We start from the raw sequence: 50447 nt of genomic DNA, 5'->3' as shown, positions 1-50447 counted from the left end.
GATATAGGCCTCGTAGGTCTGCGGCTCCACCAGCGACTGCCAGCGCACGTAGATCAGCCGGGGCACGTCCGCCCCACCCACCTGCTTGCCCGCCCCTGCCCCGGGTTGCTCCGGCCAGCCGCGCGGGTCCGTGCTGTCGATGTCCTTGGGGTGCTGGGTCGAACCGATCCCGCTCATGGCGCGGCGGAAGACGCGCTCCTGCACGTCCACCGCATCGGCAGTCTCGATCCACACGTCCATGTAGTTGGGAGTGCCCAGGCCCAGCCGCCAGGAGTCGTAGGGCAGGCGGTGGGCGCCATTGGCACAGCCGGCCAGCCAGGGCAGCAGCATCGCTGCCAGCAGCACCTTGAATTCACTCATTGGGGTGCTCCTTACGCTGCATGCCGTCGGCCGGGCGGTTGATGAACACGGGACCCAACGCGCTGTTGTTCCAGCCCTTGGCGGCATTCCAGTTCGCCGAGAGGTGGATGTAGCGGCGCCGCAACAAGGCGACTTCTTCGTCCGTAAGCGGGGTGAATGCTTCGCCCAGGGCGAAGGCCTGCAGCTTGGCGGCGATGGGTTGCAGTTCGCCGGGCAACGCAAAAGCCTGGGTGCCTGGTATCGCTCTGAAGCCCACACCGGCGCGCAACGCCCACTCATGCATGATGCGCAGGTACACCAGCGACAGCTCACCGCGCACCTCACGCTCACCGGAGATGGCGGCGTACACCCGTTTTTCCGCCTGGGTGTCCCGCGTGCGCTGCTGGGTCTGGACCGACCAGGTGACGATGTCGAGCCCCTCGGGGGCTACGTAGGCCAGCCAGCGACGCGCTTCCTGATCGAAGCGCCGTCGGGTGCGGACGAAGGCAGCACTGCGCTCGTTGGCGAGCTGAGCGATCTCGACGCCGCTGTCCGGCCTGCTCAGCAGCAGCTTTTCCCGGGCCAGGGGCAGGTAGCCACCGCCGATGTCCGAATGGGCGCCCGGCAGCACGATGTCCTGTTCGGCCTGGGTAAGGGAGAAGTTGTGGCGGTACTCATCGTCGGCGACCAGGTGAATCACCTTGCGTGCGCTGCCGGGGGCCAACCGCAGGTCCACTCCGGGGTTGCGGGCGTTGTGCGGGCTAAAATCCAAGCGCGCCGGGGAGACGATGCCGGCCACGGTATCGAACAAGCCGATGAAGTTGAGGGCGAAGTCGCGACGATGGCGCCAGGCGAACCCACCCGCCAGCAAGGGCGAGCCACTGGGTAGCGAACCAGCCAGCAGGCTGCTGGCACCCTTGAGCAGGTCATTCGCGCAGTGCCGCGCGGAGGCGGCGCCCCGGCTGAAGCCGAACAGGTCAATTTCGATACGACGAATCTTGGCGTGGGGATTCGTCCCCCTGAAGCGGTCCAACTGCATCGATGCCAGGGCAGGCATCTCCTTGACCCGCCCTACGACACCAGTCGCCCCCTCGCCGGTCCCCTGGCCATAGAGGGAATCGCTCTCGCCGCTGCGGGTACCAATGCCTTCGATGTAGACCTTGAGATAGGCCTCTTCGGCTCCAGGGGGCAAACGCTCGAGCGTGTCGTCCCGATACAGCTCATAGAGTCGCGCGACATTGCTGACATCGTTGCCGTAGCTGTTGTCCGGGGTGTTGCCTCGGCCGTCATACCCGTAGGCAGCGCAGTGCTGGCGGATGTCTTCGCCCATCTCCGTCGACATCTCGAAGTTGACCGCATAGCAGCCTGCCACCGTCTCGCTGTTGGCCAGGTTGTTTCCGGTGCCGTCGAAGAACAGGCCCAGGTGCAGCACGATGCCGTCCTCTTCCAGTTCCTCCTCTTCCTCCTCCTCTTCCAGCGGATCGCTGGTGACCGGCTTGGGAGCGGCCCGAGATGGCGCTGGGGCAGGCGGCACCGGGGCCACGGCAAGAGCCGGTGCAGGCCCAGCAGCGACCCGGGCTGCCCCGCTGCCCGCCTGATAGCTGGCATCGAACTGCACGGGCACCAGCTGCGACCTGCAGGGGCAGCCGCTCACGCTGTCGAGCGTGCCGGCTGCGTAGGTGCCGGACCTGAATCTCTGGATGCCTCCCAGAATGGGGTACATCTTGCCGTCCTTGCCGCACATCACCCGATCACCCTGGCGTGCCATGGGCAGCCCACCCAGGCGGAAGGTCGGATCGCCTTCCAGCACCACGCCACCACAAGTCGTTTTGTCGCCCTGGCGAATGAAGTAACCGATAGCCATTGAATGCCCTCTCAAGGGGCGCCTCCACGCGGGTTGCGTCCCTTATCCGTTGATGTTGGAAGCGCCCCCTTGCCAAAGAGCAAGGGGCTGGGTCACAGGCTCGGCGGCGGGATCACGACGGGTATATAGGAAAGGACCGAAAGCCTCGAAGGGCCGGTCGGAAGCGGTGGCTGGGGCGACAGGGTTGTCGTTGGCTTCCCGCCCACGGGGTCGCGGTGCGGAAACAGTGCCCGCCCGGAGGCAGCCGGGATCAGTAGCCCGACACTGGAAACGGGGCTGGCGGAGTGCGCCGTGCGAATGGAGGAGAAGGTGCTGGCTGACTGGGGCGATTGACATGGCGCTGTCTGCTTTAGCTGTTGTGGCTTTAAAGCAAGCGCTTAGGCACGGTGGTTTCCGGGCATTCATGAACTTCTGCCACCTTCACTGGCAGGGCCTGGCCCCTCTCGCAGGGAGGGGTCTTTGGGGCAACGGTATTGCCCCAAGGCGATTGAAATGGCTCTGCCTGCGTTAGCTGTTGTGGTTTTAATGCAAGCGCTCAAGCACGGTGCTTTCCGGGCATTCATGGATTTCTTCCACCTCCACCGCATGGGTTTCGCTTCGCTCTACACCATCCTACGAAAGCCTGTGCGCACCACGTGGCGATGCGTTAGACGAAGAAAGTTGGAGCAGCCGCCAACGCCCCTCCAGGAGGCCGAACGCAGTCGTTGCGCAGGGGGACGAGTGGCATGGATGCCACGAGAGGCGCGACTGGCCATGGATGGCCCTTCGCGCCGGCCCCCGGAGCGGCGATGAAGTGAGGGAACCCGACGCAGTCGGGCCGGATGATGGGGCAAGTTTTTTGGTTCCTTTTCAACGATTGGAAAAGGGACTCGCCCGGGAGGGCGAAACCAGAAGCACCAACAAAACTCGGCAATCAGCTGGGCTTAGTTCTTCTAGCAACACTTAACGCAGACAGAGCCATTGAAATCGCCCCTACGGGTGTACGCCGGGCGGGGGCTTTCGCGAATGAATTCGCACACGGGGTGCGTGCGGCTAGCTGCCGTACACCTTCTGCGGCGGGGTGGCGTCGGCCAGCAGGCGGTCGATGACGCCGCCCAGTTCTTCGGGATTGAAGCGCGCGCCCTTGTCGAACTCGGGGCCCTTGCGCCAGCCATCGGCGATGGAGAGCTTGCCGCCTTCCACTTCGAACATCCGCCCGGTGACGCCCTGGGAGGCTTCGGAGCCGAGCCACACCACCAGGGGCGCGACGTTCTCGGGGGCGAAGTGGTCGAAGCCGTCTTCGGGCTTTTTCATCACATCGGCGAACACGGTTTCGGTCATGCCGGTGCGTGCGGCCGGGGCCAGGGCGTTGGCGGTGATGCCGTAGCGCGCCAGTTCGGCGGCCTGGACCAGGGTGAGGGAGGCGATGCCGCCCTTGGCGGCTGAGTAGTTGGCTTGGCCGATGGAGCCCTGCAACCCGGCGCCGGAGCTGGTGTTGATGATGCGCGCCTGCAACCTTGCGCCGCCCTTGGCCTGTTCGCGCCAGTGCCTGACGGCGTGGCTGGCGAGGCAGAAGTGGCCCTTGAGGTGCACGGCCATCACCGCGTCCCAGTCGGCTTCGCTGAGGCTGGCGAACATGCGGTCGCGGCAGATGCCGGCGTTGTTCACCAACACGTGGAGGTCGCCGTAGGTGTCCAGCACCTGGCGGAGGATGGCCCCGGCGGCGGTGTAGTCGGTGATGTCGCCAGCGTTGGCGAAGGCCTCGCCACCCCCGGCGCGTATCTGCGCCACCACGGATTCGGCGGCGGGCAGGTTGATGTCGTTGACCACCACCTTGGCGCCCTCGGCGGCGAAGGCCAGGGCGTAGGCGCGGCCCAGCCCGCCGCCGGCGCCGGTGATGAGGACGATGCGGTCTTGGCAGATTGGCATTGGAGTTCTCCGTTTGGGTAGAGCAGGTTTTCCGGGGCGCGTTCAACAGCGTGAAGGGCCCCGTTAAAGCCGTTCGATGATGGTCACGTTGGCTTGCCCGCCGCCTTCGCACATGGTCTGCAGGCCGTAGCGCCCGCCGCTGCGTTCCAGCTCGTGCAGCAGGGTGCACATCAGCCGGGTGCCGGTGGCGCCCAGGGGGTGGCCGAGGGCGATGGCGCCGCCGTTGACGTTGGTGCGTTCGTGGGGGTAGCCGGTTTCCTGCAGCCAGGCCAGGGCGACGGAGGCGAAGGCTTCGTTGATCTCCACCCGGTCGATGTCCTCCAGCTGCATGCCGGCGCGCTTGAGCGCGTGGGCGGTGGCGGGGATGGGGGCGGTGAGCATCCAGATGGGGTCGTCGGCGCGCACGCTGATGTGGTGGATGCGCGCGCGGGGGGTGAGGCCGTAGCGTTTGAGCGCAGCCTCGGAGACCACCAGCAGCGCGCTGGCGCCGTCGCAGGTCTGGCTGGCGACGCCGGCGGTCACGCGGTCGCAGCCGAACAGCGGGTCCAGCGCGGCCATCTGGTCGAGGCTGGTGTGGCGCGGGGTTTCGTCGTGCTCGACGCCGGCCAGGGGGACGATCTCGCGGGCGAAGCGGCCCTGCTCGATGGCGCGCAGGGCGCGGCGGTGGGATTCCAGGGCGTAGGCTTCCAGGGCCTGGCGCGAGAGCTCCCACTTCTCGGCGATCATCTGCGCGGCGCGGAACTGGGTCGGCGGTTGCGCGCCGTAGCGCTTCACCCAGCCCTCGGAGCCGGAGAAGGGGTCGCTGAAGCCCAGGGGCTCGGCGGCGGTCATGGCCGAGGAGATGGGGATCTGCGTCATGGTCTGCACGCCACCGGCGATGACCACGTCCTGGGTGCCGCTCATCACCGCCTGGGCGGCGAAGTGCACGGCCTGCTGGGAGGAGCCGCACTGGCGGTCGATGGTGGTGCCGGGCACGGCCTGGTGGAGGCCGGCGGCCAGCCAGCAGGTGCGGGCGATGTCCCCGGCCAGGGGGCCGATGGTGTCGACGCAGCCGAAGATCACGTCGTCGTAGTCGGCGTCGGGAATGGGGTTGCGCGCCACCAGCTCGCGCAGCACGTGGGCGCCCAAATCGGCGGCGTGGATGTGGCTGAGGCCACCCTTGCGCCGCCCGGTGGGGGTGCGCAGGGCGTCGACTATGTAGGCGTCGGGCATGGCGGGTCTCGCTGCAATCTGTGGAGAAACGGCTGTTGTAGGGTCTTGAGTGGCTAGAACGTGTGGCCGGCGCCGGGGGTGATGGCGCCCGAGAACAGCGCCTCGCGCACCCGCGCCTTGTGCCAGCCACGGTCGCCCCAGACCTTGTCCAGGGCCCAGGCGCGCTTCATGAACAGCTGCAGGTCGACTTCCCAGGTGTAGCCCATGGCGCCGTGGGTCTGGATGGCGTTCCTGGCCGCCAGCAGCGCGGCCTCGGCGCAGGCCAGGCGGGCGTGGGAGACCTGCGCGCCCTGCCCCGGCAGGTGGTGGGCGACGGCGTAGGCGGCGCGGTAGAGCGGTGCCTTGGCGAACTCGATCTGCACTGCGGCGTTGGCCATCAGGTGCTTCACCGCCTGGAAGGCACCCACCGGCTTGCCGAACTGCTTGCGCTCGAAGCTGTAGTCCACGGCCAGGTCGACCATGCGCCGGGCCAGGCCCAGCAGCTGCGCGGCGGTGCCCAGGGCGCCCCGGTCGTGGGCGGCGGCCCAGAGCGCGCGGCCCAGCTCGCCCTCGGCCACGCAGGTGGCGGCGCCGGGCTGCCAGTGCACGCGGAACAGCTGGCGGCTGGGGTCGACGGACTCGTTACGGGTGAGGTCCACCTGCTCGCGGCGCACGGCGTGCACCTCGTCGCCGTGGGGCAGCAGCAGCAGGCCGGCGATGTGGGCGTCGGCCACCAGCGGGTTGCCCGGCTGGCCCACGGCGAGGCGCGCCCGGCCTTCGGCGATGCGGGTCAGCCATTCGCCCTGCAGGTCGCGCTGCTCGGCGCCCAGGCCGGCGAGCAGCGGCACGCCCACCAGCATGGTGTCCACCAGCGGTTCGGGCAGCGCCGCGTAGCCGCATTCCTGGGCCAGGAGGATGAAGTCCAGCTCGTTCATGCCCAGGCCGCCGAAGCCTTCCGGCACGGTGATGGCGGTAAGGCCCAGTTCGGTGAGCTGGGCCCAGAGTTCGTCGCTGCGGCCGCCCTCCACCTGCCAGAGTTCGCGGATGCGCTCCGGCGTCACTTCGTTGGTGAGGAACGCGCGGACGTTTTCCTCGAACAGCTGCTGGTCGTCGCTGAATGTGAAGTCCATGGCGCCCCCGTTATGCGCGCGGCATGCCGAGCATGCGCTCGGCGATGATGTTGCGTTGGATCTCGTTGGTGCCGGCGTAGATGGGCCCGGCCTGGGCGAAGAGGAAGCCGTCCAGCCAGTGGCCGACCTCCCCCGCGTCCGGTGCCTCGGGCAGCAGTTCGCCGCGCAGGCCGAGGATCGACAGCGCCGTCTCGTGCATGCGCTGGTCGAGCTCGGACCAGAAGATCTTGTTGGTTGAGGATTCCGGGCCGATCCTGCCGCCCTTCACCAGCCGCGAGGCGGTCATGTAGGTGTTGAGGGTGTAGGCCTCGGCGTCGAGCCAGGCGCGCATCACCGCCTCGCCTATGGCCGGGTCCTGGTCGGCGGCTTCCTGGTTGGCCAGGTACAGCTGCACCAGGCGCCGCGCGGTTTCCTGGAAGCGCGCCGGCGAGCGCAGCATCAGCCCGCGCTCGAACCCGGCGGTGGACATCGCCACGTGCCAGCCCATGCCCTCCCCGCCCAGGACGTTATCCACAGGCACCTTCACGTCGTCGAAGAAGATCTCGGCGAAGCCCGGCAGGCCGTTGAGCTGGGCGATGGGGCGGATGGTGATGCCCGGGCTGTCCAGCGGCAGGAGGATGAAGGTGAGGCCGTGGTGGCGGCTGGATTGCGGGTCACTGCGGAACAGCCCGAACAGCCAGTCGGCCCACACGGCGCGGGTCGACCAGGTCTTCTGGCCGTTGATCACGTAGTGCTCGCCCTGGCGCTCGGCGCGGCAGCGGATGGCGGCCATGTCGGAGCCGGCGTTGGGCTCGGACCAGCCCTGGGCCCAGACCTCCTCGCCGGTGGCCATCTTCGGCAGGAAGCGCGCCTGCTGGGCAGCGGTGCCGAACTCCATCAGGGTCGGGCCGAGCAGGAAGATGCCGTTCTGGTTGACCCGCGCCGGGGCGCCGGCGCGGTAGTACTCCTCCTCGAAGATCAGCCACTCGATCAGGTCGCAGCCGCGCCCGCCCAGGGCCTTGGGCCAGGTGACCATGCCCCAGCGGCCCTCGTTGAGCTTCGCCTCCCAGGCGCGGTGCTGGCGGAAGCCCTCTTCGCAATCGAAGGAGGGCAGCGGCTGGGCGGGCACGTTGGCCGCCAGCCAGGCGCGGGCTTCCTCGCGGAAGGCCTGTTGCGCCGGTGTGTAGGTCAGTTGCATAGGTGTCAGCCCTTGAAGTTGGCGGCGCGCTTGTCGACGAAGGCATCGCGGGATTCCTGGGAATCCAGCGAGCGGTAGGCCTGCAGGGTGAAGCCCTGCTCCCAGCGGTATTTGTCTTCGAGGTTGCCGTCCTCGATGCCGGTGAGGGCTTCCTTGGCCAGGGCGATCATGGCCGGGCTCTTGGCGGCGATCTTGGCGGCGATGGCCAGGGCCGCGTCGCGCAGCCGCTCGCGGGGCACCACGCGCTCCACGGCGCCCAAGCGGTGGGCCTCGGCGGCGTCGATCATCTCGCCGGTGAAGTACATGTGGCGCACCTTCTGCACCGGGAACAGGCGCTGCAGGTGGGCGCCGCCGCCCATGGCGCCACGGTCCACCTCGGGCACGCCGAAGCGCGCGCACTCGGAGGCGACGAGGATGTCCGCCGCGCCACAGAGGCCGATGCCGCCACCGAGCACGAAGCCGTGCACGGCGATGACCACCGGCTTGGGGTTGCGGTGCACGGCGCGGAAGCTGTCGTAGTTGCCCTTGTTCACCGCGACGATGCGGTCCGGGTCGGCGGCCAGCTCCTTGATGTCGACCCCGGCGCAGAAGCCCCGGCCCTCGGCGCGGATGACGATGACGCGCACCTCGGGCGCCGCGCCCAGGCGCTCCAGCTCGGCGGCGATGGCGGCCCAGCCGCGGCTGTCGAAGGCGTTCACCGGCGGGTGGTCGAAGACCAGCTCGGCGATGCCGTTGTCCTGCGTGACGTGAAACGGTGTGGTCATGGCCCTCTCCCCCTCAGGATGCGCGGCGGCACAGCTCGGCGAGCCGTTGCTCGGCCTGCTGCACGATGGATTCGATGAGTTCGGCGCAGCCCGGCAGGCCGTCGATGGCGGCGGCGACCTGGCCGGCGGGCAGCACGCCCTCGGCCGGGCGGCCCTCGACCATGGCCTTCTGGATCACCATCGGCGCGTTGGCGGCCATCAGCGTCTGCGCGGCGCTGAGGCCGTCGTTGCCCCGCAGCTTCAGGGCGCTGGCCAGCAGGGCGGCGAGGCTGGCGCCGCTGTGGCGGCGGTAGGCCAGGGCACTGCGCAGGGCCAGAAGCAGGCGGCCGAGCCGGCCGGAGCGCTCCAGGGCGTCGAGCAGTTCGTTGCGGATCATTCGTTGCGGCAGGCCGTCGATGGCGCGGCTGACGATGATCGCCGCCGGGTCGCGCACCTTCAGGTAGCGCTCCAGGGTGGCGGCCGGCACCGGTGTAGGGTTTCGAAATTAGCGCAAAAAAAATGAAATAGTTGCGACAAGAATATTTTTCGTAGGAAGGGGCACACCCTATTTTTAGCCGGCCACATCAGAAAGCTAATTACGGCTCGGGTGACCAGCCCTACCATGCAGGCTCTATGCACCTCCTGATGAAGAACAACACATCAGACTAGCAGACGGCGCGAAGGTCACTGGCTCAATGGGCATGGGGATATATAACACTGAGCCGCGAATAGCCTTTGGCTTTCTAGGCCTGACTGCAGAATGCTCTGCCTGTTATCTTGAGACAGCCCGTACCCCTGTCACAGACGGGCTGAGGTGCGCACCAGTACCGGAATTGGCACTGGAACCTGGGTCTGTAAGATAGAGGAACTCCTAGTGGGTAAGCCAAAAAACTGCATCATGTGTGCTGTTGAAGCGAAATCGGCGGAACACATTTTTCCAGCAGCGCTAGGGGGTCGTAGGACAAATCGCGGCATCTACTGCGTCCAGCATAACAATGGATTTGGCAGGCTGGTTGCCCGGCTGGAAGGCCAGCTTGCAATGATGAACGCCGCGCTAGAGATCAGGCCTGATCGCAAAGAGGCACCTAAGCCTTTCACATTCCATCACGAGAATACGAAGTATGTATTGCTAGGCTCTAGTATTGAGGTCGATCTGCCGGCGCCCTTTGACCCTTCTAAAGTCGATGTGAATGGCGAATTTGTACTGCAGGCCCCGAACTTGGAAGTCGCTAAACGTTGGATTGAGGAGAATTCTGGCGGGGAGTGGCGGTTTGAAATTAAGGGCTCAGCGGGAGTTCAGAGTCATTATCAGACGGAACGTAACCACATCCATTTAAGATTTGGAGGCGTGGACTTTCTGCAGGCAGTGGCTTATTTGGCACTTACCTTCTTTGCCCACAGTTTTCCAGTGGAAGCTCGGCAGCCAGGACTTGATCCTCTGAAGGCTCTACTGCTTGAAGACTTAAATGATAACAAAGCGAGCTTTCCGGAGAGTTTGGCTTGGTGGGATGGGCGGGATCCTAGGGACGTCGTGGGAGAAAACCCTTACGCGTTCGGACACGCTGTAATGGTAGGAGTATCGGAGAAAACATCCCATGCTTATGCATATATATCGTTCTTCTCATGCCTAAACTTGGGCATTGATCTCGGATATGTAGAGCCGCTGGGAGAGATCCGGAGCGTCAGGTCTTTTATTGACCCCACCTCGGACAACGCACGCGACTCGGTAACGGAGCTTAAGGATGAGCAGCACTCCCCTGTACTAGGGGATCGAACGCTGTCGCTTCACGATATGATGCACTCAGGATCAGCAACGGCGGCGCTCGGACAGTTCCTACGAAAACTATCTGACCTTCACTCCAATCGAACTGTAACGAAAATAATGGAAGAGTTTACAAAAATTGCTGACAGTAGAACAGCACGAAAAGAGCAAATATTTCTTGACATTATTCATATGCAACGCCAGCTAATATTCAACCTCCTCTCAAGAGCAGTTGAAGAAATGAGCCCACTGTTCTCCGACTTTCCGAACGTTCAGAATATGCTCCAGATGTTCATTCAGGGTGACCTTTCTACGCAAGACGGACTGACAAATCTAGCTTCGCATATCATGCACCTCACCTTGCAATTGTTTGCGTTTGAACTAGGTCGACTGCACAACGAAAATCAGTTTAACGCAGACAATCTGAAAAACTTACTTTATGGTGCAGCCGGAATGGAGCTTGTTGTTCGCCAGGTCATCCAGCCGCTCATATCTAAAAACCTTTAGAGATAATAGGCAACGGAAATACCTGCCGTGCAAATTTCATAATATTGTAGCTATCACGATATTCGGAGCGCTGCATGCACAACTAACACTCCGAGCACAAAAGCGCTTCCCATCGCTATTCTTTCAAGGCAAATACCAACGCCCTTCGGCAGTTTATGGACAAGAGCCTGTCCGAGCCTCTAGCTGTGACAGAAGGAGTTAGCGACACTTTACGTGCACGCCTAACTTGGCATGATTAGATCCCACATGTGCCAGATCCGGATGTCCCCAGGGTTACCACCGCCGACATAAGACCAAGCCCGCTGGTGAGCACTCACTGCAGAAACAGGAGCGTAAACTGGCTTCAGATCTAAATGCTTGCCAGAGACGGCAATGCTTAACAGGGCAGCCTCACTACTGAGTTGAACCTCTAGGTGATCAAGATCTCTATGTTTGGGCTTCCGGTACGCGAGCATCATGCCAGCTTGCATAGCCCATCCATAATCACCAACAACAAATCTTTGCAATCCTTGGGTGGTATACAAGCTCATGGGCTTAGCCATACACACCACCTTGCTTTCAATGAAGATTCCCACAAAGCGTCGACCATATGAAATCGGACTATTCGCAAGTCTGATGACGATATCTGGCTGTTTATTAATCGAGGATCCATTGTAGTTAGAGACATTCTCTCCACGGCCAACCTTATCGAACATTTCGCTGGTAAACCCTGGGACAACAGCGCTGCTAGAGTCCAGCATTTGCATCAATAACTCACAGATGGCGTCGGAATACACATCCTCTTCCGGAGCCCCGGAAGCGATCTCCATCAGATGATGAGATGGGTTGGCACAAATCAGCCCCCACGCATGGCTAATAGCTCGTGCAACAACCCGAATGACGTTCGGTGGCAATGCGGCTGGGAAGCCGGAGGCGTTTCCAATGTGCGGAAGGGGATTTCCGATGAGCGCAGTCATTGGAGCCCTCGACTAAGCACCGGGTGGCCCCGCTTAATCAGATCCAAAGCCAATGTTCTTGCGGAAGTTCGGGACCAATATCTGCGCTGATTCAAAATTCCCACATAAAGAGATTGCTCGTGAGCGACCTCGACCAAGGATGCATCCAATTCATTACCGAGACCAATAGCCGTCATAATAAACTCTGCATCCGGCCGTTTTTCCTCATTACTTGGCCCAAGGCGAATGAAATGCCAAGGGCAATCACTGTCTTGTAACGCGAACTCAACAGTCAGAGGGGTATCACTCATGTCAAATGGTTCGAGTGCAGACGACAAGGCAGATCTGAATGTTTCGGCAGTTATTCTATCAATCGATTTAATCGCGTTTGTGCGAACACTCTTGAAGGGTAGAGAAAACGCAAGACGATCCTGTATGAGATTTTGATCAGCAATGCGTAACCTGTAGAGCTTAGAAACGAAGTTTTCTATCTCTCTCTCTAACTCACACCCACCATATTCCAACAGAGACTTAATCCGAGATAGCTGCTCTATCTGCTCAGATTCTAGAATTTCCAAAGGCTTGACCGGAAAAAGCTCTGCTTCATATTTTTGGAGCGTGCTTCGTTCGCAACCAATTTTACTGCTAGTCATCAAAGTGAAGTACAGGAATAGCTTACTATTAAAAATAGTGCTTAGATAAACAGCAAGCAACTCGGGGCTTGGAGCACCAGCGCAACTATAGCCAATAAACGACCGACTATATGCAACTTCTTCATACGATATAAAGGAAAGAGGATGCCCCCTCTTCGAACTAGGCGACTCACGAAGAAATACCAATGGCGGAGCATAGTTCTTCTCCTCTCGCGTTCGGTGAACACGATCAAACGGAAACTGCTTAAGCTCCGAAACAGGCGCCACATACCAGTCAATATTGGGTGCAGTAGGTAAGTCCTTCATTCGCTGGAGAAAAGACGCATTCACGCCTTCAGTGCCATCTTGGCGTGTTTGATAACCATGCGTAGCCGGGACATCCAACATGTCCAGATAGTTTCTCAGACTTGGATAACAAAGTTCCTCAATACGATCCAGAAGCTCGACATCCAGCGCATTACCTTTTGCTAAGGTCTTAAAAAGATGGCTATTCTTTTCCACCTTGGCGACGTCTGATGTCCAAGCGTCTTTACTATCAATTCGTACCCTTCCCTCCCGATTAAGACTCTGGTCCTCTACAGGAGTTACCGCAAAAAATTCACTATGTTCCGTTGAGCGCCTATTATGCGCCAAAAGCAAGCAGAAGTGCGCCGTCATACTTGGCCACACCTCTGTATTCCTAAGCTCCATTCCATTCAATACATATTTAACATCCAATCCTTGGAAAATACGAATACGCGCGTCATGCCCCGGCTTTGTAATCTTGGTCAACAGTCGACCATGGAGGGCGAATGCCAAAACTCCATCTGGCTTGGCAAATCGAGTCGCTGCCCAAACAAATGGTAGGTCAGGAACCCCATCAGGATTAGAACATGGCTCTAGCCCTCGATGGACCATATGTTGGGCTGCAATCTGGCTAAGCTTTTCTCTCCGCTCAGGGTTTTTCGTGGAAGTCCAAGGTGGATTTCCAATAACCAAGTCAAACGCACCTTCAAACTTAGCGATTGCCCCAGGAGCAAGGCTGCCAAGTTTTATATCTTGCCCAACATCCCACTGCTCTGCTGGCATTAAAACAGTATCTTGCAATGGAGTAAAAACAAGATCCTTTAGGTCCGCCGCGTCCGAATCAAGCTCAAGCGCTGTTAAATATAGTGCGAGAGCTGTTAATTGCCTCGCAGCAGGGTTTATGTCGAACCCCACCAGTTGCTTATTGAGAATTTCACGGATGATTTTTGTATTTGGTTTTACCCCGGTCGCGTGCCATCGCCCCTTCACTAGCCGACGGAAAGCCGCAAGCAAGAACACTCCTCCGCCAGACGCAGGATCAAGAATTCGAGCTTTATGGGCTTCCGGCCCTAGCAAGCTAAACGAATGATCTAAAAGGTACTCGGCCAAGTGCCGAGGAGTGTAATAAACACTATTTCCCTTGGCCGAGGTTTTATCAAACCTGTGAGCAAAAACCTCGTAGACTTGACTGAGAAGTCCGACCGGCACATAGGAAAAGTGGAGGTCACCCCACGAAAACTGAGTTTGATAGACCCCCTCGCCCAAGGGCCGATCACCACACATAATGGCCGTTAGATCTTTGAGGGCTGACCCGCCCGAGGAACTATGCAGATTTTGGAAATAGCTTACGGAGCCTCTGTCCGGTAGTTCAAGGAGATCGCCATTGAAAGTGGTATCTAGCCAGTTGCATGTCGCTGCTGCGGCCTCAGGGGTTTCAAAGCAATTTCGGACATTAGAAACACCGCGTAGCGGCTGCTCCAATGGCACGATTTCTCGATCCCCGAGAAAGCGCATGAAAAGGGCTCGGCCCACTAAAGCCAATGCTTCAGAGGCATCGATTTGCCGGACGTTAACTAGGTGATCTGTAACGGAGTTCAGCAGCGCAAGCATGAGCTCATGCGCACCGCAAGTAGTCTCTTTGCTTGAGCGGATAGGTACTGCACCAACTATCAGGCGCGCGAAGAGGCCTGGCTCCAGTTTAGTTGACTGAGCAATCGGAGCCTGGTTCTCCCTGATATTCCCCAGGGTATAGACCTGTACAACTCCGGGTCTGACCACCGCAGCATAGGGTGCGTCCGCACGCAACCCCAATAGCCTCATGCTCCGCTGCAACTCCACCTCGGAAACAGCAGGACCTTGATGATAGTTGAGGATGTAAACAAACGGCTGGCCCTCATGCATGACCACCGCTTCGGGAACAAGATGTTCCTGCTCATTGGCACGTACAAGCCCAATAAAATCGAGGTGCTGCGGGGACAGGCTGGCCGGCCGGAGTTCCAGCACATTCTCTTCAGGCACGCGCAAGGCATCTGCGACGCCCTTGGCGGTGAGAGATGCATCCATGAATGCTCAGCTCCAGTTTTAATGTTAATCCTAACCTATTGAATCTAGGAGCGACAGGTTAATTTTTATGTATATTATCAATGTTTTTTGGATAATATACATAGCCAATGCACGCTATCAGGAGGGTGTATGAGTAGGGCACCACGGGACGGAACCTACAGAGCTGCTTTTGGCGCTCGCCTGCGACAACTCATCGATGCAGAGCTCAAAACCTCCCTGAACGACATTGCAGACGCTCTAGGCTATAGGGATGCTTCTACTTTGCGCTCAGCGATGGCCGGACGTTGCGGACTAGATCTAGACAAGCTTGCGACCCTTGCTGCCTGGTCGAGACACAGAGGGATGCCCGTAAACCTCCACTGGCTATTAGTGGGTGATGGTGAGCCCATCCTGAAAGAGAACCAGCACCCCTCCGCTACTGCAGAGTGGATGACTCCAGCGCTGCAGGAGGCACTATGCGTAATCGCAGATGCAGCCCAATCAATTCCTCGCACACCTCCTAGCACTTAACGCCCGTACTTAGGTTTAGCAATGACAATAATGCTGTATAAAAATACAGTAAAGATAAATGAATCAAGGCTCCTGGCAATCAAAGCGACAGGTGGCTAGCTACGACACCCGGCTGTAAGCGTCTGGCCAACACACCTCCCTGATCCCTCCAGCTAGCGGCATGGTGTCCACCTGTTTTTGGTGGACACCATTTCAAGCCCCTTGCAGAGGATCTCCCGTGCCAGGCCAACGCCGCTCCTATCCCAAATCCTTCAAGGCCCAGATCGTCGAGGAGTGTACCCAGCCCGGCGCCTCGGTTGCCGGCGTGGCCTTGAGCCACGGCCTTAACGCCAATCTCGTGCACAAGTGGATTCGCCGCCAGCAGGCACAGCTGCCCGCGGTACCCTCAGGTTTTATTCCAATTCCTCTCGTCCCGAGCGGGCCGGCTACCCCGAGTGCGGCCGACAGGGCCATCCAGATCGCAATTCCCCATCGGACCGGCAAACTGTCGGTGCAGTGGCCGGGCAACGACCCTGAAGGCTGCGCCCGCTTTCTGCGTGAGCTACTGAAGTGATCCGCATCGAGCGCATCTGGCTCGCCACCGAGCCGCTGGACATGCGCGCCGGCACCGAAACCGCGTTGGCCCGGGTGGTTCAAGTGTTCGGTGCGGCGCAGCCGCACTGTGCCTACCTGTTCACCAACAAGCGCGCCAATCGGATGAAGGTGCTGGTGCACGATGGCTTCGGCATCTGGCTGGCCGCTCGCAGGCTCAATCGAGGGCGCTTCGTCTGGTCGGGCAATTGGCAGGGACAGCAAGTGGAACTCAACCCCGAGCAGTTGCAGGCCCTGGTGATCGGCCTGCCCTGGCAGCGTCTTGGGCCCAATGCCGAGATCAGGCTCCTGTAGCCGACGTGCAATTAGGCCAATGGCCTATCGCCGAGGGCGCCGGGATTCCTCACACTCGACGCCATGAACCCTGCCGCTTTCGATCAGCTGACACCCGAGCAACTGCGCCAACTGGCCGCGCAGTTGAGTCGGCGCGTCGATCATCTGGAGACGCTCAACCAGCGCTTGAACCACGAACTCGCCGTGCTACGGCGCCACCGCTTCGCCCGCCGCAGCGAGCAGCTCAATGCCGACCAGCTCAACCTGCTGGACGAGATGATCGAGGCCGACATCGCCGCCATCGAGGCAGAGCTTGAGGCGGCCCGACCAGAGTCCGCCAAGCGCGAGCTACGGCAGCAGCCCAAGCGAGCGCCTCTGCCGGCCGAACTGCCGCGCACGCTGATACTTCACGAGCCGGACAGCACCCAGTGTGCCTGCGGCTGCCAGCTCAAGCGCATCGGCGAAGACGTCAGCGAGAAGCTCGACTACACCCCGGGCACCTTCACCGTCGAGCGGCATATCCGTGGCAAGTGGGTCTGCGCCGCGTGTGAAACGTTGATCCAGGCCCCAGTGCCTGCGCAGGTGATCGACAAGGGCATCCCGACTGCGGGGCTGCTGGCTCAGGTCATGGTGGCCAAGTTCGCCGATCACCTGCCGCTGTACCGCCAGGAAAAGATCTTCGCCCGCGCCGGGCTGGCCATCGCGCGTTCCACCCTAGCGCAATGGGTCGGCGCTTGCGGCGTCCAACTGCAACCTCTGGTCGATGCCCTGCGCGACTGCCTGCTCCAGCAGGACGTCATCCTCGCCGACGAAACCCCGGTGCAGATGCTCGCCCCGGGTACGAAGAAGACCCAGCGGGCTTACGTCTGGGCCTATGCTCCCAGCCCCTTCGCCGACCTCAAGGCCGTGGTCTACGACTTCAGGCCGAGCCGGGCCGGCGAGCACGCGCGCAGCTTCCTGGGCGACTGGCAGGGCAAACTGGTCTGCGACGACTTCGCCGGCTACAAGGCCAGCTTCGAGCAAGGCGTGACCGAGATCGGCTGCATGGCCCATGCACGGCGCAAGTTCTTCGACCTGCATGCTGCCAACCAGAGCCAGCTGGCCGAGCAGGCCCTCCAGTACATCGGTCAGCTCTACGATGTGGAACGCGAAGGGCGAGAGCTGCTCGCCGAACAGCGACGGCAACTGCGCCAGGATAAAGCCAAGTCGATCATCGATGGCCTGCATAGCTGGATGCTTGGGCAGCGGCAGAAGGTGCCGGAGGGCAGCGCGATCGCCAAAGCACTCGACTACAGCCTCAAGCGTTGGGCAGCGTTGGTGCGCTACCTGGATGACGGCAACCTACCCATCGACAACAACTGGATCGAGAACCAGATCCGCCCCTGGGCCCTGGGACGCGCCAACTGGCTGTTTGCCGGCTCGCTACGCAGTGGCCAGCGTGGCGCAGCCTTGATGACGCTGATCCAGTCAGCCCGCCTGAACGGACACGATCCGTACGCCTACCTGAAGGATGTGCTCATGCGCCTGCCGACGCAGAAGGCCAGCGCCCTGGCCGAGCTGCTGCCGCACAACTGGGTGCCCGCCGGCAAGGTGTGATGCCCGTTCGCTTACACCCGGCTGGGCATAAGGATTAGCAACGAGACAGCTGTGCGCTGGCAAAAAGACGATCATCTGCGGGTTGCATAAGGAAGTGGCGCAAATGATCTCTAGCCAAAACGCCGTCACGTGAAGGAGTAAGACCTGACCACCCCTGGAATATGTGGACAGGCCTGTTGTCCTTGGAGCTCGACGAGGTGCGGACAGCAAATCCGAAGCTACCAGGGAGCGACGCTCCTAGGAGTTAGACAGCCTGCATGTACTGCACGACCGGTTTGGCCATCACGCGCCTGCAAATTGAGGCAAAGTCCACACCTTGCTGCTTGAGCAGTTCAGCTGCCTCGGCTTGCCAGACTAGGTCACCCTGTTCGAAGAAGGTTGTCCGAAGCTGCCGTACGATCTGTAAAGAATGGGCGGCGAATGTACGGAAGTCGTCGAGCCCCCAGTAGAGCAGCCCTGTGGCATGAACAGTCGCAGCCGAGCTGATCTTGATTGCAGGTGTGACCAATACCGTTAGGAACTCGCACTCTGCTGACTCCGCCACATTTGCTCGCATCCAGTCTGGATGGGATGTAGCTTGCCGCGCCTTGGTAACACTCAGAGTACCATCAGTAGTATTCACATAGTCCTCGAACACAATGCATCGGGAGTCAGAGATCCACCAGGGATCTGGAGAGCCCTCGCTTTCGACTTTCCCGGCATTGAAGCCCAGCAGCGTCCCAAGATCTTTTTGTGCGCGCTCAAAGGTCTCATGCCGTTGAAGCCCGTCGAGAATCGACTGCTCCAGCTTTGCGAAATCACGGTCATGGGTAGCGCCTAGACGTGTCAGCTCAGCACCTATGCGCTCCACCTGGCGCTGCAACGCGATGTCGTCTGCTTGGGCCGTGACAGCATCTCCGACCTCCCTCCGGGCAAAGGCCGTTAGCCAGGGAATGTTGGGGGCACACTTGTGGGCGTCTCGATAGTACTGCCTTGACTTCGCAGCCATGGCTGCATTGCCGCTCTGTGCCGCGAGATGACATGCAGAACCGGCCAAGTAGTTCCAGAGCGCCCTGTAACCGCGCAGATCTGGTGATTCAAATATTCCCAAGACCCGATCAGCAGCAGCTATGGCACCATCATAGTCATGCCGCCAAAGCGCAGTCTGATAGTCGATCTCAGCCCCAACTGCTTTTTCAAGCTCGCGGATCGCAGGCAGAAATTGCTGCTGAGCACGATCACGCTCATCCAGAATCTGTCTATTGACGGATTCCCAATCGCGATCGTTCTCCAGAAAAATCTCGAAGTTCTCCACCAGATCGGTAAGCTCGGTATCTTTCGATTGGTGGGCACCAAAGGTGATCTCGGCCTGAAGCTCAGGATGAAAGAAAGGGCGACGACGAAGATCAGCCAAGTAATCGGGGAGTTCTTCTCCGGATACGACCACTGCTGAATAATCCTCCAGCGAGCGAGTGCATCGGCCTATGGCCTGTACTACACGAGTCTGAATCCGCTCATTGTAGAGAGCGTTCGCCGCCATCCGGGTCATGAGGAACCGCTCTTGGGCATTCATCGCCTTGGGCAGACCCTCAATGAAGAGCAATCGGCATTCATCACCCGCGAAGTCAATCCCGTCATAGCGGTTGGCCACAACGGCTACCGCTTGCCGTGAACCTACAAAGTCAGCTTTCGATTCTTCGATGTCGCTCGCGTGAAAAACAGGATATTTAAGATTCTGACCAATCTCTTCGGCGATCGCTGCGGCGGCCCTATCGCTGGGAACAAGAACGACGCTTCGACCTGCTCTCTGCATCAACTCCCTTCTTAGTTCTACGGTCTGATCGGGAGTGAGCGACATTTCCGGGAAGATGAAAAACCTCCGCCCGACACCTTGCGTGTCCCAACCATCCGGAGCTGGAAGACGTGTAATCGATTTTCTCCCCGTCAGCCGCTCCAAGTCGCCACCTGCGCCTAGTGTTGCGGACATGTAGATGCGTTGCTTGGCATTCTCAAACGCCGGATGAGAAAACGTTGGAGGTAAAAGTGGACGGATCAGGATCTCCTGAGAAGACAGATAGATATGGCACGCGTCCAAGTGCCCTCGGATCAGGGACCACGGGTAGGCGAGATCGGTATTCTCCGTATGAGCATCTAATATCTCGACGATTTGTGGAGTGAGCAGAGTCAGGGTAGGAGTGGCAAGTTTCTCTACCCATGTGCGATCCACCACGTCCTCCCATACGCCTCGCAGCCGTGACAAGTCAGTGGGTGTCAGGTAGGGAGTAAACGCATTGCATAAGGCTTGGTGAAGAGCGGTGTACCGTTCATCGAGTCGGCCAATGCGCAACGTCCAATGCGAAGCGATGTAGTTTTCGCTGGCATGGGCATCATCGACAAATATTACATCGGCCTGGTCGAAAAATGGGTTGGTGTTAAACAGGCTGGAATAGGTGGTTATCGCGATTTTTTCAGCCTGGAGGTAATCTGTTCTATCAGCAGGGAGGAAGTGCCGCTGCCCGCCCACAAAAGTTGCGACAGACAGTCCGTACTTTTCATTAGCCTGTTCAGCGACTTGGTAAACTAGTTGTTTAGTAGGGCAAAGATAGACAACCCGCTCTTTGAATTTTCTGCGACGCCATTCAGCGATCAGTAGTCCAACGAGAGTCTTACCGCTTCCGGTAGGCAGTTGTAGAGCCACATCAGGCACTCTAACTGCTTTTGCCGCGTACGCCTGCATCATGGCTGCTTGGTGCGGCAGAACATCGGGAAACTTTCTACGGGTCAGCTCTCGAAAAAGCTTGTCCGGCGTCTCTGGAACTGATGAGGCGGTAAGTGGGGTCTTGAAAGCCATTTGTCCACTCCTTGTGATTGACCGTAGGACATTGCTGGCGGAGGCCTAGCCGCGACCGTCGACCTCACTCACGCCCAGCAGAAGCATTGTGAATTTGAGGCTGCTGACTATATGTGTGGCCGTGCTTAAAGCAAAGGGTGACGCAGCACCGCCTATGCGCCATCCCCCTACGTCATGACGGTCACGCTTTTATCAAGCTGCCTTTGGGTACTGCATCGTAACGCCACCAGTCAAGCTTGCTCAGAGCAATTTCCTCGAGGAGCTACGACCGCTTTGAAAAGGCCCTGCGTGCTCAAGACTCAGGACATACTCAGCAAAATCAGTTAAAGAACAGAACCCTGAGTCGTCGATCTGACCATGACGCTGCAGGTGATAACCCTGCATGCCGTAAGCAATCGGGCCATGCATGTCAGCACTGGCTGTATCTCCGAGCATTGCGATAGCCGAAGCCTCGTAGCCAAGCTGCTCCGCCACCCGTTGATAGATCTCAGGCTCTGGCTTAATTGCGCCGACCTCGAAGCTCCAGACGTAAACGTCGAACGCCGGTAATAGCAACTTGGCCGGGATGGCATAGGGGGCAGCGAGATTGGAGCACAATGCAAGCTTAAAGCCCGCCTTCCTGAGCTGACTCAACGCGTCAAGGGTGTCATCGAACAGGCGAATGCTTGCTAGCTCGGCAAAGAGATCAGCCTCCATGCTGGCAATAGTAGAGAGGCTAATCTGCCCACCGAAATAGGCCGCTGCTCCTGCCAGGCCTAGACTTTGAGTCATGAGCGTCCGTGCATCGTCTGACTTTGGCCTTCGCCCTTGAAGCCGCAACTGCTGCATTAGCTTGCGAAAAGGTCGCCGCCGCTCGCCGATCTGCAGGAGGGTTCCATACACGTCAAAGACGACAGCTTTCAACATACCCCCTCCAAGTGCCCTGGCCCATTCACGCAGATACTATAAGGGGAACGATGAAATCTGCCGTGGAGGTAGTGATCGTGAAATGCACCGATCAACCAGTTGAAACGAGCCTAGATGTCGCTTGCGATGTCTGCCGACAAAGCACCTGCGTGGAAGGCTACGGCCCCCAGTTTGGAATCCTGCAGGCCCAGTGGGGTTTGGGCTCTATGCATGATGGCAAACGCTACGAGGTTCGCCTTTGTGAACCTTGCTTCTTCCGTACACTTAGCGCTTTGAGCCGCGAACGCATGGTCAACACCATGTTCGACGAGTTTCCTGATATCGAAAGAGAGAAATTCGGCCTGCTAGGATCTGATGATCTCAAGAGCGACCACTAAACCCAGGAACTCTTTTCCCTCGACTTTATGAAATCATTCTTGGGTCAGTCAGCATGGACAAACTTCACGACAAGCTGGATCTGCCGAAAGGCCACTACCACCTGCATCAAGCCATTCTGGCTGGGCTGCCAGCTTCTTTGATTTTCGATCTAGCTGTGGAGCTCGGGCAACCGGCTGCTCAAATAGCGGAATGGATCGGTGCGCGCTCCATGTCCCTAGACTCAATGATGCCTATATCCTCTAGCGAGGCCTTTTGCCGGCTTGTCCGTGCACTGGATAGCCTTGGGGATCTTTATGAAAGCAATCTAGAAGGCGCGATCTCCTGGCTGACCACACCGAATAAAGTGCTAGCCAAGGAGCGCCCCGTTGATCTGCTGGCGACAGAAGCGGGCGGCCATGCAGTACAGCAGGCCATTCATGCAATTGAACATGGCCTGCCTGTCTGACACGCAAGGTTATCGGATCATGTCCTGGAAGCGGTGTAATCGCGGTTCAGCCGAAGCACCGTCAGGCGTGGAAGAGACATGGTATATCGCAGACTAGGTGGCAGGGTTGCTCACCTGCAGTTCCCTGCTTTTCGGAAACCTGCTGCTAGCGCCTCACTTTCTAAGTCAAACGATACTTGGTTTTTTGCTGAGACCTGACCATAGCTCGGACATCCAACAGGCAGGTGGTAAACTCCGCTTCGCCGGTTACCGATGATCAACGTTCCGGCTGCCTGGAGAGGCTGTTTTGCCGTGGCCACCTGTTGCGCGGGAGCACTTGCCGTCTTTGATGCCACTCCTTCTCCAATCGGCCTATGGCCTAGCGACCAGACGCGCTCCCCTGTTACAAAAGGGTTTGAGAAGCCGACCACTCTCGCGATGCGTTCGTTGCGCTCGCGCTCCCATGCGGTAACTGGGTATTGATTGTTCCAAGCCATCAGCAGTCGCTGCTGCTGGCGTGACATCCTCAGACTGTACCGATCAAACATGTAGAACGTAGTCCGTGCCACAAGGCCCTTCACTTCATTTCTTGGCTCAGCGGTCCTAGTGCCAAAATCGATTCTCGTATCACACTGTCCGTACTGTGTAGATACGTCACTGACGGTCCCGTAGTTGTAATTGGCCCGGTCACCATTTACCTCCCCCACAGCCGGGTACAGGTTAAACAGGTCAGCTTCCATAGCTCGAAAGACAGAATCCGTCGCTACACAGTTCTTTCGACCACCGTTTTGCCAGCATTGCCGTTGGTGCCCGAAAGTCCACGCTGGAACAATGTGCTCCCACTCCGTCCGCGCAGCCCGATTTTCCTGTTTTCTGACTTCATATCCGCAGGAGCTGTGGTCGACACGCCCACCAGTTTTCCCAACCCATTGCCACTTACAGCCGCAGTACAACTCCCCTTGATCACTTTCGGCATGGTCGAAAAAAACATCACGCTTCGCGATGCTTTTTGCCTCGTCGAATGTCGTGGGCCCGCTTGCGAATGAGCTTGTGGCGAAGGTCAGGCTTAGCGACAGGAGAAAATATGCAAGCTTCATCGGAAAATTTATTGCCTTGGAAACGCCGAAGCAGTGTGCCGTTCTAGTGTTCTCGCGAGAATGGCTAATCAAAGTTGATTCTCGGCCTCAGAAGGATTGTCGCGGCGGTAGATCCAACTGGGCGAAACGAAGACGAGACCGTACACTCGGGTTAAGGCTGGTCTGCGCGCTTCACGCCGTCTGTGAAGCCACGTAGGCTAAAGTAGGTTTAGCAAAACGGGCGATTGCCCATCGCCGTAGATGACCTCATATCCAAATTCCTCCATGAGGTCTTTGTCGCCCCAGATATTATTGAAACCAGTGCAGTAATTGAAAACAAGCTTCTTCACATCCTTCGCGTCATGAAGGACGCGGGCCACAGACTCCATGTGCGGATGCTTAGTGTTGCTGGCACCGTTCGAGCTGAAGATCCAAGTCGGCGCCGACAACAGTGATGCTAGGGCCCGGTCGGTGTTGTTGCGGCTGCCATGGTGGGCGACCTTTACAACGTCGACCTTAAAGCACCCGCTGGGTGAAAGCTTGCGCAGGCTGTCCGCGACAGTCGACGGGTAGGCGTCACCGAGCATCAGCGCGCGTCGTCCGTCAAACTCCAGAACCAGCGCAATGCTAGAGCCGTTGGGGATAGCATTGTCCTCCACGAACCTGCTCTCGGCCAGCGACGGCACGTCGATGGGCCCCATAGGTTCCAGGCCTGGTATCCCCAGATCTAACGCCGGCAGCTCCTCGCCCCTGTCTTCGGCATCCTCCGCCACACCGAACTCTTCGATGACTTCGTCCCAGCGCTCGCGCAGCTTAGCCAACTGCGCGTGGGCGGGGCCCAGTACAGTCACCTTCATGCCTCCATCAAGGGGATAGGTTGCGACGCTGCCATCCGCTTCGAGCGCAATGGCCTTTCCAGCGGCAGCTTTGTTCCAGGTCAACTTGTGGTCCTTCTTCAGGATCTCGGAGAGGCGGATACCTTCCTTGATACCCATCGGCTCTAGACCTAAGGCCTTCATCTGGTCCCAGCCGTTGAACCAGACGTCGCCGAAGGTGATGCCTGCAGGCAGGTTTTCCATGAGTTCGAGGATGCCCTGTATATGGTCTAGGTCGATGTGGGTCACGACCAGTAGCTCGAAGTGCAGCGGCGTACCGATCGCATCAATCCGCTTTCGGAGGTGATCTCGTCCCGTCGCTGTGATCCCGCCATCAATCAGGATGTGGTTCACCACACTCTCCGACCCGTACTCAATCCACAGCGCATCGCCTCGCTGGGCCGGCAACACATGGATGCGAAACACGTTGCTCATCTCCGCTCCTCACTCAGTCGCAGTACCGTGAAGAACTCTCCTGGGACGGTGATGCGACCCAGCTGAAGCACGAGCGACAAGGCCCGACGCGTGCCCTCGACCTGTGGTCCCGAGCGGCCTTCGGCCCGATCATCACCTTCGAGTGCTACCAGCACGTCCGTCAGTCGGCGGACCCCCGTCCCGAGGAAAGGTAGGCCGCGCCGGACGGCCTCCAAGGCATACCCGCGTAGCTTCTCGACATCGATCTCCTCGTCACCTCCAGATTCACCGTAAGCCAGAGTCATCTGTGCCATTGCAATCGCACCGTCGGGGATCTCAGGGTAACGGCGATATAGGTTACTTACCCAGTCACGCCAGTCAGGGGCCAGTTGAGCATTCGCCTCTTCCGTATGTGACAAGAGCATGTAAGCTCCGGCTGCTGCCGCGACGGGGTTGACGGTTTTCTCAAATAGCCACGTGTGGGCCAGCCCAAGCATCATCTGGCCTGCCTCGACTAGTCCGGTGTGCAGAAAGCCGAGCAGGCTCATCGCTTCCACATCGTCAATCTCGGGTGCACATCGCCAGCTTGATGGGGTTGCTCGCGAATCCTTAAAGGTCATCGCGATGTCAGTGACCTCAGTCACCCGCACCGAGGGCTTTACGATCTGTCCCAGACGGTTTCGCGACGTGCTGGCCCACCCCTCCGGAAAAACCGCGTAGTAAGTAGCACCGTTTGGGGCACGTATGTCTGCAAAGGCGCGGACTCTTCTGACATCCATCTTCGCGGGTGCCGGCGGCAGTAGCCACGCACTGCGCTCGTCAGACTGCACAAGGTTCAAGCGCACCGGCTGTTCTGAGTTGCCAGTCCACCAGCGTACTAGCTTCCGGGGCGATAGCCGGCCCTCGGGGAAAGCACGTACCGGATTAACGCAGCTGATATATCGCCAGCCTTCCGTCTGGGCGACACGCTGGAGGCCACTAACATGCACAAGTTCATTCGTATTATGTTCCTGGAGTAGGACTGAGTGCGTAGACAACTTCTGGAACCGCACTGAATTGCGGTCGAACAGGTCCGGCGCCGCGCTCTTCAGGTGGTCCGGAAGGCGCGTCGGAGCGGGTCGGGGGGGTGTTGTTTCGTGCGACTGCACCATACTCGGGTGGGGTGGCGGTTTTACGCTGCCCAGGCTCGTCGCCAGCCCGAACCACTCTAGCGACGACTTGCCGATCTCGAACGTGAGCTCGGCTAAGCCCCCGCTCCGCACCTCAATGCGCTCCGCCTGAACGTCACCGCTCGGAAGATAAAGGCGAACGAGGTACGAACCCTCGACAAGTGAGATCTGCTGCGGTACGTCGTTGACCCCGAGGGGTACCTTGTGGCTAGGTTCTGTTGTGTCGATACGCGACGCACCCGTCACCTCGACCATTGCCAAAGTTTCAGAGGGCGATTCCCAGCTCGGCGACGATAGCCGAATCGCCAGTACGCCGGTACTCATAACCCAACCTCTGAGGCAGGTGGCACGACGTACTTGCTTGTCTGCCCCAGCACTTGGGTCTTGTCCACGGCGGCGAGGGCTTCGAAGCTGTAGGACCCCGTCGAGAGCGCGACCCACCATGGCGCCGGCGCGGGAGCTCGTTCCTTTCGTCCGCCGATGTGGTCAACATGTGCCAGGATCGCCTGCGGCAACAGGGCCAGATCACGCGTGAATACTTTGACGATCACTTCAGGGACATCGCGCAGCCGGTGAATCATCAACTCCCTACCAGTCTCATGCGGTTGGCAGTATTGTGGCTGCGCCTGGAAGTCCATGCTCGCCACGCATTTGTTGATACCTTCGGCAAGCGCAGGGACCTGCACCTCCCAGTGAGCGCCCTTATCGCGGCTTGCGGGCCCGCGCATGGACTGTAGCAGCCCTTGGGTGAATAGACTGGGCTGGCCCGTTAAACCATACGCAGAAGATGCTAGCCCAGTGGCAAAATACACTGGCACGATTTTGTGCCGTAGTCTGCGGTTTAGGCCGGCGACGGCAATAGGATCACCTGTCGCTCTGTTACCGTAGGTGTCGAGAAAATCATCCGTCGGCGGCGTACGGCAAGCATCGACAAGATGTATCTGATAGTTGGCGCCACAGTGGCGCATGACGCCTAGCCGCATACTGTCGAAAGCAATAGCGTCGGCCATAGGGTTTACGGGGTTACCACCGAAGTCTTCCAGTAGCAAGGTGTTCTCTGCTTCACCAAAGGCGAGTCCGTGTCCGCAGAAGAAGAAAACAGCCATGTTCTCTTGATTCCGGCCGGCACGTCCCATCCACTCTAGTACAGCCTGCCGAACCGAAGGCATCCGTGCTCGCTCGATGGCTTGTGGTACGCCTCCTGCATCTTTGATCGAAACAGGAGCGTCTGCCGAGCAGAGCACCTGAAGTGATCGCAAAGGGCAGACAGGGTTGTGAAAGCCAGCACTAGCATCCATGAACCACGCCGCGAGCTCGCGGACTGACAAAGGCGGAGAGGACAGCTGTCCCATACCCATGTGTAGGGGAAACGGATTCGCAGCATTGCCATCTTTCAGAAACGGATAGTGGCCCACGCCGACTAGCAGCACGTGAGTACCGGGGTCGGTTTGGCCATCGTCGAGTAGCACAGTCATGGGCCCTGATCCTCAGCTCAATGCTGCATCTGGTACGGGCAGACTTTTGGATGGTGCGATTGCTAGCCCCGCACGCGTCCGTAGCGCTGCGTCAGCTAGCGCGTAACCCCAGTTGATAAGACGTCCCTCTGTCAGCCCACCAAAGCCGCTAAGACGCGTGGGGACTTGCGCCAGAGAGTCCGTAATCTTGTTGTCCCCAGCCATCATGAGCGAGTCGGCATAGTCTCCGATTTTCGTGTCCAGGCCCCAGTAGGCTCCGTGGCGTCGACCAGCGGTGAAGTCATCAATCAGCCAACGCTTTCGCAGCGCGCGCGTTTGGTCAATCAGGATGTCGCGAACCCTACCCATCTGCAACGGTGTCTCCGGAGGGGCAAGTTCGATCTCGAAGGGGGCACCGGCGTCGCTAACGAGCACTAGGTCAACCTTGCCAATGAGGGTTTCGAGCCCCATGTTGTCGTACACACCGCCGTCAGCCAACACGATCCGACTACGTAGCTGATCCAGGTGTGGGATATTTTCTCCGTCGGCCCATTTCGCTGGATCAGTCTTGATGATGATTGGCGAGAACACAGGCGGAAAAGCGCTCGATGCAGCGACCGCTTGCGCGAGCGGGATGCTGACACCGCGTGCCACACCTAGCTTCCAGTCGGCCAGCATGTCCTGCCGGATGCGGAAGCTCCGCCCAGTCTGCATGTTAGTGGCATACAGTACAAAACGAGGCTCTCCTGGATTTGCAGGGTCCGGCATGTCGTGGGTGGTCGCCTTGTGGAAGAGATGCTTGTCATAGCAATCTGCTAGATATTCGCCGGCAGACTTGAATGGGGTGACGAGGCCCTTGATGCCAGCCGAGACGTCGATGGTCTTGTCGCACAGTACCCGCAGCGGGTCCGCCACCTCGGCCTTGAAGTTACGAGCATGTCCGGCTACGAAGTCGAGTCGCCGCCAGCGGTGGGCGAGCAACCCGGCTAGGATCGATCCGCCGGAAACACTGGAGATGCGGTCCAGTCTGCCCAGCAGGCCCGCTTCGTTCAGACGCCACAAGCTGCCCAGGCCAAACAAGGCGGCCCGGAACCCGCCACCTGAGAGCGCCAATCCGACTGTCTTGCCGTCGAGAGCCATAGCCTCCCTCCCATGCCTTCGCCCAATTCATGCTAGCAGGCTCTTGAGAAGCTGCCTCTTTAATGTACAGGTAGGCAGCGGTATGAGTTTTTCGAATTCCAGTGGAAGTCGTTACTGGAGAGGCTTTCGTCCTTGCGCTCGAACTTATCCCACACCGGCACGTGCGACTCGACGCCCTTTTCCTCGACCATCCAGGCCAGCATTGAGGCCATGCTATAAGCGGTATTGCCGATGAGGCGCTCTGGCGTGAGATCGAACTGCGCCGGGGCCGCCCCTGGTCGAGCTGAGAGCGTTTCACTCTTGGCCAGGCGTGGCTTACCACGCGCCGATTACCTGCACCCCACCTTCAAGCCAGTGGCCGATTGCCCCTCGGCAAGACGCTCTCGACTCATCATGTTGTTACTCCCTGGGAGGGCTTCCTCTTTATCGTTTGGAGTAGAGCGCCCCAGCGCAGCACGAAACGCCACCAAACAGACGCCACTTTTGCGTCGCAAGAGCCAAAGCAAATGGCTAGACTCCGGAGGATGGCGATCTAACATGATGGGAATCTAGGTTTGACTGAACGGGTTCAACGCGTCGACCTCTCGTACAACCGCCCCAACCTCAGGCACACCGATAGTCAGGTCAAGGTGCTGCGAGGCGACCAGCTCGTCTGGTGGTATGGACCCGTACGGCAAAATACGAAGCCTCGCTCTATACCATTGGTGAAGGTGCACTTCAGACAGCTATTCAATGATGAGCCAGGTCCACGCACCTCGGCCATCGTGCCGCTCAGCAGTTTGCCCCATTATCGTAAAGGCACCATTTGGCGCGACGGTATATGTATCTCCGATACAGACCTGGCCTCGCCGCCCCATACCTTTGATGTCGATTTCGACGAGCGTGGTTGGTCACTCACCTCCAGATCGGACCTAATCAGCCAGGGTAATGCCCATATTTTTCATCACCACGAATACCCATTGCAGTATCAGCATGATCGGACCCGATTGCTCGATTTCAAGCTGGATGATGGAACCAAAAATTTGCTCATTCCCTGCACCGAGTACTTTATTCGTGCTTACGCCAGGAACATGGAGGTTTGCCGGGCCCTAGCCACATTGCGCTGGTCGGACGTGATGTCGGTATTTTTCGATGACTCTCACCGAGACGAGTACCGCTGGCTGGTCAAACCGTCTCCGAAGATGCGCTACTACGATGCCGTCTTCCTCGCCCATCTTTTATACGACGACTATGCAGAACGCCGTATTAGGCACATCAACGCCCAGTTCATTTCGCAAGATCCTTCAGCCCTGATATTCATGGAGGCCACCCCGTGGTTCCGCGGGAAAGGACAGCTTCAATGCCGTGGCAGATGGATCAATGGTGGCAAGACATTCTTGTGCCTGAACTTGGTCGGCTCGAGTCAACCGGAAGGGGAAGAGATCGAATGGCAGACAAAGAAGTTTGACAATAGCGAGGGGAAGGATGGGGGACGCTTGGTATTACCAAGGCCTGTCCGAACAGCGGAAGCCGACGAGTTTCTTAACGAACACTCCCACGCGGCACCGGACAGCCACTCGGAAATTACCATTGTCAAACCGGCACCCTTCAAGATCCTAGGCTCAAAGCGCTCAATCAAGAAAAAGAAGGAAGTAATTCAGACTGATCGTGGCCGGCTCGGCCCACATCCAAATGAGGCAACCTCCCATTCCTCTGGTGAAGGTAGCGGTGCCGGTAAGAACATCGGAAAGCTCGAGCATGTCGCCGATGCCGAAATCGAGACACAGGGTTTCCTCTATGACATCTGGAATGCGTTCAGGTCCATCATGGCGGATAACCCAGATCGGGTGACCAAAGTGAATTGGTACACGCCCCCCAAGTTCCGAGACGAAGGCCCGCCGCAACTAATTACGCTGCGACCGATAATCGACTGGATCCCCAAGAACAAGTCAGACCTAGGATGGGTCTACCTAGATAAGAAAACCGGTAAGTGCCGAGGCTTGATGGTACTGCGCATCGAGGTAGACGGAGAAAACTACTTTTGCTTCGAGATCCAGCCAGTCAAACCTAACAAATCTGAATACTCCGGTGTGTTCATGAAATCCCACGTCGGAACCCTGGAGGAGTTCGATAGTTTCGTTCAGAAGATCTGCTCGCAGATATGCCGTGTTATCGGAAGGTTCAAGAACATGGAGTCATTTTTCCCACCCAGCGCAAAGATTTTCAGGCATCACCAAAAAGATGTAAAGGTGCTCTACCGGAGCCGATTGATCAACGCCTTCAAGGATTTCGACGTAAAGTTGAAATAACTCGACTGGAATGATCTCCGTACTGATAACTGCTCGCTGACGGCACCCAGAGAATCTTCTCTTCGTACGTGACACTGTACCCCGCAACACCCCGATATTCCTGCGACTGGAAAACCAGCTTGCGACGGCTCGCCCTCGCCACATCGTGGAAGTAGGCGAGCCCCTTCACGATCCAGCGTCTCTCGAAGTCGTCATCGGCTATTTCGCTCAACATCGCCACCAGCTCACGCTCAGCCTTCTGCCGCCTGGCTTGGCACAACCAGCGCGCGTCTGGCTTTACCTGCAGCTCCAGTCCGTGACGTTTGTTCAAGTGACCGATGAAACCCGTAACTGCCGCCACCTGGCCAGGCGATCTTCGCCAGAATGACTCAAGCGTTTTTTGTGTAGGTAACGCTCCTAATTTCAGTTGGGCACTTTTGAGGAGATTCGCCGCTGCACGAGCTGCCAGCCTGACAGACCGCAAGTTCGTATCACCTTGCTCCATTCTCGCCTTCAAAACATACACGTACTCGCTCAGTAGCTGAGCCGACCAACTGTCGGTAGGCTCCAACAGAATCTCCGCAATTCGACGCAGCTCCGTGTGCCGGTCACGAAGCTGCGCACTGACCGTGACCACGCCGGTTTCTGTCAGAAAACGCATTGGGTTTTCTGCCTTGCGCAGCCCAGCAGCACCGAAATGCCGTAGGAGCTGCTCGTAAGAAGGTATAGCGTCCCAGCTGGCATCAACTGTCCGGAAGAATCGGTAGTGACCATTGATGCTCAATGCGGCTTTATTCGCACCACTCCGACTCAGGAGCCATTCTCCAAATTGAATAAAGAGTCCAGCGATGCGCTCGCTGCTGAAGCCCTTAACGTTGATCGCTAACCGCTTCCGGAAGAGGCTCTGCCACTGACACACCTCACATTCGCTTTTACGGCCAGCAGGCATGAGTGTGCCGCATGATCGACAAGGATGGTCGGGCTCAGTGGTGCAAGGTTCGCAGCGCACAACCCCATCCTGACCTGTGATTAGCACGCGATAGCGCCGACAGCTCGGACAGGTCGCCATCTTCGGACCACTGCATTTTGGACACTGGCGCAGCCCTGTCGTCTTGCTCCGAGCAAGACGCTGAGAGAGCTTGCCGCAGACATCGCAAGGCTCGGCAACGCGAAAATAAGGCGCGCAGGATTTGCACACACGGCCGTACTCCGTACGCAGGCCTGTTTCAAATTCGACCTTTCCACACCTTACGCATGGCCCAGCTCGCTCACAGACGGGGCAATTAGCAGCTTGATCAAAGACCGGGAGCCGAGCCAAATCACCGCACTTTGGGCACATGCGCCGTTTGAAAAGCCGTGGATAGCATGTCTCGCAGTATCGCTTGCTCGCGTAAACCTTTTTGGCTTTGACCATCTCGCGTCCACATCCATCGCAGCCCGCCTGGGTGGAGGTGTCATGAGATGCCATTTCTACGCGTCCTTCTCTGCAATCGATGCCACATATGCCAGACCTCAAGAGGCTCGCGGGTGCGTCCAAAAACTGGCCGAGCAAGCTTGTGCCGGGTGTGCTGACTTAGCACCGAGACCATCTGCATTAGGATCTCGGGCACACCGGTGACAGGCAGTGGAAAAGCAGTCACGGGCAGCTTAGTCTCCGTTGCGAGCTCCACAAACCTTTCTGGGCCAGCCTGCATTATCACCCAAGCTTGTCCCAACAGCCCTGCACGCTCAGCGGGTGCTGCATACTCGAACGGTAATCCCAGCGACGAAGATTTCAACCGCGCCAGATCTACACCGATTCTCTCGCAGAACAATCGCGATCCGGCCGATGGTTGCCGCGCCACCGTCTCCAGATAGCTGACCATGACCCGAGCAACGCACATCCACTCTGAAAAACTCAACGCTACTTGACCATAAAAGATGGTCGACTGGCGGCGCGCATCGACAAAGTTTTGGAAGGCCAGAGCCGTATCAACTACTGGCACAGGCGGCGCACGATCCAGCGATTGACCACAGTGATGACACTCGGACAACTTACCATCAACTCCAAGCCGGCCAGGCTGTATCGCCGAATGGCAACTAGTGCAACGATCAATCAGCAACACATGGTGCCAAGGGCAGGCCGTGTGCCATGCCAGTCGGTATTGCTGCCGATAGTGGGGAATAGGGCCCGCCATGCAATGTGGACAACACAACAGCCCACCTGCTCGCGTACGACTCCGACAACCCAACGGCAGAATCCAAGGCCACCACGATGAATTATGAACAGCAGCATTGGGGTGCAGCATTAGCACAATAGGCCATAGCGTAGTGGCCAAGAGCATTTCCGCGCTCAGACCGGCCATACTTGCCAGAGCTGCTAGGTTCGCCCATGGATGCGGACGATCAAGATCGCAAGTCCATGCGCGAGTACCAGGCCAAACAACGCGAGTCAAAGTGTCAGGCCGGCACCCATGGGCTAGGGCGGTTCTCACCAACCAGGAAGAAAGCAACTCATCGGGCAGCAGCGTTGGAGTAAGTGGCCAACGGGGATCTACACAACGCGCTCCCGAATGCCACGTGTAGGACGTTTCCACGACTTACTCTCGATGAGTTGTCGGTCGATACACTCCTTACCAGAATTGATTGCTTCCGTAGCACATTCGAGCAGCAGCCCGTGTAAGTCCCCAGTGTTGCCGCCCGAGATGGAATGGACCAACTGAGCTATCTCGGGCTTATAGAGGCCCGAGGGCTGTTTTAGCGGCAGCACGGCTTCAAACGCCTTCAGCAATCGCTGGAAATCCGCATTCAGCTTCCAAGTTTCTAGCTTGATGACATCAAAACGGCTGGCATGCTGTGGATCCAGATGAAGGATCTGTACAGCATCTGGAGTTCCTACGCCGACAATCGGGATAACCAGAGTGTTGCACAGCATCTTAAGTGCGTTCATGACCTCTCGCTGCTTCGTGGCGGAGCCGGTGAGCATCGAGTGAACCTCATCGATGATCAACATTCGCACCTTGAGCTCACGCAGCGCGTGGATTACCTGAAACCTCAGCGTGACCTTGGAATCGGTCGTTTTGTATGGCATCCACATCCGGTCGAGGATGGCAATGTAGAGGTCTTTCTCCTCTGCAGACGGAGGGGCCTCAGCCAAAATGATCGGCCTTACTGGCTCAGAGTTCTCGTCGACGTAGCCTTGGCCATGCGTTTTCTCGAAATGCCGGACAATCGTGGTCTTGCCATTATTCGGATCACCGACGATGAGCATGTTTGGCATGCGCGGCCGTTTGGGAGCCTCAAGCAGACACTCAAGGCTATCCAGGATGTGGTGGGCCGCCTTGTAACCAATCCAACGAGGCTCACCCATAAAGCGAATGCGCTCCCGAGCAGATAGCTGCAGCACAGGCCTGAAGTCGGCGTGCAGATGTGCGTACTCAGTCATTGGATATCACCAATCAGATCAACGTCTTCGAGCAACAACCCTTCGTCTCTAGGAAGCGAAGACGCCACTTCCACGGGCGCTTTGATGGGATGAGCCGGTGTGGTGTTTTTACTGTGCACCTTGTGCTTCTGGGCATCACGACGTGCCTTCTTGGTACTCGCAGCGGCCTCGTTAACGAGCTGGCGACGCTCTAAGATCAGCCTGCCGATCAAGGCCTCATCAATGTGCTGACGACCTTCATCGACCGCCTGTTTCTTCGCCGCACGAAACTCCCACAACGTCGCTGCGGGGAAGGCCTGGTTAGCCACAGGCACACGGAAGTACTGCTTGAGCACGGGGTCGTAGAACCAGATGACGCTGATGTCACGTGGGTCTCGCCTGAAAACAAATTTGCGAGCCTGCCCGGTTTCAGGATCCGTAGCCCCGATCCAATGACGTAAAGCCTCCGAGTAGTAGTAGACATCCAACTGAACGCCATAATGCTGGACTGTTCGACGGTACGAAGGCATGAAGTCCAATTGCACAGTTAGTGGGTCTGCTGGCCGTGGCGGAATACTCACTAACGCATCGGCTTCACGACTACCGAAGAAACCAAGATGCCATTTGCGCGCGGGACTCATGTAGAGCGATGAGTGAACGCGGTTGTGGTACAGAATGATGGTGCGAACCAGCCACTCTTCAAAGTCACTCATCGTGAGCGCGGCATGCTTGTCAGAGTCGTAGCCGTCCCTATCAGGAACGTTGCTATGCGTTGTACCCGGCAGCTCGTGCAACTCCCTCATGAATGTGCCGAGAAGACGTTCAATATGGCCCCCGTATTTAGGCCGCTTCACCGGTCGGAACTGGTTCTCGATGTTGTAGTTAGCACACGAACGGCGGAAGTTTTCGGCCTGAAAGTCGGGCCCGTTATCCGTGTGTACCACGCGAGGGAAGCCCCATACCGGCCACTCACCTTTCACATTGTGAAGGTTCAACCAAGCCTCCTTTGGCAGTATCGAGTGCGCCAGGCACATGCCAACGGAGATCTCGGAAGGATCCTCCAAAGCCAAGTAATAGCCAGTGATCATCCGAGAGTGGACGTCAATCGCCAAGCTCAGCCATAGACGGCCGATTGGCTTACGATGCCGGTCATCCACAATGATCAGGTCAACTGGGGTGTGGTCGATCTGGACGACTGCTAGGGGATAGTCGGCACCGGGGAACTTGCCTACGGAAGGTGTGTACTGATTCCGAGCCTTGTCAGCGTAACCGCGTCTGCGCAGCTTGATCTTCTCGGGAATGCGCTTGATCCGAGCTCTGATAGCTGAAGCGCTGGGTGGCTTAATACCAAGCGCTTTGGCCTGCATTTCGATTTCAGCGATGGTCGATTGAACCGTTCTGCGCTGAATAGTTAGGTAGTGCTGGTCGATTACATCATCAATTAGCTTGTCAGCCTGGACGGTCAATCGGCTATTGCCCGACTGCCAACCCCGTTTGCGCGGGACTAGAGCCAGTACCTCGTGCCAGCTCTGATACCGTTCAAGCCACCGGTAGAGCGTGGAGGTATCGACGCCCACCTCCCTGGCTCGCGCCTCTACGCTGCCCCTGGGCAAGGTCGAGTCGCGCAATAGAGGTTTGATTGCCGAAAAGCGCTGCTGTGCTACCGCCCACTCATCAGAGCTGATCGTCGAGACGTCGTAGTTGACGTACAGGCCATCGACTCGATCTTGTTCGACAGGCTGTAGTTCGGCGATCCGGAGCGACACGCTCCGGCCTGTCTCGACTTCGACACCGACGACATTCTGAAAATCGAGCAGTTGGACGATCCGGAATATCTGTTTGTCGCAGCGAACCATTTCGCCCACCTCAACCCGGATGCGCTCCCTAGAGGGTTCGAACGGAACGAAATGCTCATCTGTGTCGATTTCATAGATGTTCATGGCGTGGCCACCCAAAGCTCAAGATATTCGTTCAGAGGCTCGGTGATATCACACTCAACTCGGCCAGTTGCGATCAGGTGCCACAACAACGCCACACCGCGATCGCGGTATACGCCTTTGAAATGGCGTGCCAACAGGTAGTGCACAGGGGCGAATTCCATTTCGTGGAGCGTTTTCAGAACCATATCGATGTCTTCTCGATCAAAGTTCAATCGCTCGAAACGCTCCAGGAATGTGATGTTGTCGAGCGGCAGCCCACGAATGCGCGACTCGTCATAAATGCTGAAAGTCCAACCTTCCCCTCGCGCGTAGCGGCGTGCTGCCTTCCATTTACCGAGCCAGGCCCGCCAGTTCTTACGCCACTCGTAGGTGGGTTTCACCTCAACAAGCATCGGCTTGATGTAATCCATGTAGTCAATGCCGGCTGGCTGGCGATAGTGCACAAGGAAATCGGGAGTGTAGGTCTGAGCTCGCCCGAGCGAGTCAATGAAGTCAACACGGACTGGCTGGGCAATTACTGACTCGACCCGGTGTGAGAACCTCATCCGCTTAAGGAAATCACGCTCAAGCAACGACTCGAACGGCACACCTCCTACGCCACGGAAGGGCAAGAACCCTGAGACGCTACGACGTGTCGGCTTGATTGGGCGGACCGGCTTAATCTGGTCGCAACTATTTCGAGTCATTCTTAATCCTATCGCATCCAATTCGGATATTTTTCGCGTCTATTAGTGCAATCAAGAACGGGGTTCATAGGCCTCTAGCGTAGTAGTTTCGCAGCTATTTCGTAATCCTACAACCGGGCTGTCGGCGCTCATCAGGAAGCGCGTGCCCATGGCGATGCCTTCGGCGCCCAGGGCCAGGGCCGAGACCAGGCCGCGCCCGTCCTTGAAGCCACCGGCGGCGACCACCGGCACGTCCACGGCGTCCACCACCTGGCCGAGGAGGATGGCGGTGGGCACCGAGCCGGTGTGGCCGCCGCCCTCCCCGCCCTGCACGGTCACCGCGTCGGCGCCCATCTCCACGGCCTTCACCGCGTGCTTGAGCGCACCGACGGTGGGGATGCAGACCACGCCGGCCTCCTTGAGCCGGCCGATCATCGCCTTGCCCGGCGAGCGGCTGTAGCTCACCGCGCGCACGCCGTGCCGGAGCACCAGCTCGACGATCTGGCCGGCGTTGGCCTGGTACATGTGGAAGTTGACGCCGAAGGGCCGGTCGCTGAGGCGCTGGGTCTGCAGGATGGCCTCTTCCATGCGCCCCGGCTCGATGGTCGCCCCGGCGAGGAAGCCGAAGCCCCCGGCGTTGCCGGTGGCGGCCACTAGCCTGGGGTCGGCGACCCAGCCCATGGCGGTCTGGATGATCGGGTAGCGACAGCCGAGCAGGCGGGTCAGGCGCGTTTCGAGGGAGATCGCCATCAGGCCTCCGACGGGCTGCGCTGGGACTGGGCCATGGCGCGGGCGTCGTAGCCGCCCAGCCTGTCGCCGCTGACCAGCTCGTTGTGGGCGTGGGCAAAGTGGTGCAGGCCGAACACCATGTCCATGGTGGCGCGCTTGCCCATCAGGTCTTCGGCGTTGTTCACCGCCTGCTTGGTGAGCTGCAGGCCCAGCCGCGGCATCTGCGCGATGCGCCGGGCCACGTCCAGGGTCACGTCCAGCAGCACGTCGCGCGGCACCACCTTGTTGACCATGCCCATCTGCCAGGCGCGCTCGGCGCCCATGCGCTCGCCGAGGAAGAGGAATTCCTTGGCGATGCGCGGGTTGAGCTCGTGCACATGGGCGAAGTACTCGACGCCGGGAATGCCCATGCGCACCACCGGGTCGGAGAAGAAGGCGTCCTCCGAGGCGATGATCAAATCGCAGACCCAGGCCAGCATCAGGCCGCCGGCGATACAGGCGCCCTGGACCATGGCGATGGTCGGCTTGGGCATGTCGCGCCAGCGCCGGCACATGCCCAGGTACACCTCCTGCTCGCGGGCATAGAGGAACTCGCCGCCCGGCTTGCCGACGTGGTCGTACCAGAGGCTGGCGCGCTCGAAGCTCTGGTCGACGTCGCGCCCCGGGGTGCCGATGTCGTGCCCGGCGGAGAAGTGCTTGCCGGCGCCGGCGAGGACGATGACCTTCACCGCGTCGTCGTCGCAGGCGCGGCGGAAGGCGGCGTCCAGTGCGTAGGTCATGCGCGAGTTCTGCGCGTTGTGGTACTCGGGGCGCTGCATGGTGACCAGGGCCAGCGGGCCCTGCACCTCGTACTGCACCACCGCTTCTTCGGTCTGCTCGTGCTTCATGGGGGGGCTCCGCCTCAGTGGACCGTGGCCCGGGCGCGCACGCCCGGCGGGTTGTCCTTGAGCTGGCTGGCGCGCAGGTTGTGCGGGTCCAGCTGCTGGATGAGGATCAGTTGTTCGAGGGTCGGCGCCGCCGTGGTGGGGATCTTCTTCGGCACGTGCAGCGGGAAGGAGGTGGCGTCCAGCACCTCCTCGACACTGACGCCGGGGTGCAGCGAGCGGATGCGCATCTGCCGCTCGGGGCCGTGGAAATCCAGCACGCAGAGGTCGGTGACGATGAGGCGGATGTCGATCTCGTCCAGCGACCAGCCCTGCGCCAGGCGCGCCGGGTTGTAGCCCACCGAGGCCACCACATCCACCTCGCCGTCGACGAACACGCGGCGGTTGTGGCTGGCCACCAGGAAGGAGTTGGCGTGGCTGATGGAGTTGCCGGGCAGGCCGCGCACGCCGAGCATCTGCGACGTCGGCCGGGCGTGATCACCGATGCAGGAGATGTTGGCCTGGCCGTAGCGGTCGATCTGCACCGGGCCCACCAGGGCATGGCGCTTGCCGCTCCAGACGTTGTCGAAGATGCGCGAGAAGCCCATCCAGCTGTCGTAGCGCGGCTGGTAGCCGTCGCGCGGGCCCAGCGGCACGGGCTCGGCGACCATGAAGGCTTCGGAGTCGGTCATCATCAGCCGCGCGTTGCTGTTGAGCATGGCCAGGGACGCGGCCAGGCGCTGCAGCACGCCGATGCCGGTGGCGAGCACCTCGCCGTCGTCGGCGAAGGCTTCGGCGGCTGCGCAGATCATCAGCTCGGCAAGGCTGTAGGGTTGTTTGGTGGCGGTCATCTCGGCCTCCTCGATGTTCGATTCAAAAAACCGGGAGTGGCAGTTGGCGGATGGCGTTGAGCCCGCCGACCCGGGCGAGGTATTCGTCCTCGCCGCAGTTCACGTAGCGCTCCATGTAGTCGAGCCAGCCGTCCGGCTCGGCGGCCGAGGCGACGTAGGCCTTGAAGTGCGAGGTATCGAAGCCGTACAGCGGCGCGCAGGACGAGGGGTGCGCCCCGCCCGGCAGGTGCACCACGGCGCTGGTGCAGTTGCGCTCCCAGAACACCTGGCGGGCGCGCATCGGGTCCTGGTGGAACCAGTCGCTGGCCACCAGCTCGTCGCAGCTGACATAGGCCTTGTCGGCGGCGCGCACGAAGAGGTCATCCATGTAGTGGTCCGGCCCGGCGATCTGGCACACGCCACGGGCATCGGCGCGGTCGACGTGGACCAGCGCGGCGTCCAGCTTCAGGGCCGGCATGGCGACCCAGTCGCGGCTGTCGTCGTAGGGCGAGGTCACCAGCTTGAGCTGCGGGTTGAGGCGCAGCACGTCGGTGCCCAGGCCCACGGCGGTGGGGATGAAGGGCACGCCCATGGCGGCGGCCTTGAGGCCGAGCAGGAGCATGCCCTCGTCGATCTCCATCACCTCCACGGCGCCGGCCTGGCGGGCCTTGCGGAAGTAGGGTTCGAGGGGGATGAAGTCCAGCGAGACGAAGGCGTACACCAGCCGGCGCACCTTGCCGGCGGCGCAGAGCATGCCGAGGTCGGCGCCGCCGTAGGCGACCAGGGTGAGGTCCTTGAGGCCGGAGCGGAGGATCTCGCGCACCAGGGCCATGGGCTTTCGGCGCGGGCCCCAGCCACCGATGCCGAGGGTCATGCCGTCGCGCAGCTGGGCGACCGCCTCGGCTGCCGTCATGCGTTTGTCCATGGGGTGCTCCTTAGCGCCGACCGATGCTGAAGTCGTGGCCCCAGTGGCTGACCACGGTGCTCTCGAAGGGGGTGTGGGCTTCCCAGTCCATGACCTTGCCGCCGCAGCCGTATTCCAGGTCGAAGCCGGCGGGGGTCTGCATGTAGAAGCTGGTCATCCCGTCGTTGACGTGGCGGCCGAGGGTGGCGGAGAGCTTCACCTCGTGGGCGAGCATGCGGTCGTGGGCGCGGCCGACGTCGTCCAGGCTGTTGACCTCCACCATCAGGTGCACGCAGCCGGAAGGGATCGGGCATTCGAACAGCGCCAGCGAGTGGTGCCGCGCGTTGTTGCAGTGGAGGAAGTGGATGCGTTTCTCAGGCTCCGCCGGGTCGGGGGTGAAGCGCACCTTCATCAGGTCCGACAGGCCGAAGCCCATCACCCGCTCGTAGAAGTCCAGGCAGCGGTCGAAGCTCGGTGCCGGCAGCACCGCGTGGCCCATGCCCAGCGCGCTGGTGACGAAGCCGGAGACGCCAGCCGGGGAGACGAAGGGCGCGAAATCCTGCAGCGGGCCCCAGAACAGCTCGTGGCGGTTGCCGTCCGGATCGGCGAAGCGCGCCAGCGCCTGCACCTTGCGCGCGGCGGCCTCGGCGGCGCTGCCGCGTTGCACCTGCACATCGGCGGCCTGCAGCTCGGCGATGGCCTGCTCGAACTGCGCCTTGCCGGCCACTTCCCAGCCGCAGGCGCCGTAGCCGTCACGGTCGGCGCGCTCCACCAGGATGCGGTAGGCGCGCTCGTCCATCTTCAGGAACAGCCGCTCGGCCGTGGCCTCCACCATCATGCCCAGCACGTCGGTGGCGTACCGCTGCCAGCGTTGCAGGTCTGTCGAGGCTACGGTGACGTACCCCAGGCCACGGATGTCCATGCGCTTCTCCTCATCGTCGTTATCGCCGCACACGGGGCGCGGGCTCTATGGGACCGATTAAATCGGCTGCACCGGGAGGGGGCATCGTCCGATGGGACTAGCGCGAAAGGCGCATGGCGCGGGGGTTGCGGAGGCGTGCCTCGCAGGATGGGTAGAGCTCCGCGAAACCCATCATGGCGCGCGCAAGAAACGCTCGGAGCATCGGGCTCGGGAATTGCGGAACCCCGTACAACCCGACAAATCCGTGCACGAGGCCAGGCGCGCCCGGGCATGACCGCTGCGTAGGGTGGAGGTCGCTTTCTACCTCCACCAGGCGGAGTCGAGCGCGGCACAGGTGCATGCCTGAGCTCCGCATGGATGGGTTTCGCACAGCTCGCGGCAACGTTCCCTCATCGGCAGACATCGGCTGCGGTGTCGATGAAGGGTTCGAAGGCCGGGGGCTCCGGCAACTCGCCGGCGAAGTGGTGATCGAAGCAGCGGACGCGGGTGCCCGCCGCGAGCAGGCGCATGGCATCCGCACGGTTCGGCTCGTGGGCGACGTTCAGCACCGTCACCCGCGCCCCTGCCTCGGCCCGCACCGCTGCAGGGCGCAGAGGCCGTCCGCATCGCCCTTGAAAGCACGGTGCTCACGCATGCCCGTCCCCCTCAGCGCATCAGCTCGCCGCCGTTGGCATCGAGCTGCGCACCATTGATCGCGCTGGCGTAGTCGGAGGCCAGGAACAGTGCCGCACGGGCGCACTCCTCGTCGCCCGGCATGCGCCCGCCGGGAATCCCCGCGGTGAACTCGGCGCGCACCTGTTCCTCGCTGACGCCCCGCGCGGCGGCCGCCTGGCGTACATGGGCCTGCACCGGCTCACCCCACATCCAGCCACAGGCCAGAGCGTTGACCCGCACGCCGTGCCCGGCCAACTCGTTCGCCAGGTAGCGCACCGCCACCGTCAGCGCGCCCTTGGAGATCGCGTAGGCGCCGCCCCCCGCATAGGGTTGGTGCACGCCGAGGGTGCTGATCATGACGATGGCGCCGGAGCCCTGGACCTTCATCTGCGGCAGTACCGAGCGACTCAGCTTCAGCGAGCCGAAGAGGTTGACCTCCAGCGCCTCCTGCAGCGACTCATCGGCGCAACCTTCCAGGGGCTCGAAGCCGCCGTGGGCGTAGGCGCTGTTGACCAGTGCGTCGATGCGCCCGAAGCGCTCCATGGTGGCGGCGGCGAACGCGCGGCATGCGGCCTCGTCGCTCACGTCGGTGGGTTGCCAGAGCACCTGGCAGCCGGTGCCCAGGGCCTGGATGCGCTGCTCGGCCTTGCGCAGGCTCACCTCGCTGCGCGCGCAGATGGCCACCCCGCGGGCGCCCGCACGGGCCGCCTCCAGCGCCAGCTTGATGCCCATGCCGGGGCCGATGCCGGAAATCATCACCACCTTGTCATTCAGCAACATGTTCCTGTCCTCCTGTTCCTGTAGCCGCCAGGCAGCGGTCAGCCCGCCAGGTAGCGGGCGCGGTACTGGCCGTAGTCGCGCGCCAGGCGCGCTTCGTCGAGGCCGAAGACGGCCGCGTCGTACTGGTGCTCGGCGCGCTTGTCGCGGCCGTTCGCCGCCAGCCAGGCGGCCATGGCCGCGCGCAGCTCGGGCGCCAGGTCCAGCCCGGCGAAGCGGTAGACCCGCTCGACCACGCCCAGCGGGTCGCTCACCGTGTCCTCGAAGTGGACGTCGAGGAAAGCCCCCGCCGGCATCTGCTCGCGCACCCGCATGCCGTGGCGCAGGGCCCGGGCCATGCGGCTGTTCCACTGCTCGCCGACCTCGGCCGGGTCCGCCCGGTCGCTGTAGATCTGCCAGAGGGTGTGGATGAAGCTGGCCAGGGAAGGAATGGTCTTGCCCGGGTCGCGATGGGTGAGGATCACCTGGGCGCGCGGGAAGACCCTGAACAGCAGTTCGAGGGTGTGCAGGTGCTGCGGGCTCTTCAGCAGCCAGCGACGCCCCGGCGCGATGCCCCGGCGCGCCTGCTGCCATTGCAGGAACTGCAGCATCTTCTTCAGGTAGGCATACACCTGGGTCTGGTCCTGGCGGTCGAGCCAGGCGGTGTAGCCCGGCACGTTGACGTAGGAGTCCATGGCGCAGAGGAAGGCGTGCTCCATCAGCATGAACTCCTCGTCCGGCTGCTCGGCATCCAGCGGGTGGATGCCGAGGATCTGCGGCACGAACTCGATCATGGCGGCGACCTCCGCCCGCGCCCGACCGATCCGCTCGCCTGGGTGCGCCAGGCTCTCTTCGGGCAAGGGGGCCGGGTAGCGGGTTTCCCACCACTGCGCCTTGCTGAACTGCGGGTCCACCGCCAACAGGCGCTGCAGCAGCGTGGTGCCGGTGCGCGGCAGGCCGACGATGACCAGTGGATCGTCGACGCGCTGCCGGAGTATCTCCGGGTAGCGCTTGCAGTGGTCTTCGATCACCAGCCGGTTGGCCAGCTGCGCCACCAGTTTCTCCCGCAGCAGGGCACGTCCCTGGTCGGAGAGACGGGCTTCCTCGTGCAGGGCGCGCCCCAGCACCCGCAGGGCTTCGCGGAAATCACCGGGGCCGAAGTCGTCGAGGCCGCCGGTGCGGGAGCGGGCCTCGGCCAGCAGGCTGTCGAGGGCGAAGGCGTCGGCCGCCATCATCGGAATGCTCATTGCAGCTCCTTCAGGTGATCGAGCTTGACCAGGCGGGTGGTGGGATGGACCGGCCGCTCGGCGCCTACCCAGCGCAGGCAGTAGGTGCCGGCGGCGTGGCCCGCGGTCTGAAGCCAGTTCGGCAGGCCCGGGTCGCGGTGACTCAGCACCATGCGCACCGCACCGTGCCCGTCGGGTTGCGCCGAGTGCTTGTTGAGGCAGATCCGGTGGTGCCGGTAGTCGAGGGACTCCATCCAGTAGTTGTTGATCTGCAGGTTCCAGAAGTCGCAGGCGGGTATCGGGTCGACGTCGATCAGCAGCGCCTCGTCGTCGGCCAGGGACCAATAGCCGTGGTAGTAGAAGATGTTCGGATCGCCGCCCACCGACTGGCACAACGCCTGGTCCGCCGGCGGCAACTGGTTGGGTCGCGCCTGGTAGTCCCGGGCCCAGTCGGCGAACAGGCGGGCGGTGTTCTCGACGAAGCCGGCGACCCGCTCCAGGCTCTGGTGCAGACGCTGGGCGCTGAGGGGTTCGGGCTGCTGGCGGCGATCCAGGCGTTCGATGCGCAACTGCGCGGGCTGCTCAGCGGCGCGGTCGAGGAAGGTCTGGCGCACGATCAGCGCGTTGCTCTCGGGTTGCAGAGGCAACCAGTTGCCGCTGGCCGGAGGCGTCTGGCTGAGGATGATCTCGAAGCTGCCATCGTCCTCCAGCTGCAACTGGCCAGCATCGATGAAGCCGGTCTGGATCATCTTGCCGTCGCTTTCGTAGCCGCCCTTCTGGGTGCCGAAACTCAGGTAGGCCACGCTGCCGCGACGGCCACTGACGCGGTATGCCCACCGGCCGTTCAAGCGCGCGTACTGGTAGAGGTTGTCTGGATTGTCGGCGCCGATCTTGGCCGTCTCGTGGGACGGCGAGAAGAAGCCGGGGAAGTCCGGGTCGGCGAACTCCAGGTGCATTTCCAGGGCGATGCGCAGCAGGCGGGTGAGGTATCGGAAGCCCTCGGCGCGGGTCTGGCCGTCACGGGGGGCCTCGGCCCGCAGTATCTGTTCGCCACTGCGCTTGAGCTGGTCGCAGAAATCGCACCAGACCTGCCCACTCAGCACCTGCTGTTCGATTCCATCTGTCGTCACGTCGGTTTCCTCTAGTCCGGCGGGCACCCCGCCCCTGGGGCAACCTTAGGAAGCCCGGCGCTGCGAATTCTTCGTCCGGGCGGACTAAGACCGACGGCCAAGGCCCTGCCCACGGCGCTCCGACCGCGCGGCAGAGGTGGGGTGCGCCGTGCGCACCGGGGCCCTCGGTGCCGTGATCTCGGTGCTCGCCGAGCCGGCCGCCAGCCCGGATGCAATCGGGGAAGCGCGGTGCAGGGCATCCCCTCGGGCTTGCATGCCGCAACGCCACCTCGTCCACCCGGACGAGGAAACGGGCAGGGAGAGGGTCGAGCATCGGCCGGATCGGCGCCGCATGGTGCGGCGCCACGCATGCTCCTGGAACGTCCCGATGCCTGAAGAAAAGAACCTGGTGCGGTCGCTGACCGTGGACATCGCCGCCCCCGCCGAGCAGGTCTGGTCGGTGCTGGTGGACCTGCCGCGCTACCCCGAGTGGAACCCCTTCACCGTGAAGGTGGAGTCCAGCCTGCGCCTGGGCGAAGCGGTGAACCTGTACCTGCCCGACCCGGTCCGGCCCGGTGAACTGATGCATGTGGTGGAGTGGCTTGCCGACTTCGCACCGCCCCGGCTGCTGGCCTGGGAGATGCACGCCAGTGTCGACAACCCCGACGCCGCCCGGCGCGAGCAACGGATCGAGGCCACCGGCCCGGCCCGTTGCCGCTACCACACCACCGACCTGTTCCTGGGGCCCACCGCCGACCGGGTGATGCAATTGCACGGTCCCTGGGTCAAGCAGGGCTTCGATGCGGTCGCCCTGGCCCTCAAGGCGAGGGCTGAAGCGCTCTTCGCCGCCGGCCGCTGAAACCTTGTCCGGTCGGACGAAGAACCGGGAGCAACGCATTCCCTAGCGTGGAAGAAGCCGGCCCGCTCCCTGCGGCGCCGGCTCCATCCAACGGAGGCAAGCGATGCTCACTCACCTAGAACGGCTGGAAGCGGAAAGCGTCCAGATCATCCGCGAAGTGGTCGCCGAGTGTGAAAACCCGGTGATGCTCTACTCCATCGGCAAGGACAGCGCGGTCATGCTGCACCTGGCGCTGAAGGCCTTCGCCCCGGGCAAGCCGCCCTTCCCGCTGCTCCACGTGGACACCACCTGGAAGTTCCGCGAGATGATCGACTTCCGCGACCGGACCGCCCAGCGCCTGGGCCTGGAGCTGCTGGTGCACATCAACCCGGAAGGCATCGAGCGCGGCATCAACCCCTTCACCCACGGCTCGGCCCTGCACACCGACATCTGGAAGACCCAGGGCCTCAAACAGGCCCTGGACCACCATGGCTTCGACGCGGCCTTCGGCGGTGCGCGGCGTGACGAAGAGAAGTCCCGCGCCAAGGAGCGCGTGTTCTCGATCCGCTCGGAGCAGCATCGCTGGGACCCCAGGCAGCAGCGCCCGGAGCTCTGGCGCCTGTACAACACGCGCAAGCGCAAGGGCGAGAGCCTGCGGGTGTTCCCGCTGTCGAACTGGACCGAACTGGATATCTGGCAATACATCTACCTCGAACACATCCCCATCGTTCCCCTCTACTTCGCCAAGGAGCGCCCGGTGGTGCGCCGCGAGGGCACGCTGATCATGGTCGACGACGAACGCCTGCCGCTGCTTGGCGGCGAAACCCCGGAACTGCGCAAGGTCCGCTTCCGCACCCTCGGTTGCTACCCGCTGACCGGCGCGATCGACAGCGAGGCCGACTGCCTGTCGTCGATCCTCCAGGAAATGCTGGTAAGCCGTACATCCGAGCGCCAGGGCCGACTGATCGACAGCGACTCGGCCGGTTCCATGGAGAAGAAGAAGCAGGAGGGTTATTTCTGATGAACGCCATTCCCAATCTGGACCAGTACCTCGACCAACAACAGCGCAAGGACCTGCTGCGCTTCATCACCTGCGGCAGCGTCGACGACGGCAAGAGCACCCTGATCGGACGCTTGCTGTACGAATCGAAAGTGCTCTTCGACGACCAGCTCGGCCAGCTGGAAGCCGACTCGAAGAAGCTCGGCACCCAGGGCGGCGAGCTGGACTTCGCCCTTCTGGTGGACGGCCTGGCCGCCGAGCGCGAACAGGGCATCACCATCGACGTCGCCTACCGGTTCTTCACCACCGACACGCGCAAGTTCATCGTCGCCGACACCCCCGGCCACGAGCAGTACACCCGCAACATGGTCACCGGCGCGTCCACCGCCGACCTGGCGGTGATTCTCATCGACGCCCGCCAGGGCCTGTTGCCGCAGACACGCAGGCACAGCTACCTGGTGTCCCTCCTGGGCATCCGCCAGGTGCTGGTGGCGGTGAACAAGATGGACCTGATGGACTACTCCGAGGAGGTCTTCGAGCGTATCGAGGCCGACTACCGCAGCTTCGCCGCGAAGCTCGGCCTCATCGACATCCAGTGCATCCCGCTGTCCGCACTCAAGGGCGACAACCTGTTGCAGCGCAGCGAAGCCATGCCCTGGTACCAGGGCCCGAGCCTGCTCCAGCACCTGGAGACCGTGCCGCTGGAAACCACCCGGCCCGATAGCGCGAGCTTCCGCCTGCCGGTGCAATGGGTGAACCGGCCGAACCTGGACTTCCGTGGCTACTCGGGCAACGTGGCGGCGGGCAGCATCCGTGTCGGCGAGCGCATCCGCGTGCTGCCGTCGGGCCGGCAGAGCCGCGTCACCGGCATCCTCGGCATGGCCGGCGAGCAAGGGGAAGCCAGCTACGGGCAGGCCGTGACCCTGACCCTGGAAGACGAGATCGACATCAGCCGGGGCGACCTGATCGCCCTGGCCGACGCACCACCCGCAGTCGCCGACCAGTTCGAGGCCACCCTGGTGTGGATGGGCGAGGAACCGCTGCTGCCCGGTCGCCCCTACCTGATGAAGATCGGCTGCCGGACCCTCGGCATGAGTTGCGCGGCCCTCAAGCACAAGGTCAACGTCAGCAGCCTCGAGCATCTGGCGGCCAAGACCCTGGAGCTGAACGAGATCGGCGTGTGCACCATCGGCCTGGACCAGCCGATCGCCTTCGATGCCTATGCCGACAATCGCGACACCGGGGGCTTCATCGTCATCGACCGGCTGAGCAACCAGACTGTCGCCGCCGGCCTGCTGCACTTCGCCCTGCGCCGCGCGCAGAACGTGCACTGGCAGGCCATCGACGTCAACCGCCGGGCCCACGCCGCGCTCAAGGGGCAGACGCCGCGCATCCTCTGGTTCACCGGCCTGTCCGGAGCCGGCAAGTCGACCATCGCCAACCTGGTGGAGCGCAAGCTGCACGCCCTGGGCCGGCACACCTACCTGCTCGACGGCGACAACCTGCGCCATGGTCTGAACCGTGACCTGGGCTTCAGCGAAGCCGACCGCGTGGAGAACATCCGCCGGGTGGCCGAAGTGGCCCACCTGATGCTGGATGCCGGGCTGATCACCCTGGTGGCCTTCATCTCGCCATTCCGCGCCGAACGCGAGATGGCGCGCGGGCTGGCAGGCGCAGGGGCGTTCCTGGAAATCCACATCGACACGCCCCTGGAGCTGGCCGAGCGCCGCGATCCCAAGGGGCTGTACCAGAAAGCCCGGCGCGGCGAACTGAAGAACTTCACCGGCATCGACTCGCCCTATGAACCACCGCTGGCGCCGGAGCTGCATATCGATACCCGCCGCGAATCGGCCGAGGAGGCGGCCGAGCGCATAGTCGATTACCTGCTGGCGCTCTGAGCCCCACAGGGTGCGCCGCTCGCACCGGAACCGCCATGCGCATCCCCGGTGTGCACGGCGCGCCCTGGGCCCATTCGCCGGCCATCCGGGCCTACTAGGCCGAACGGACGATTTATCCACGGCCCCGCCCGCCAATACTCGCCCTGTCCAGCTCCACGACCAGAACAAGAGAGGCGCGGATGCACGATCTCGAACAGCACCATGAATGGGCGGGAATGAGCACCCGCGAATTCAGCGAGCTGCTGTCGCTGACCTACCGTGGCCCGCTCGAACCCACGCCCTGGGCGAGCCTGCTGGAGGCGCTGCGCCTGCGCTTCGACGCCGCCTACCTCACCCTGGTCCTGCGCAATCCCGCCCACCAGCGTCCGGGGCTGATCGTCAACGCCTCGATCCACGGGCCGCACCTGCCGGGAGAACCCTCCTACAGCGAGCACTACTACTCGATCTGCCCCTTCCTCGACTGGCCGACCCACCGGGTGGCCAGCGCGGACGAGGTCCTGGGCAGCCAGGCCTGGAAGGCCCACGCCTTCTACCGCAACTACCTGCGGCCCCTCGACCTGCGCTACGTGCTGGTGGCCAACATGCGCACCGCCGCCGGCATGCACTGCGCGCTGTTCGCCTGCCGCAATCACGCCGCGCGGGACTTCGACACCGCCGAGCGAGCACTGGTCGCACTGCTGCTGCCCCACCTGCGACAGGCGGTGGACCTGCACTCCAGGGTCGACCAGCTGGACTCGGAGCGTCTTCTCTATGCCGCCACCATTGACCGCTTGCTGGTGGGCACGGCCATTCTCGACGAGGCGGGTAAGGTCATGCGCAGCAACCAGGCCGCGCAGCGCCTGTTCGCCGCCCGCGATGGCATCGAATGCCGGCAGGGCAAGCTCCATGCCTTCGCCGGCCAGGACAATCGCAACCTGCAGCGTGCCATCCTCGCCGTGCTGCAATACCACCAGCACGGCAAGTACGACTGCGTCGAGGTGCTGCCCCTGGTGCGCCCCACCGGAGAGGTGCCGCTCAACGTGCTGCTACGCCCCATCGCCCTGAACTACGAAGGCAGGGGCAGCGAACAGCGGCCGGCACTGGTCGTGTTCATCCGCGACCCGAGCGACTCGCCGCAGGCCTCGCGGCGCCTCTTGCGCAGTCTGTTCCAGCTGACCCGCACGGAAACCGAAGTGGCGATGCTGATGATGGACGGCCTGACCCTCGACGAAAGCGCCGAGCGTCTCGGCGTCTCGCGCAATACCGTGCGCGCGCATCTACGCGGGGTGTTCGCCAAGACCGGGGCGACCCGCCAGGCGCAACTGGTGAAGACCCTGCTCAACAGCCTGGCGTCAATGGCCTGAAGCCTATGGGCGCGAGTCCATCGACGACTGGAATGGCTCTCTCAGCCGGCGCCCTCCTCCGCCCCCGTGCGCACGGCGCCGCCTTCGCGTGCCGCAGGGGCGCCCGGACGCGATCCGCGAGCCTTCGGCAGTACTGAGGCGGGGCGGAGGACTCAGGAGGCCAGATGGCGCAAGGCATCCTTGGTCACCTTGCCGGCCGCATTGAGCGGCATCGCCTCCAGCACCCGAACGCGACGCGGGACCTTGTAGTTGGCCATGTGCTCGCGGCACCAGGCGAGGAAGGCGTCGGTGTCGAGGCGCTGCCCGCCGGCGGGCAGGAGGAAGGCCATGGCCACCTCGCCCAGGCGCTCGTCGGGGACACCTATCACCGCAGCCTGGGCCACGCCCGGGTAGGTGAGGATCACCTGCTCGATCTCCGCCGGGTACACGTTGAAGCCACCGGTGATGAACATGTCCTTGATGCGGTCGGTGATGCGCAGGTAGCCCTGCTCGTCGAGCACGCCGACGTCGCCGGTGTGCAGCCAGCCCTCGGCGTCGATGGCCTCGCCCGTGGCCTCGGGGTTGTTGAAGTAGCCCTTCATCAGGTTGTAGCCGCGCACCAGCACCTCGCCCGGCTGGCCCGGCGGCACCGGGTGGCCGGCGGCGTCGACGCAGCGCACCTCGACGCCGGGAAAGGCGCGGCCGGAGGTGGTGGCGATCACTTCCGGCGCATCGCCGGGGCGGCAGATGGTGACGAAGCCGCAGGCCTCGGTGAGGCCGTAGGCGGTGACGATGGTTTCGAAGCCCAGCTCGCTGGCCATGCGCCGGACCATCTCCACCGGCACCGAGGCGGCGCCGGTGACGGCCACGCGCAGGCTGGAGAGATCAAAGCGCTCGCGGCCGGGGAAGCCGAGGATGCTCTGGTAC

42 protein-coding genes and 2 pseudogenes are annotated in these 50447 nt (G+C 61.3%); 11 read left to right on the top strand and 33 right to left on the bottom strand.

Going from position 1 to position 50447, the window contains the following annotated elements; translation table 11 throughout:
* The 8 genes from DMX10_RS22510 to DMX10_RS22470 all read right to left on the bottom strand — a co-directional run.
* Nucleotides 1-360, bottom strand: a 360-nt coding sequence (locus DMX10_RS22510; RefSeq protein WP_146603047.1) for a DUF2931 family protein, incomplete at its 3' end; no start/stop codon positions are given.
* Nucleotides 353-2203, bottom strand: a complete 1851-nt coding sequence (locus tag DMX10_RS22505) for a phospholipase effector Tle1 domain-containing protein (protein WP_111263166.1) — start codon at nucleotides 2201-2203, stop codon at nucleotides 353-355. The genes DMX10_RS22505 and DMX10_RS22510, both read right to left, overlap by 8 nt.
* A gap of 1032 nt (nucleotides 2204-3235) precedes the next feature.
* Nucleotides 3236-4111: an SDR family oxidoreductase gene (locus DMX10_RS22495; RefSeq protein WP_111263164.1), complete on the bottom strand. Its 876-nt coding sequence runs from the start codon at nucleotides 4109-4111 to the stop codon at nucleotides 3236-3238.
* Between the two features lie 63 nt (nucleotides 4112-4174).
* Nucleotides 4175-5323, bottom strand: a complete 1149-nt coding sequence (locus tag DMX10_RS22490) for an acetyl-CoA C-acetyltransferase (RefSeq protein WP_111263163.1) — start codon at nucleotides 5321-5323, stop codon at nucleotides 4175-4177.
* A 53-nt stretch (nucleotides 5324-5376) separates the two neighbouring features.
* Nucleotides 5377-6432: an acyl-CoA dehydrogenase family protein gene (locus tag DMX10_RS22485; protein ID WP_111263162.1), complete on the bottom strand. Its 1056-nt coding sequence runs from the start codon at nucleotides 6430-6432 to the stop codon at nucleotides 5377-5379.
* A gap of 10 nt (nucleotides 6433-6442) precedes the next feature.
* Nucleotides 6443-7609 carry an acyl-CoA dehydrogenase family protein gene (locus DMX10_RS22480; protein WP_111263161.1) on the bottom strand — a complete coding sequence of 389 codons (1167 nt, stop codon included), beginning with the start codon at nucleotides 7607-7609 and terminating at the stop codon, nucleotides 6443-6445.
* Between the two features lie 5 nt (nucleotides 7610-7614).
* A complete protein-coding gene (locus DMX10_RS22475) occupies nucleotides 7615-8373 on the bottom strand; it encodes an enoyl-CoA hydratase family protein (protein ID WP_111263160.1) in 759 nt (252 codons plus the stop codon).
* Nucleotides 8374-8386: 13 nt separating this feature from the next.
* Nucleotides 8387-8839 (bottom strand): nitronate monooxygenase, encoded by a 453-nt coding sequence (locus DMX10_RS22470; protein WP_256604848.1) that lies wholly within the window; start codon nucleotides 8837-8839, stop codon nucleotides 8387-8389.
* A gap of 387 nt (nucleotides 8840-9226) precedes the next feature.
* Between DMX10_RS22470 and DMX10_RS32575 the strand changes: the two genes are divergently transcribed.
* Nucleotides 9227-10621, top strand: coding sequence for an HNH endonuclease (locus tag DMX10_RS32575; RefSeq protein ID WP_146603046.1), 1395 nt, complete (start codon nucleotides 9227-9229; stop codon nucleotides 10619-10621).
* Nucleotides 10622-10842: 221 nt separating this feature from the next.
* Here DMX10_RS32575 and DMX10_RS32570 read toward each other — a convergent pair whose 3' ends face one another.
* Nucleotides 10843-11577, bottom strand: coding sequence for a hypothetical protein (locus tag DMX10_RS32570; RefSeq protein ID WP_146603045.1), 735 nt, complete (start codon nucleotides 11575-11577; stop codon nucleotides 10843-10845).
* On the bottom strand, nucleotides 11574-14558 hold the full coding sequence (locus DMX10_RS22460) for a class I SAM-dependent DNA methyltransferase (protein WP_111263158.1): 2985 nt from the start codon (nucleotides 14556-14558) through the stop codon (nucleotides 11574-11576). The genes DMX10_RS32570 and DMX10_RS22460 overlap by 4 nt, the downstream gene beginning before the upstream one ends.
* Nucleotides 14559-15285: 727 nt before the next feature.
* Here DMX10_RS22460 and DMX10_RS22455 point away from each other — a divergent pair.
* The 3 genes from DMX10_RS22455 to DMX10_RS22445 all read left to right on the top strand — a co-directional run bounded on the left by DMX10_RS22455 (nucleotide 15286) and on the right by DMX10_RS22445 (nucleotide 17528).
* Nucleotides 15286-15621 carry a transposase gene (locus DMX10_RS22455; protein ID WP_023083681.1) on the top strand — a complete coding sequence of 112 codons (336 nt, stop codon included), beginning with the start codon at nucleotides 15286-15288 and terminating at the stop codon, nucleotides 15619-15621.
* Nucleotides 15618-15953 (top strand): IS66 family insertion sequence element accessory protein TnpB, encoded by a 336-nt coding sequence (gene tnpB, locus DMX10_RS22450; protein WP_111263156.1) that lies wholly within the window; start codon nucleotides 15618-15620, stop codon nucleotides 15951-15953. Before DMX10_RS22455 ends, tnpB begins: the two co-directional genes overlap by 4 nt.
* Before the next feature lie 63 nt (nucleotides 15954-16016).
* Nucleotides 16017-17528, top strand: coding sequence for an IS66 family transposase (locus DMX10_RS22445; protein ID WP_111263155.1), 1512 nt, complete (start codon nucleotides 16017-16019; stop codon nucleotides 17526-17528).
* A 244-nt stretch (nucleotides 17529-17772) separates the two neighbouring features.
* Here the strand turns inward: DMX10_RS22445 and DMX10_RS22440 are convergent, their stop codons facing one another.
* Together DMX10_RS22440 and DMX10_RS22435 are read right to left on the bottom strand one after the other, a co-directional pair.
* Nucleotides 17773-20358 carry a DEAD/DEAH box helicase gene (locus tag DMX10_RS22440; RefSeq protein ID WP_111263154.1) on the bottom strand — a complete coding sequence of 862 codons (2586 nt, stop codon included), beginning with the start codon at nucleotides 20356-20358 and terminating at the stop codon, nucleotides 17773-17775.
* 240 nt (nucleotides 20359-20598) lie between these two features.
* Nucleotides 20599-21264: an HAD family hydrolase gene (locus DMX10_RS22435; protein ID WP_111263153.1), complete on the bottom strand. Its 666-nt coding sequence runs from the start codon at nucleotides 21262-21264 to the stop codon at nucleotides 20599-20601.
* A 50-nt stretch (nucleotides 21265-21314) separates the two neighbouring features.
* On the opposite strand from DMX10_RS22435, the gene DMX10_RS22430 reads away from it, so the two are divergent.
* Nucleotides 21315-21641, top strand: coding sequence for a hypothetical protein (locus tag DMX10_RS22430; protein ID WP_111263152.1), 327 nt, complete (start codon nucleotides 21315-21317; stop codon nucleotides 21639-21641).
* A gap of 53 nt (nucleotides 21642-21694) precedes the next feature.
* Nucleotides 21695-22087 (top strand): antitoxin Xre/MbcA/ParS toxin-binding domain-containing protein, encoded by a 393-nt coding sequence (locus tag DMX10_RS22425; protein WP_111263151.1) that lies wholly within the window; start codon nucleotides 21695-21697, stop codon nucleotides 22085-22087.
* A gap of 110 nt (nucleotides 22088-22197) precedes the next feature.
* Here DMX10_RS22425 and DMX10_RS22420 read toward each other — a convergent pair whose 3' ends face one another.
* The 6 genes and pseudogenes from DMX10_RS22420 to DMX10_RS22395 form a co-directional block, all read right to left on the bottom strand.
* Complete coding sequence (locus DMX10_RS22420) at nucleotides 22198-23163, bottom strand: endonuclease (RefSeq protein ID WP_111263150.1); 966 nt, start codon at nucleotides 23161-23163, stop codon at nucleotides 22198-22200.
* A 197-nt stretch (nucleotides 23164-23360) separates the two neighbouring features.
* Nucleotides 23361-24452 carry a ComEC/Rec2 family competence protein gene (locus tag DMX10_RS22415; protein WP_111263149.1) on the bottom strand — a complete coding sequence of 364 codons (1092 nt, stop codon included), beginning with the start codon at nucleotides 24450-24452 and terminating at the stop codon, nucleotides 23361-23363.
* A complete protein-coding gene (locus tag DMX10_RS32565; RefSeq protein ID WP_146603044.1) occupies nucleotides 24449-25051 on the bottom strand; it encodes a hypothetical protein in 603 nt (200 codons plus the stop codon). Before DMX10_RS32565 ends, DMX10_RS22415 begins: the two co-directional genes overlap by 4 nt.
* 869 nt (nucleotides 25052-25920) lie before the next feature.
* Nucleotides 25921-27075, bottom strand: a complete 1155-nt coding sequence (locus tag DMX10_RS22405) for a caspase family protein (protein WP_146603043.1) — start codon at nucleotides 27073-27075, stop codon at nucleotides 25921-25923.
* 12 nt (nucleotides 27076-27087) lie between these two features.
* A complete protein-coding gene (locus tag DMX10_RS22400) occupies nucleotides 27088-28194 on the bottom strand; it encodes a patatin-like phospholipase family protein (protein ID WP_111263146.1) in 1107 nt (368 codons plus the stop codon).
* A gap of 74 nt (nucleotides 28195-28268) precedes the next feature.
* Nucleotides 28269-28457, bottom strand: a pseudogene (locus DMX10_RS22395) (IS5/IS1182 family transposase); the annotation flags it as partial.
* Nucleotides 28458-28748: 291 nt separating this feature from the next.
* Between DMX10_RS22395 and DMX10_RS22390 the strand changes: the two are divergent.
* Nucleotides 28749-30482 (top strand): hypothetical protein, encoded by a 1734-nt coding sequence (locus DMX10_RS22390; RefSeq protein ID WP_111263145.1) that lies wholly within the window; start codon nucleotides 28749-28751, stop codon nucleotides 30480-30482.
* Here the strand turns inward: DMX10_RS22390 and DMX10_RS22385 are convergent.
* The 14 genes and pseudogenes from DMX10_RS22385 to DMX10_RS22315 form a co-directional block, all read right to left on the bottom strand.
* Complete coding sequence (locus tag DMX10_RS22385) at nucleotides 30454-31410, bottom strand: hypothetical protein (RefSeq protein WP_256604847.1); 957 nt, start codon at nucleotides 31408-31410, stop codon at nucleotides 30454-30456. The two genes, DMX10_RS22390 and DMX10_RS22385, sit on opposite strands and share 29 nt — an antisense overlap.
* A gap of 505 nt (nucleotides 31411-31915) precedes the next feature.
* On the bottom strand, nucleotides 31916-33037 hold the full coding sequence (locus DMX10_RS33705) for a TniQ family protein (protein ID WP_111263143.1): 1122 nt from the start codon (nucleotides 33035-33037) through the stop codon (nucleotides 31916-31918).
* Nucleotides 32995-33885, bottom strand: a complete 891-nt coding sequence (locus tag DMX10_RS22375; protein WP_034022698.1) for a TniB family NTP-binding protein — start codon at nucleotides 33883-33885, stop codon at nucleotides 32995-32997. Before DMX10_RS22375 ends, DMX10_RS33705 begins: the two co-directional genes overlap by 43 nt.
* Nucleotides 33882-35804, bottom strand: coding sequence for a Mu transposase C-terminal domain-containing protein (locus DMX10_RS22370; RefSeq protein WP_111263142.1), 1923 nt, complete (start codon nucleotides 35802-35804; stop codon nucleotides 33882-33884). The genes DMX10_RS22375 and DMX10_RS22370 overlap by 4 nt, the downstream gene beginning before the upstream one ends.
* The gene (locus DMX10_RS22365; protein WP_111263167.1) at nucleotides 35801-36349 is read right to left on the bottom strand and encodes a TnsA endonuclease N-terminal domain-containing protein; all 549 of its coding nucleotides are present in this window, start codon (nucleotides 36347-36349) and stop codon (nucleotides 35801-35803) included. Before DMX10_RS22365 ends, DMX10_RS22370 begins: the two co-directional genes overlap by 4 nt.
* Nucleotides 36350-36601: 252 nt before the next feature.
* Nucleotides 36602-37219: pseudogene (locus DMX10_RS22360) on the bottom strand (NAD(P)H-dependent flavin oxidoreductase); the annotation flags it as partial.
* Nucleotides 37219-38085, bottom strand: a complete 867-nt coding sequence (locus DMX10_RS22355) for an enoyl-CoA hydratase (protein ID WP_111263141.1) — start codon at nucleotides 38083-38085, stop codon at nucleotides 37219-37221. The pseudogene DMX10_RS22360 and the gene DMX10_RS22355, both read right to left, overlap by 1 nt.
* A gap of 14 nt (nucleotides 38086-38099) precedes the next feature.
* A complete protein-coding gene (locus tag DMX10_RS22350) occupies nucleotides 38100-38912 on the bottom strand; it encodes a CoA-transferase subunit beta (protein WP_111263140.1) in 813 nt (270 codons plus the stop codon).
* A gap of 22 nt (nucleotides 38913-38934) precedes the next feature.
* Nucleotides 38935-39816, bottom strand: a complete 882-nt coding sequence (locus tag DMX10_RS22345; RefSeq protein ID WP_111263139.1) for a CoA transferase subunit A — start codon at nucleotides 39814-39816, stop codon at nucleotides 38935-38937.
* Between the two features lie 10 nt (nucleotides 39817-39826).
* Nucleotides 39827-40717 (bottom strand): VOC family protein, encoded by an 891-nt coding sequence (locus tag DMX10_RS22340; protein ID WP_111263138.1) that lies wholly within the window; start codon nucleotides 40715-40717, stop codon nucleotides 39827-39829.
* Nucleotides 40718-41106: 389 nt separating this feature from the next.
* On the bottom strand, nucleotides 41107-41271 hold the full coding sequence (locus tag DMX10_RS22330) for a hypothetical protein (RefSeq protein ID WP_178082997.1): 165 nt from the start codon (nucleotides 41269-41271) through the stop codon (nucleotides 41107-41109).
* Between the two features lie 91 nt (nucleotides 41272-41362).
* Nucleotides 41363-42151: an SDR family oxidoreductase gene (locus tag DMX10_RS22325; protein WP_111263136.1), complete on the bottom strand. Its 789-nt coding sequence runs from the start codon at nucleotides 42149-42151 to the stop codon at nucleotides 41363-41365.
* Between the two features lie 38 nt (nucleotides 42152-42189).
* Nucleotides 42190-43374, bottom strand: a complete 1185-nt coding sequence (locus DMX10_RS22320) for a sulfotransferase (protein ID WP_111263135.1) — start codon at nucleotides 43372-43374, stop codon at nucleotides 42190-42192.
* Nucleotides 43371-44483 (bottom strand): DUF1214 domain-containing protein, encoded by a 1113-nt coding sequence (locus DMX10_RS22315; protein WP_111263134.1) that lies wholly within the window; start codon nucleotides 44481-44483, stop codon nucleotides 43371-43373. The genes DMX10_RS22320 and DMX10_RS22315 overlap by 4 nt, the downstream gene beginning before the upstream one ends.
* Nucleotides 44484-44850: 367 nt before the next feature.
* Here DMX10_RS22315 and DMX10_RS22310 point away from each other — a divergent pair, with 367 nt between their 5' ends.
* The 4 genes from DMX10_RS22310 to DMX10_RS22295 all read left to right on the top strand — a co-directional run bounded on the left by DMX10_RS22310 (nucleotide 44851) and on the right by DMX10_RS22295 (nucleotide 49541).
* Nucleotides 44851-45321, top strand: a complete 471-nt coding sequence (locus DMX10_RS22310) for an SRPBCC domain-containing protein (protein ID WP_111263133.1) — start codon at nucleotides 44851-44853, stop codon at nucleotides 45319-45321.
* 85 nt (nucleotides 45322-45406) lie between these two features.
* On the top strand, nucleotides 45407-46321 hold the full coding sequence (cysD, locus tag DMX10_RS22305) for a sulfate adenylyltransferase subunit CysD (protein WP_218281332.1): 915 nt from the start codon (nucleotides 45407-45409) through the stop codon (nucleotides 46319-46321).
* Nucleotides 46321-48198: a sulfate adenylyltransferase subunit CysN gene (cysN, locus tag DMX10_RS22300; RefSeq protein WP_111263131.1), complete on the top strand. Its 1878-nt coding sequence runs from the start codon at nucleotides 46321-46323 to the stop codon at nucleotides 48196-48198. Before cysD ends, cysN begins: the two co-directional genes overlap by 1 nt.
* Before the next feature lie 179 nt (nucleotides 48199-48377).
* Nucleotides 48378-49541, top strand: a complete 1164-nt coding sequence (locus tag DMX10_RS22295; protein ID WP_111263130.1) for a helix-turn-helix transcriptional regulator — start codon at nucleotides 48378-48380, stop codon at nucleotides 49539-49541.
* A gap of 152 nt (nucleotides 49542-49693) precedes the next feature.
* Here the strand turns inward: DMX10_RS22295 and DMX10_RS22290 are convergent.
* On the bottom strand, nucleotides 49694-50447 hold a 754-nt coding region (locus DMX10_RS22290; protein WP_146603042.1), incomplete at its 5' end, for an AMP-binding protein.

The organism is Pseudomonas sp. 57B-090624 (genome assembly GCF_003234055.1).
GTDB lineage: Bacteria > Pseudomonadota > Gammaproteobacteria > Pseudomonadales > Pseudomonadaceae > Metapseudomonas > Metapseudomonas tohonis.
This window is presented reverse-complemented; position numbering and strand designations above follow the sequence as displayed.

Excerpts from the sequence above, each read along its gene's own strand:
- DMX10_RS22350 (WP_111263140.1), bottom strand. The coding sequence starts at position 38,912 with ATGACCGCCACCAAACAACCCTACAGCCTTGCCGAGCTGATGATCTGC.
- DMX10_RS22445 (WP_111263155.1), top strand. The coding sequence starts at position 16,017 with ATGAACCCTGCCGCTTTCGATCAGCTGACACCCGAGCAACTGCGCCAA.
- DMX10_RS22420 (WP_111263150.1), bottom strand. The coding sequence starts at position 23,163 with ATGAAGCTTGCATATTTTCTCCTGTCGCTAAGCCTGACCTTCGCCACA.
- DMX10_RS22325 (WP_111263136.1), bottom strand. The coding sequence starts at position 42,151 with ATGTTGCTGAATGACAAGGTGGTGATGATTTCCGGCATCGGCCCCGGC.
- DMX10_RS32570 (WP_146603045.1), bottom strand. The coding sequence starts at position 11,577 with ATGACTGCGCTCATCGGAAATCCCCTTCCGCACATTGGAAACGCCTCC.
- DMX10_RS22480 (WP_111263161.1), bottom strand. The coding sequence starts at position 7,609 with ATGCAACTGACCTACACACCGGCGCAACAGGCCTTCCGCGAGGAAGCC.
- DMX10_RS22385 (WP_256604847.1), bottom strand. The coding sequence starts at position 31,410 with ATGCCTGCTGGCCGTAAAAGCGAATGTGAGGTGTGTCAGTGGCAGAGC.
- DMX10_RS22340 (WP_111263138.1), bottom strand. The coding sequence starts at position 40,717 with ATGGACATCCGTGGCCTGGGGTACGTCACCGTAGCCTCGACAGACCTG.
- DMX10_RS22440 (WP_111263154.1), bottom strand. The coding sequence starts at position 20,358 with ATGGCTTTCAAGACCCCACTTACCGCCTCATCAGTTCCAGAGACGCCG.
- DMX10_RS22460 (WP_111263158.1), bottom strand. The coding sequence starts at position 14,558 with ATGGATGCATCTCTCACCGCCAAGGGCGTCGCAGATGCCTTGCGCGTG.
- DMX10_RS22505 (WP_111263166.1), bottom strand. The coding sequence starts at position 2,203 with ATGGCTATCGGTTACTTCATTCGCCAGGGCGACAAAACGACTTGTGGT.
- DMX10_RS22400 (WP_111263146.1), bottom strand. The coding sequence starts at position 28,194 with ATGGCTCTCGACGGCAAGACAGTCGGATTGGCGCTCTCAGGTGGCGGG.
- DMX10_RS22345 (WP_111263139.1), bottom strand. The coding sequence starts at position 39,816 with ATGGACAAACGCATGACGGCAGCCGAGGCGGTCGCCCAGCTGCGCGAC.
- DMX10_RS22495 (WP_111263164.1), bottom strand. The coding sequence starts at position 4,111 with ATGCCAATCTGCCAAGACCGCATCGTCCTCATCACCGGCGCCGGCGGC.
- DMX10_RS22435 (WP_111263153.1), bottom strand. The coding sequence starts at position 21,264 with ATGTTGAAAGCTGTCGTCTTTGACGTGTATGGAACCCTCCTGCAGATC.
- DMX10_RS22475 (WP_111263160.1), bottom strand. The coding sequence starts at position 8,373 with ATGACCACACCGTTTCACGTCACGCAGGACAACGGCATCGCCGAGCTG.
- DMX10_RS22415 (WP_111263149.1), bottom strand. The coding sequence starts at position 24,452 with ATGAGCAACGTGTTTCGCATCCATGTGTTGCCGGCCCAGCGAGGCGAT.
- DMX10_RS22320 (WP_111263135.1), bottom strand. The coding sequence starts at position 43,374 with ATGAGCATTCCGATGATGGCGGCCGACGCCTTCGCCCTCGACAGCCTG.
- DMX10_RS22295 (WP_111263130.1), top strand. The coding sequence starts at position 48,378 with ATGCACGATCTCGAACAGCACCATGAATGGGCGGGAATGAGCACCCGC.
- cysN (WP_111263131.1), top strand. The coding sequence starts at position 46,321 with ATGAACGCCATTCCCAATCTGGACCAGTACCTCGACCAACAACAGCGC.
- DMX10_RS22425 (WP_111263151.1), top strand. The coding sequence starts at position 21,695 with ATGGACAAACTTCACGACAAGCTGGATCTGCCGAAAGGCCACTACCAC.
- DMX10_RS22370 (WP_111263142.1), bottom strand. The coding sequence starts at position 35,804 with ATGAACATCTATGAAATCGACACAGATGAGCATTTCGTTCCGTTCGAA.
- DMX10_RS22355 (WP_111263141.1), bottom strand. The coding sequence starts at position 38,085 with ATGAAGCACGAGCAGACCGAAGAAGCGGTGGTGCAGTACGAGGTGCAG.
- DMX10_RS22490 (WP_111263163.1), bottom strand. The coding sequence starts at position 5,323 with ATGCCCGACGCCTACATAGTCGACGCCCTGCGCACCCCCACCGGGCGG.
- DMX10_RS32565 (WP_146603044.1), bottom strand. The coding sequence starts at position 25,051 with ATGACCTTTAAGGATTCGCGAGCAACCCCATCAAGCTGGCGATGTGCA.
- DMX10_RS22375 (WP_034022698.1), bottom strand. The coding sequence starts at position 33,885 with ATGACTGAGTACGCACATCTGCACGCCGACTTCAGGCCTGTGCTGCAG.
- DMX10_RS22405 (WP_146603043.1), bottom strand. The coding sequence starts at position 27,075 with ATGACTGTGCTACTCGACGATGGCCAAACCGACCCCGGTACTCACGTG.
- DMX10_RS22485 (WP_111263162.1), bottom strand. The coding sequence starts at position 6,432 with ATGGACTTCACATTCAGCGACGACCAGCAGCTGTTCGAGGAAAACGTC.
- DMX10_RS22310 (WP_111263133.1), top strand. The coding sequence starts at position 44,851 with ATGCCTGAAGAAAAGAACCTGGTGCGGTCGCTGACCGTGGACATCGCC.
- DMX10_RS22365 (WP_111263167.1), bottom strand. The coding sequence starts at position 36,349 with ATGAGGTTCTCACACCGGGTCGAGTCAGTAATTGCCCAGCCAGTCCGT.
- DMX10_RS22430 (WP_111263152.1), top strand. The coding sequence starts at position 21,315 with ATGAAATCTGCCGTGGAGGTAGTGATCGTGAAATGCACCGATCAACCA.